At 44.6% G+C, this 44,903-nt stretch carries 32 protein-coding genes and 1 pseudogene; 15 read left to right on the forward strand and 18 right to left on the reverse strand.

All coding sequences use genetic code 11. The annotated features are described in order from the left end of the window. Positions 1-308: 308 nt before the first annotated feature. Positions 309-1,175: a lipid kinase gene (locus QUB35_RS19165; protein ID WP_333143363.1), complete on the reverse strand. Its 867-nt coding sequence runs from the start codon at positions 1,173-1,175 to the stop codon at positions 309-311. Between the two features lie 228 nt (positions 1,176-1,403). Between QUB35_RS19165 and QUB35_RS19170 the strand changes: the two genes are divergently transcribed. Next, entirely contained in the window at positions 1,404-2,726 is a 1,323-nt protein-coding gene (locus tag QUB35_RS19170) for a HEAT repeat domain-containing protein (protein WP_333143364.1), read from the forward strand. A 375-nt stretch (positions 2,727-3,101) separates the two neighbouring features. On the opposite strand, the gene QUB35_RS19175 is transcribed toward QUB35_RS19170, so the two are convergent. From QUB35_RS19175 to QUB35_RS19220, 11 genes and pseudogenes are all read right to left on the reverse strand, one after another. Further along, positions 3,102-4,238 carry a DegT/DnrJ/EryC1/StrS family aminotransferase gene (locus QUB35_RS19175; RefSeq protein WP_333143365.1) on the reverse strand — a complete coding sequence of 379 codons (1,137 nt, stop codon included), beginning with the start codon at positions 4,236-4,238 and terminating at the stop codon, positions 3,102-3,104. A gap of 1 nt (position 4,239) precedes the next feature. Beyond that, positions 4,240-5,313, reverse strand: a complete 1,074-nt coding sequence (locus QUB35_RS19180; protein WP_333143366.1) for a peptidoglycan bridge formation glycyltransferase FemA/FemB family protein — start codon at positions 5,311-5,313, stop codon at positions 4,240-4,242. Between the two features lie 2 nt (positions 5,314-5,315). Beyond that, a complete protein-coding gene (locus tag QUB35_RS19185; protein WP_333143367.1) occupies positions 5,316-6,083 on the reverse strand; it encodes a GNAT family N-acetyltransferase in 768 nt (255 codons plus the stop codon). Beyond that, positions 6,058-6,684: a sugar transferase gene (locus QUB35_RS19190; protein ID WP_333143368.1), complete on the reverse strand. Its 627-nt coding sequence runs from the start codon at positions 6,682-6,684 to the stop codon at positions 6,058-6,060. Before QUB35_RS19190 ends, QUB35_RS19185 begins: the two co-directional genes overlap by 26 nt. A gap of 80 nt (positions 6,685-6,764) precedes the next feature. Further along, positions 6,765-7,778, reverse strand: coding sequence for an ATP-grasp domain-containing protein (locus tag QUB35_RS19195; protein ID WP_333143369.1), 1,014 nt, complete (start codon positions 7,776-7,778; stop codon positions 6,765-6,767). Positions 7,779-7,863: 85 nt separating this feature from the next. Beyond that, positions 7,864-9,105, reverse strand: coding sequence for an alanine racemase (locus tag QUB35_RS19200; RefSeq protein ID WP_333143370.1), 1,242 nt, complete (start codon positions 9,103-9,105; stop codon positions 7,864-7,866). Positions 9,106-9,232: 127 nt separating this feature from the next. Further along, positions 9,233-9,865: a sugar transferase gene (locus tag QUB35_RS19205; protein WP_333143371.1), complete on the reverse strand. Its 633-nt coding sequence runs from the start codon at positions 9,863-9,865 to the stop codon at positions 9,233-9,235. Between the two features lie 127 nt (positions 9,866-9,992). Beyond that, positions 9,993-10,856: a serine/threonine-protein kinase gene (locus tag QUB35_RS19210; protein ID WP_333143372.1), complete on the reverse strand. Its 864-nt coding sequence runs from the start codon at positions 10,854-10,856 to the stop codon at positions 9,993-9,995. A 12-nt stretch (positions 10,857-10,868) separates the two neighbouring features. Then, positions 10,869-10,946: pseudogene (locus tag QUB35_RS39205) on the reverse strand (4-Cys prefix domain-containing protein); the annotation flags it as partial. Between the two features lie 34 nt (positions 10,947-10,980). Beyond that, positions 10,981-12,117, reverse strand: a complete 1,137-nt coding sequence (locus tag QUB35_RS19215) for a glycosyltransferase (RefSeq protein ID WP_333143373.1) — start codon at positions 12,115-12,117, stop codon at positions 10,981-10,983. Continuing rightward, complete coding sequence (locus tag QUB35_RS19220; RefSeq protein ID WP_333143374.1) at positions 12,114-13,304, reverse strand: glycosyltransferase family 4 protein; 1,191 nt, start codon at positions 13,302-13,304, stop codon at positions 12,114-12,116. The genes QUB35_RS19215 and QUB35_RS19220 overlap by 4 nt, the downstream gene beginning before the upstream one ends. A gap of 248 nt (positions 13,305-13,552) precedes the next feature. Here QUB35_RS19220 and QUB35_RS19225 point away from each other — a divergent pair, with 248 nt between their 5' ends. Next, positions 13,553-15,292 carry a glycosyl hydrolase family 28-related protein gene (locus QUB35_RS19225; protein ID WP_333143375.1) on the forward strand — a complete coding sequence of 580 codons (1,740 nt, stop codon included), beginning with the start codon at positions 13,553-13,555 and terminating at the stop codon, positions 15,290-15,292. A gap of 21 nt (positions 15,293-15,313) precedes the next feature. Here QUB35_RS19225 and wzy read toward each other — a convergent pair whose 3' ends face one another. From wzy to QUB35_RS19245, 4 genes are all read right to left on the reverse strand, one after another. Then, a complete protein-coding gene (gene wzy / locus QUB35_RS19230) occupies positions 15,314-16,774 on the reverse strand; it encodes an O-antigen polysaccharide polymerase Wzy (RefSeq protein WP_333143376.1) in 1,461 nt (486 codons plus the stop codon). Further along, positions 16,761-17,957: a glycosyltransferase family 1 protein gene (locus QUB35_RS19235; RefSeq protein WP_333143377.1), complete on the reverse strand. Its 1,197-nt coding sequence runs from the start codon at positions 17,955-17,957 to the stop codon at positions 16,761-16,763. Before QUB35_RS19235 ends, wzy begins: the two co-directional genes overlap by 14 nt. Next, the gene (locus QUB35_RS19240) at positions 17,914-19,239 is read right to left on the reverse strand and encodes an oligosaccharide flippase family protein (protein WP_333143378.1); all 1,326 of its coding nucleotides are present in this window, start codon (positions 19,237-19,239) and stop codon (positions 17,914-17,916) included. Before QUB35_RS19240 ends, QUB35_RS19235 begins: the two co-directional genes overlap by 44 nt. Positions 19,240-19,319: 80 nt before the next feature. Continuing rightward, positions 19,320-22,097 (reverse strand): polysaccharide biosynthesis protein, encoded by a 2,778-nt coding sequence (locus QUB35_RS19245; protein ID WP_333143379.1) that lies wholly within the window; start codon positions 22,095-22,097, stop codon positions 19,320-19,322. Between the two features lie 1,040 nt (positions 22,098-23,137). Here QUB35_RS19245 and QUB35_RS19250 point away from each other — a divergent pair. Both QUB35_RS19250 and QUB35_RS19255 read left to right on the forward strand, forming a co-directional pair. Continuing rightward, the gene (locus QUB35_RS19250) at positions 23,138-23,452 is read left to right on the forward strand and encodes a transposase (RefSeq protein ID WP_333143380.1); all 315 of its coding nucleotides are present in this window, start codon (positions 23,138-23,140) and stop codon (positions 23,450-23,452) included. Beyond that, positions 23,439-25,655: a polysaccharide biosynthesis tyrosine autokinase gene (locus QUB35_RS19255; protein ID WP_333143381.1), complete on the forward strand. Its 2,217-nt coding sequence runs from the start codon at positions 23,439-23,441 to the stop codon at positions 25,653-25,655. Before QUB35_RS19250 ends, QUB35_RS19255 begins: the two co-directional genes overlap by 14 nt. 20 nt (positions 25,656-25,675) lie before the next feature. Here the strand turns inward: QUB35_RS19255 and QUB35_RS19260 are convergent, their stop codons facing one another. Beyond that, on the reverse strand, positions 25,676-29,083 hold the full coding sequence (locus QUB35_RS19260; RefSeq protein ID WP_333143382.1) for a PAS domain S-box protein: 3,408 nt from the start codon (positions 29,081-29,083) through the stop codon (positions 25,676-25,678). A gap of 626 nt (positions 29,084-29,709) precedes the next feature. On the opposite strand from QUB35_RS19260, the gene QUB35_RS19265 reads away from it, so the two are divergent. The 7 genes from QUB35_RS19265 to QUB35_RS19295 all read left to right on the forward strand — a co-directional run bounded on the left by QUB35_RS19265 (position 29,710) and on the right by QUB35_RS19295 (position 36,984). Beyond that, the gene (locus QUB35_RS19265) at positions 29,710-30,684 is read left to right on the forward strand and encodes a LysR family transcriptional regulator (protein ID WP_333143383.1); all 975 of its coding nucleotides are present in this window, start codon (positions 29,710-29,712) and stop codon (positions 30,682-30,684) included. A 217-nt stretch (positions 30,685-30,901) separates the two neighbouring features. After that, the gene (locus QUB35_RS19270) at positions 30,902-31,972 is read left to right on the forward strand and encodes an anthranilate phosphoribosyltransferase family protein (RefSeq protein WP_333143384.1); all 1,071 of its coding nucleotides are present in this window, start codon (positions 30,902-30,904) and stop codon (positions 31,970-31,972) included. A gap of 156 nt (positions 31,973-32,128) precedes the next feature. Beyond that, positions 32,129-32,734, forward strand: a complete 606-nt coding sequence (locus tag QUB35_RS19275) for a molybdenum cofactor guanylyltransferase (RefSeq protein ID WP_333143385.1) — start codon at positions 32,129-32,131, stop codon at positions 32,732-32,734. 154 nt (positions 32,735-32,888) lie between these two features. Continuing rightward, the gene (locus tag QUB35_RS19280; RefSeq protein WP_333143386.1) at positions 32,889-34,064 is read left to right on the forward strand and encodes an aminotransferase class V-fold PLP-dependent enzyme; all 1,176 of its coding nucleotides are present in this window, start codon (positions 32,889-32,891) and stop codon (positions 34,062-34,064) included. 585 nt (positions 34,065-34,649) lie between these two features. Next, positions 34,650-34,997 carry a DUF6717 family protein gene (locus QUB35_RS19285; RefSeq protein ID WP_333143387.1) on the forward strand — a complete coding sequence of 116 codons (348 nt, stop codon included), beginning with the start codon at positions 34,650-34,652 and terminating at the stop codon, positions 34,995-34,997. Positions 34,998-35,011: 14 nt separating this feature from the next. Continuing rightward, on the forward strand, positions 35,012-36,361 hold the full coding sequence (locus tag QUB35_RS19290; RefSeq protein WP_333143388.1) for an LCP family protein: 1,350 nt from the start codon (positions 35,012-35,014) through the stop codon (positions 36,359-36,361). A 113-nt stretch (positions 36,362-36,474) separates the two neighbouring features. Further along, positions 36,475-36,984 (forward strand): pentapeptide repeat-containing protein, encoded by a 510-nt coding sequence (locus QUB35_RS19295; RefSeq protein WP_333143389.1) that lies wholly within the window; start codon positions 36,475-36,477, stop codon positions 36,982-36,984. Between the two features lie 127 nt (positions 36,985-37,111). On the opposite strand, the gene QUB35_RS19300 is transcribed toward QUB35_RS19295, so the two are convergent. Next, positions 37,112-38,365 carry an S-layer homology domain-containing protein gene (locus tag QUB35_RS19300; RefSeq protein WP_333143390.1) on the reverse strand — a complete coding sequence of 418 codons (1,254 nt, stop codon included), beginning with the start codon at positions 38,363-38,365 and terminating at the stop codon, positions 37,112-37,114. 1,056 nt (positions 38,366-39,421) lie between these two features. Here QUB35_RS19300 and QUB35_RS19305 point away from each other — a divergent pair. The 4 genes from QUB35_RS19305 (at position 39,422) to QUB35_RS19320 (ending at position 44,586) form a co-directional block, all read left to right on the forward strand. Beyond that, positions 39,422-40,087 carry a hypothetical protein gene (locus tag QUB35_RS19305; protein WP_333143391.1) on the forward strand — a complete coding sequence of 222 codons (666 nt, stop codon included), beginning with the start codon at positions 39,422-39,424 and terminating at the stop codon, positions 40,085-40,087. A 270-nt stretch (positions 40,088-40,357) separates the two neighbouring features. Next, the gene (locus QUB35_RS19310) at positions 40,358-40,909 is read left to right on the forward strand and encodes a hypothetical protein (RefSeq protein ID WP_333143392.1); all 552 of its coding nucleotides are present in this window, start codon (positions 40,358-40,360) and stop codon (positions 40,907-40,909) included. A gap of 22 nt (positions 40,910-40,931) precedes the next feature. Then, entirely contained in the window at positions 40,932-41,795 is an 864-nt protein-coding gene (locus QUB35_RS19315) for a fimbria/pilus periplasmic chaperone (protein WP_333143393.1), read from the forward strand. A gap of 106 nt (positions 41,796-41,901) precedes the next feature. Then, on the forward strand, positions 41,902-44,586 hold the full coding sequence (locus QUB35_RS19320; protein WP_333143394.1) for a carboxypeptidase-like regulatory domain-containing protein: 2,685 nt from the start codon (positions 41,902-41,904) through the stop codon (positions 44,584-44,586). Positions 44,587-44,903 lie beyond the last annotated feature (317 nt).

Below are 44,903 nucleotides of genomic sequence, written 5' to 3' on the forward strand. Positions count from 1 at the left end.
TATTGATTAATTAATTGTGGCACGGGCATCTTGCCCGTGGCTAATATCTGAACAGGCAAGATGCCTGTTCCACAACACAATATAATTTATTGATTAATTAATTGTGGCACGGGCATCTTGCCCGTGGCTAATATCTGAACAGGCAAGATGCCTGTTCCACAACATAATATAATTTATTGATTAATTGTGGCACGGGCATCTTGCCCGTGGCTAATATCTGAACAGGCAAGATGCCTGTTCCACAACATAATTATATATGAACAGGCAAGATGCCTGTTCCACAACATAATTATATTAGTTGTGAGTCATCAAGGAGCTATAACTGCTAAAGCTTGGGGAATCACTCGGAATTTGGCAGGCGTGTAAGTTGTGATTTCACCGTCAGTATTAATCGGACGGCGTTTGCTAGTATTAACCTCAAATTCTTGAGCGTACAAGGCGCGAACGTTAGGCGAACTGGTATAATTTCCTTGCCTCATAGCCGGCAGCAAACCAATGATTTCCCACCAGTGTATTGTTTCCAAACTGTACAAATCCAGTCGCCAGTCGTCGATGGTGGCATCCTCGGCAACTGTCATGCCACCTCCGTAATAGCGGCCGTTGCCAATGGCAATTTGAATAGTTTTAACCTTAAAAGATTGGTTTTTTACCTTAATTTCTGCTCGAAACGGTCGCGCTGACAAAATTGTCTGCAAAGCAGTAAAAGCATAAGCTAACACTCCCCAGCGCTGCTTGACGTTTTTAGTCAGTCGCTGGGTAATTTCCACGCTTAGTCCCAAACTCGCAACATTAAAAAAATGTTGGCCGTTCACCCAACCTAAGTCTATTAGCCGAACTTTACCGCTGGCAATTACTTGACAAGCTGCGGATAAAGCTGTAGGAATTTTCAGAGTGCGGGCTAAGTCGTTAGCAGTTCCCATCGGCAAAATACCCAAGGGTAACTTGGTGTCTATCAAACCTTCTATGGCGGCGTTGAGAGTGCCGTCGCCGCCGCCGATTATTACTAATTCGACTTGATTTTGGTAGCGCCGAATTGTTTGGGGAATTTCGTGGGCGTGGTCGGTAGATTCTATAATTAACTCAAAACCCAGTGCTTCTAATTCTCCAGTGGCTTGAGATAATAGCTTTTGCCCTTTTCGGGAGTGCTGGTTTACTAAAAGTAGAGCTTTCTTCATTTGTTAATTTTTAATTAGGAATATTGCGTATTTTAAATTACAAAAAGTATAGCTTGATGCCTTAACTGCATGAAATTAATGCTTTACTTCCATTTTAGCAGTTATGATGGATTGACAAAAATGTTAAAAAATGGATAATTGTAGCAAAAGATTCGTAAAAAGTAGCTCCCTCCCGCTCTGACCTAGCAGCAAAAAACCTCGCTTCTCGATCGCCACTAAATTAAAATCATGTCTAACTTTTTAGAACAAGCGCAAGTCGCTGCCGATCGCCAAAACTGGCCTGGGTTAGTCGAATGCTTGCAGCAAGTGACAGCCGACGGTAGCAAGCCGCAGGAACAACACATTTTAGAGCAAGCTGTCAGTTTAGCAATAGAAGCCTTAAAATGGGGCGATTTTCAAGACCGCTGGGAAATTGCTAAAGTATTGCCAAATCTGGGAAATGGCGCGATCGCACCTTTAATTGCCGTGCTCGAAGACGAAGACGCAGACACGGAACCCCGGTGGTTCGCCGCCCGCATTCTCGGAAAGTTCGTGAAGCGAAGCTATCCCGTAGGGAATCGCCCGGAAGTGATTCAAGCTTTAGTAGAATTAGTCAAAAATTCCGACGAAGAATTGAGCCAAATCGCCGCCGAAACCCTAGGGAATTTCGGCCCGACAGCCATAGAATCTCTCGCAACTCTCCTACTCCAAGAAGACTCGCGACAGTTTGCCACAGCAGCACTCGCCCAAATTCGGCGCACCGAAACCATCCCACCGCTGTTGAGCGTAGTCGGAGACTCTCAAGTTGCGGTGCGAGCAGCCGCAATCGAGGCCCTGAGCAGCTTTCACGACTCCCGCATCCCGCCGGTACTGGTAGCAGCACTCAAAGATCCGGCAACAGCAGTCAGAAAAGAAGCCGTGCGAGCTCTCGGAGTGCGCGCCTATTTAGATGCAGAATTAGATTTAGTTAACTTGCTCAAACCTTTGCTTTCGGACATCCGATTAGAAGTTTGTCAGCAAGCGGCGATCGCGATCGGACGAGTGAAAACCGATGCTGCAGCCACTGCTTTATTTGAATTGCTGCGATCGCCGATAACTCCGGTTGAATTGCAAATCGAAACTGTGCGCGCCCTAAGCTGGATGGAAACTGCAACCGCTTTAGCATATTTGCATGAGACATTAATGGCGCAATTTATTAACATAAATTCTACTGTTTGTCAAGAAATAGTCACTGTTTTAGGGCGAGTAGAAAAGCCGGAATTAAAAGCTCCTGCTGCTGAAATTCTGATTGATTTGTTGAAAACAAATCATCCGGCCCTGCAGGAGGCAGTCAGCAAAAAATCTTTAGCTTTAGGTTTAGGAAAATTAGGAGATATGAGAGGGCTAGATGCTCTGATTTCAATGTTGGGCGACGCAGACAGCAGCGTCAGGCTACACTGCACGGCTGCGCTCAAACAGCTAAATGCGATGGAGGCTAGGCCGAAATTAGAAAACTTAGTTAAGCAAGAGAGTCTCGAACCAAGATTAAAACAGGGAATTGCGATCGCATTGCAAGAATGGCAACAAAATTAATCAAAAGACAAAATACCCAACTCCCCAACTTCTTGAATAAGTCGGGGATATAATAGCGATCGCATCTTTCTTCTTCCTGACCTCCGTTACATCCCTTACAGAATCCGTAGCCGAACTTCCTTCGGCTATATATAGCAATCCTAAATGATTCGTGTAATTCTTGTAGGGGCAATCCGACCCCTACTCCCCGTGGTTGCCCCGATAGATAGGGGGTAGGCACGGGGAGTAGGGGTAGCACTACCCCTACATATTTTTACAAATGATTTAGGATTGCTATAGCGGTTCTCAAGACAGTGAGGTATGGGGGCGAGTCCTATGCCCTATGCCCTATGCCCTATGCCCTCTGAGCACCTCATGTTACTGAGAAAGGCTATATCATCGATGTTCTTTGTGAATTTGGGCGATCGCACTTGTCACTCGCTCTAAATCTTCATCAGTTAAATTAGAGCCAGAAGGCAAACAAAGCCCGTACTCGAATAACTCTTCGGCCACCGCACCGCCCATACATTCGCAATCAGCAAATACTGGCTGTAAATGTAAAGGTTTCCAAACAGGACGCGCTTCTATTTTCTCTTGAGCAAGCGCGAGGCGAACTTGTTCTCTATCTGCACCGAAAGCGGCCGGATCGATCGTTAAACAAGTCAGCCAGCGAGTCGCGCGTCCAAAAGCAGCTTCCGGCATAAATTCAATTCCCGGCAAGTTTCCTAAAGCTTGTTTGTAAAAGTCAAAATTTCGTCGTCTAGCTTCAACTCGCTCCTCCAAAACCCGTAATTGACCGCGACCAATTCCCGCCAAAACATTGCTGAGACGATAATTGTAGCCAATTTCTGAATGTTGGTAATGAGGAGCGGGGTCACGGGCTTGTGTTGCCAAAAAACGAGCTTTTTCTACCAGCTTTTGGTCATCGGAAACTAACATTCCGCCGCCGGAAGTGGTGATAATTTTATTGCCGTTGAATGAGAAAATGCCGATTTTACCGACGCTTCCAGGCGATCGATTTTTATAGGTAGCCCCTAGAGATTCTGCCGCATCTTCTATTAGCGGAATTTCATAAGCATTGCAAGCTTCCAGAATTGGGTCGATATCGCAACTTTGACCGTAGAGGTGTACGATTACAACAGCTTTGGGTAATTTACCAATTTTTGCTCGTTTGTCAAGTGCTTCTCGGAACAAATCGGGGTTGAGATTCCAAGAAGTGCGATCGCTATCAATAAAAACAGGTTTAGCGCCAAGATAAGTAATCGGGCTAGCAGTTGCAATAAAAGTCAGAGTCGAGCAAAAAACCTCATCTCCCGAACCGACACCAATTAATTGTAAAGCTAAATGCAAAGCTGCGGTTCCGGAACTAACAGCCGCTGCGTGTTTAGCGCCAACTACTTCGCAGAATTCTTGCTCGAAAGCATCTACATGGGGGCCAACGGGGGCGATCCAGTTGGTATCAAAGGCTTCTTTGACGAACTCTTGTTCGAGGGAACCCATGTGAGGTGTTGACAGGAGAATTTGTTTTGTCATTTTACTCTGATTTAGGAGAACGATAGGCTGGAAAAAAGTTTGACTTGAGGAGTTCTTTAGGCTGAATGTTTAAATATTTTGCCCTTAATCTGACCAGATAATTATATTTTTCTTCATCTACAATCAAGCGCATCGTTAAGTATTTGTGCCTTTGCTTGGAAAATCCTGATTTGAAATGGAAAAGAGAATCTTTTTCGCCTCCAACTCCACCTCCAAGATGTAATACTTCATTGCCGCGCTCTTTGGCCCATAATCGAGTATAATCTATTTGTAAGCTATTAGGAGATTGTTTTAAAAATTTGTTTTGTGTGGCGCTAAAGATGCTCTGAACGATACCGCAACATTCTGTATACAAACCACCACTTGCAATTTCGTTATCCAACTCAACCAGGCATAGGTGCATTTTTTCCCCAAAAGCATCTGCCATATTCAGAAAATACTCTAAGTTGAAAGAATAATAATACTCTGCTGCTTCTACGCGCTGCATGGTTATTTGATAAATTTCGATAAATTTATCGATATATAGCTGAACAGGCATCATTCTTGCTGTAAAACCGGCCTGCTTGCATTTAGTTATTGACTGTCGCTGATTGCGTCTAGTGTTCTGCCACATTTCGGCTTCAGAAATTCGCAAGTCAATAGAGACAGTTTCTCCAGTGATTTGGCAAATATTCGGATTTAAAATTTGCTCTAACGCTCCATTAAGTAGAGGATGCAGCCGTAAAAAAGCCGAACAGACGTTTTTGGCGCGTAAAACTTGCGTTAATTCATTTATTGCTAAATTCAAAAACTCAGGTGTAGCAGCTTCGTTCAACAGCATTCCCGGATAGCCATAAGGGGATACCACATCAAATACTTCTAATATATTCTCTTCCCCTACTCTATCGCACGGACGCACAAGATAGGGCAAAAAGAACATTTTTTCATCATCAACTATTAAAATAGCCTCTGGGCTATATTCAGTTCTTTTTGCCTCTAGATTCACATACCCTGGCAAATGATAAATATCATGGCGTACTTTTTGCAGGTTAGATAACCACCAACTACTTGATAAGTTAACAATTTGTGTATCCATTGTTAGAGTTTTTTTTCCATTTTCAAAAACTTTATGGGTTGCTTTGGCAGAGCTAAAATTATTTGATCGGATCTAACAAAAATTTTATTACGATTGGGATCGATTAATTTTAAAGCATAGGTTAACCTGTCATCTTCTAGACAACTATAATCGGGTATACGCCAGTAAGCTTTACCTAATCTACCAATCTTGAGAATGTCTGAATTATTAATAGACAGCATTATATATGAGAAACCATAGCTATATTGCCATGCTTCTGCTTCCAGCCAATTTTTTACTTCAAACGAGCATTTATGCGTACAAAAGTAATCTATTGGTACTTCATATAAAAATTTACAACACTTGACTTCATAGCCCATTTTTTTGTATAAACTTAAAGCGATCTGATTATTGATATCCACATCTAAACTAATTTTTTCGATGTGATGCTTTTGGCATTCTGCCAGGAGATAAGCTAACATTTGTTTCGCTATACCTTGGCGTTGAAATTCAGGAGCAACGGCTAAATAATTTATACTTAGGCATTCCCCATAAAATTTAGCATTTACATATCCAGCGAGATTGCCTGTTAAAGTTGCTGTAAAAAATTCGGGATATTTTTGATTCATATCCGCGTCTTCTATCACTTTACTAATATATCGCGATACCAGGGGGCTCACAAAAAGCCAGTCGCATATAAAATGTTTTGGGAAAGCATTTCTATGTATGCTTTCTATACTACTACTTTCTGATGGTAAAGCTTTCCTAACCCTCGCACTGTTTTCGTTCATCATCTAAGTCCTTCATTATGTAACTGGGGACTACAGCAACCGCTTCTCTTCGCAGCACTTTTTCAACCGTTTGAACCAAAATTTTTACATCCATAAATAAAGACCAATTTTCAACGTAGTATACATCCAAAGCAAGTCTTTCATCCCATAACAGGTGATTCCGACCGTTAATTTGTGCTAATCCAGTAATGCCTGGAAGTACATCGTGCCTTTTTCTTTCTTTTTCCGAAAAATAAGGTAAGTATGTGGGCAAAAGCGGTCTTGGGCCAACAAAACTCATCTGGCCTTTGAGAACGTTCCACAGTTGAGGAAGTTCGTCCAGACTGGTTTTACGCAAGAATTGACCGAGGGATGTAAGGCGTTGCTTATCGGGGAGCAAATTACCCTCGGCGTCGCGCTCACTCGTCATAGTGCGAAACTTGTAGACGTTAAAAATGCGACTGTCTTTGCCGGGACGCGCTTGGGTAAAAAAAACTGGACTACCCATGCGGATATGGATAGCGATCGCAACTATCAACAGTATAGGAGAAAAGATTAGTAGTGCGATCGCAGCAACTACTCTATCTAATACCCACTTAATTAATTTGCTGAATTGAGTCATTGGTGGTTGGTGATTAGTTACCAATTTTTTGGTTTCCATCGCGATCGCTCAAGCGATAGTATTTGTATGGATACCGATTACTATTTACGAACAGTCACAAGGCGATCGCATTTGGAAGAAGCTATATTTGCTTCCACGGTTAACCAATTAGGATCGGGTTCCTCTCCCTTAGCCCAAGCTATTAAGGCTGCCGGAATATTTGCCCCTGCCATCTGGGAAAAGGGATATCCACCACCAAAACGCGGGTTCAATTCCAGCACGCACAAACCTTTTTGTCCCACCATTACGTCGCAGTCCAGGTTGCCGATATGACCCAATTTTTGACCAATTTTCGCACCCAACTGTTTAATTTCTTCATTTTCGACCGTCACAGCCCGATCGGTTTCTCCGGCTCGCATGGTCAGCTTGCGCTTGACAAAAGTAGTTATGTATGAGCCATCTAAATTATTGATAATATCCAGACCGTGTTCTTGTCCGATTACTCGCTCTTGAATTAAGATACACCGATCGGGATCGGAGGAACTTACTTCGGCTAAGAACGATTTCATCAGCGATTTTTTAACAAAGCGATAAGCTAATTCCAATTCTTCGTCATCTTCGGGATATTCAATGCCAATAGATGCACTGCCCCACCGAGGTTTAACTACTAACGGAAAAGATATTTCTCCTTGGGCTATCGCTTGCCTTGCTTCCTCCAAAGAAAGATAAGTTTTTGGGGCAGAAATGCCGAGGTTTTGTAAGAATTGAAATGTCGCAAACTTGTCAAAACAAATATCGATAACTTCGGGAGAAGAAACAAGTGGGATCGTTCCTATTTCGAGAAAGCGATCGCGTTGTTTGGCCAGGTAAGGCAATTCTAAATCGTTCAGCGGAATCACCAACCGCACCTGATTTTGCTGACAGATAGCCAGCAACTTATCGAAATAATCGCTGTGGTTGATCGGCGGCAACAAAAACTTTTCGTCAGCTTCTTGTAATGTCGGCGCTTCTAAAGTAGCATCACAAGCCAATACTTTTCCTCCATTTCCTAGTGCTTCTTGGAAGAATTTCAACAGATAGTTGCGGCGTCCCGCACAAGTCAAGATTACGTTCATATTTTTGAGCGTTTGCGAACAGCAGATTAAATTTTGAACTTGCAGTTTCCCGCACAAGTCAAGAGTACATGGATTGTTGTGCTGCTTATATCACATAAGTAGAGAACACATCCTGAGAAGTTTCTCCCCGTCTGATTAGTGTATACTCGTTCTGGATGGAGTCATAGCTAATTATGGGCGGATTCGGGCGGATAAATGGTGGTTTGAAGACTACAGTATAAGCACCCATATTCTCAACAACTGCATAATCTCCTATACCTATTTCGCCGGAATATTCCTTGTATAAACAATCGTGTTCCATACAAGTATATCCGACGATATCAACTTTTCCTGCAAGTTTTCGGCGAGCGCTATTTTCGTCGTTTCCGTAAACTCGCAAGGACAAAATTTTATCAGTCCCGGTTGGTTTTACGTTGTGAATGCTACCAACTACGAGGGCAATTTGGCGAGAGCGCACTGTTTTTAATCCCACAACTTTCGCCACGAAATTCAACACATCGGACACAATAGCTACACCCGGTTCAATAATTAATTCCGGACCAGAGTTATCGGGATATTTGCTTTTTACTTGCGACGCAACCGCTTCGGCATATTCCTGATAGTTGGGAATATAGCCCTCAAATTGACTCTTTAAATCATCGGTCATTTTCCCGTAGAAACCGCCGCCTATATCGATATATCTCGGCTGTTTATCCTTGAAATAATGATCGGTTAATTCGATAATTTTCTGAGTCCGGCGAGCGAAGGATTCAGTGCTTCTTGCCGCAGTGGAAATGTGGCAGTGGAGTCCATCGACAGAACCATTATTTAATGCTGTCAATCTTTTGAAAGCACGATCGAGTTCGCCTCCTGCTACATCAAACCCAAATCGAGATATGCGAGTGGTGTCAATCTCGAAATTACATCTTAATCCCACCGCTATTTTCTGTTCGGGTAATCTTTCGGCCAAAGCTTCGACCATTTCTACTTCTTCTAAGCAGTCCAAATTGACTATGGAACCAGCCAAAATAGCTTTTTCCATATCTTCTTGTTGCTTCAGTGGACCATTGAAAATAATGCGGGTGGGAGGTACGCCGATCGCGATCGCTAAATCATACTCCATTTGGGAGACTACTTCGGCATATCCTCCCATAGAATGCACGGTTTGGCATAACTTGGGGATGTAATTAGTTTTGTAAGAATAACCCAGGTTGGTATTCGGATAAAGGGAACGGAAACCTTGGAGGAATTCTTTATAGTTATTTTCAAATTGTCTGAGATCCAAAATGAAAAAAGAATCGCCGTATTCTTTCTCTAAGTTGTGAAGTGTTTGCCAAGACAGTGCCATTTTTCTATCCTTATCCTGCTCTGATTTAACCAGACAACGATTCTGTTTTACTCTTCTACGGTGTCTCAGATGCACTTAAAAATTTTTCCACCAGTTGATCAAGTCTAACGCACCCTAGTAACGATTGTCAATTATTTCCATTGAAGTCTTCCACTGTGGCATGATTGGCTTGGCTGATCCCTTCTTTTTTGACTACTTTCCATACCGTCAAGAAAAGTATTTTCAGATCAAGCCACAAACTCCAATTATCCACATACCAAACATCTAGTTTGAATTTTTGTTCCCAAGAAATGGTATTGCGCCCGTTAATTTGTGCCCACCCTGTAATTCCCGGCATCACGTCATGGCGGCGTGCTTGTTCGGGACTGTAACGTTCTAGATATTCGACCATTAAAGGACGCGGCCCCACAAAACTCATATCACCCTTAAGAACATTCCAAAGTTGGGGTAGTTCATCTAAACTGGTTTTCCGTAAAAATTGACCGATCGCAGTCAGGCGTTTTTCATCACTTAAAAGATTGCCATCGGCGTCGCAATCGCTCGTCATCGTGCGAAACTTGTAGAATCGGAAAACTTCGCCGTTTTTGCCCGGCCGCGGTTGGGTAAAGACAATTGGGCTACCCATGCGAAGGTAAATGGCGATCGCCACTATTAGTATTGCGGGAGAGAAAACCAAAAGGGCGATCGCTGCCACTAACCTATCTAATACAAACTTAACTAATTTACTCAATTGGATGCTTCGTGATTGGTCATTATTCATGGTCTATTCTCTACTTGTAGTTATTGGCTAACAAATTTATCGGTGTCAATTGCGCCCTTTCAAAGGATAGTTTTTCTCTGGATATACTAGCGCATTAATCTTTATATCCTTGCTCAAGCATTATAAATTATAATTTTTTCAATTTATTGGCATCGAGTTCTTCCTTAATAATTCTTATTTCCTCCAATATTTCCCCTGCGTTTTTGTAGCGATCTGAAACATTAGGTGTCATCAATTTATCGATTAAATTTCCCGACCGCTCGGAGACCCCATTTATAGCATATTTTCGCCAAGTTAAAACCTTATATTTTCCATCGTACATTGATTCATCTTTTGGTTCTTTACCTGTAAGCAAATAAACAAAAGTTCGTCCTAGCGAAAAAAAGTCTGATTGAGGCAAACAATAATTTCTGTTTTGTTCGGGAGGTGTATAACCGTCTGTTTCAGTCTTTGTAAATATGAAGGCGCTGATTACTTTCCTTATATAGGCATAAGTCTTGTAGATTAAATCTCTTTTTATAGCCCCAGCAAAGTCAATCAACACCAGCTTACCACTCTTCTCGATCATAATATTATTGGCTCTTACATCGCGATGTAAATATTTCCGCTGATGCACAAAATTTAGAATATTTACTATCTGCTCTAACCATTCAATGGCTTGTTTCTGGTCAATAGGTTGGTGTTGTTGCAGCCATTCCTTTAAAGTGCAACCCTCAATTTTTTCCATTACAACGCAATGCAAACTCTTGCCATTACTTACCGGGTGTTGAAAGTAACAATCGGCCTTGGGAATCGCCGGATGCTCCAAATTTTTTAATACCTCTACTTCTTGCCGAAAAAGCTGTATTATCCTTGGCTTATTGTTGTAACGTTGTTGCAAAACCTTCAAAATTTTGGGCGTACCATTATCATCGACCAGGTAGATCGAACTATAGCCCGGATCGCAAAAATCGCGAATTAATTTTGTTACCAAATAGCGATTTTGCAACACTAAATTGCTCCCGCAACTTTGACAATATCGCTCTCTGGAATCTACCAGCAAATTTCGTTGGGTGCAGTCTGGGTTAAGGCAAATACTCATAGCTGATTCCGTCTTATGCTTCGGCTGGTTGTAATTAATTCGATAAAGCTTCACTATACAGATTTCCGTATAGCTCTAAGATATGGGGCACGTCATAATTAACCATATCTTCTCGTCCGCGCTTGCCCATTTCTTGAGCTTCTTTGGGATGGTCTAAAATCCATGCCATTGCTTTGGCAATTTCCTTCACATCTCCCAATTTAACCAGCAGTCCATTGCCATCTTTTAATAAATCGCGGGTGCCCCGAATTTCTGTACCGATAACAGGGACTTCCATGCACAAAGATTCCATGACGCAATTAGGTAGACCTTCTTGATCGGAAGCAATCAAAGTAGCTACAGACGCACGCATCAAAACGGGAATATCTCGTCGCACTCCCAAAAAATGCACTTGCTTTTGAATTCCCAACTCGGATGCGAGTTGCTGCATTTCCTCTAAAATTCTGCCATTTCCGGCAAAAGCTAAGTGAACTTGAGGCCGTTCTAGTTTAGCTAATGCCTTTAAAATATCCCAAGGACGCTTGCGGAGAATAAATTCAGCCACTGATAAAAACAACGGATTCTCCGGTGCTAACCCCAACTCTTCACGGACACGGTTTATTTCAGTTTCCGAAATGGCATGGGGATTAAAGCGATCGAGATTTAATCCTGTTCCGGGAATGTAATGGACTCGTTCGGCAGCAATCAAACCATAACGTTTTGCCGCTGCTTCATCTTGGCGATTAACGACTACTAGATAGTCCGTCCCAGATCCTGCAATCTTTTCCAGTCCCAAGAAGATCGCATTTTTATGCGGTGCACCACCCTCGTAAAAATGAAAGCCTTGGGCTGTGTAGATTACTTTTACTTTTCCCTGCTTTCTCCAATTATTCAGAGCGTAGCGAGTAACGAAAGCAGCTACAGGCGTAGAAACATTTACTAAGTCGTATTGCTCTTGCAAAAAGGCCTGCCGAATTTGTGCCGGAGCACTAATCAAATTTTTGGGATCGAGGGGATTGCGCGACCATTCAACATCCCAAACGCGATCGAAAAATTGTAGGTATTCCTTGCTAGTGGACAGCTCTTTCGCCATCGCATCTACTCGCCAACCTTGACTCCGTAAGTGCTTGGTCAAAGGCAGAAAAAAGTCAAGGGTATCGGGGATAGTAGTAACAATTAAAAGTTTGTTCATTTTTTTGCCCTCAAGCATGCTTCTGTTTGCTCTCGCACGTAGCGATAAAATACCAGCCGCTGCTGGCGGAGAACTTCATCTGTATACTCTTTGGCTTTCTCCAAGTTACGGGCTGACATCTGCGCCATGCGATCGGGATCTGTTACTACCTCCCGAATTTTAGTCGCTAAGGCATTTACATTACCAGGCGACACCATATCCTCATCTGGCAGTAATTCGGGAATGCCACCGACGGTAGAGCCAATACAAGGCAAAGCTCTTGCCATTGCTTCTACCATTGCTCTGGGCAAGCCTTCTTGGTATGAGGGGAGAATGAAAAGGTCGGCGCGATCTAACTGGGTGCGTACTGCATCCCCAGATGGCAACTGACCGAGGAAAGAAACTTGCTTTCCCAAGCCCAATGCTTTGGCTTGTTCTTCCAGTTCTGCTCTGTATTGGCCATCGCCAACCATAATTAATTCAATATTGATCCCCTCCTGCAAACAGATTGCCACAGCTTCAATCAAAATATTGGGAGCTTTATATAGTTGGGCTAAGGAACCTACAAACAGGATCGTAAAAATTCCTGTTTCCCCGCGCCGGGGACGGGGTGCAGCCACCAGCGAATCTTCTAAAATTTCTACATCTGAGACACCAATCGATAAATTGGGGCAAGGATATCGTTTTTGTAAAGCTTCTTTGGTCACATAGGCAGCAGCGCAGGCTTCTTGGCATTCGCGCCGCAAACCTCGTGGAAACCACCAACGAAAAAGAGGGCGCAAGGGATGCTTGATGGAACCGGGCGCAAATACATCATAAGGGTCTGCCACAATTTCTACACCGTAGGGATGTCTGATTTTACACAACATCGGTTGGATGCAGGAAGCTATTTGGGAACTCAGGCGTAAAATTACGGCATCGTCTGGGCCGACAGCGTTTCTGGCCGCCTGTTTGACTTGTCGCGCCTTGCGGAGATACTGCCAAGGGCCGATGTAGTATGGAATGGGGGCAAAGGAAACTCCCTCGCCGTCTGCGCGTTGCCAATCTGAAGGCACGCGGGGTACATCGCGGGTACGGGCTACTACGCTGACGCGATCGAATACTTCTAAGTAGCGCGTCCAGAAGCTATAGGGAAAGGTTGTTTGCGTCCACACTTTTCCATCTGGCGTGCGATCGAACCGATATTCAAGGGTTACAACAACTTTCATCTATCGACAGCCCCTACAATTAATTTACTAGAAACCTTCTATTTCTAATATAGAATCGATAAAAAAATATTATTTTTACAAAAAAATTAAATTTGGTAAATTTATTCTCCCTAGCCTAAAGTTTTTTGCGTGAATAAACTATAATTTATAACATAGCATCTACATTAAGGCAGATTGTTAAAAATTGTTACAAAAATATTTTTTTTCATGTATCGCAACTGCGATCGCTCCTCCTGGAAACAAAGGCTATGAAATATAAAATATCAAAAATCGTGCTACTTAAAACCTTGTTGCTTACGGTAGGATTAGGATTTATAGTAATTTTATCGTTGAGGGTCTTAAATAAACTTAACACTCAACGACAACCCGATGTAACTGCGGAAAATGGACAGCAGTCTATCCCTATTAGAAGCGAGATAGCGCGGGCGGCATCTGCACGAGCGTCCCAATTAAAAAGTAATCCTGATTTACAGCAATCGTCTCTAAATGTTAGAGTTACTGCCCCGATTCAATCTACCATGTTGGCAAAACCTGTTACTGTTTCTGTCAAAGACTTTGGAGCTATTGGCAACGGCATTGCAGATGACACCAGCGCTATTCAAAAAGCAATTGATGCCGTCGATCGCTCTGGGGGCGGAATATTATTTTTCCCCACAGGAATTTATAAAGTTAGTATTAACCCGGGTAGCTTACAAGCTATTACCATTCGACCAAAGGTAATTTTAAGCGGGTCTGGACATCACAACAGCATTATTAAATTAGCCGATAGACAAGGTAATTATAACGCGATTTTAGCAGGGGAAACACCCAAAACGGATCTTTCGGATTTTGCTATGTATAATATTGCCCTTGATGGTAACGGCACTGCCAATCCAGTTATATCCGAATCAGAGCTTGAAGACAACACAAAGCATAGATACGCGCTCCGTATTTTTGCAGGTAAAAGAATTCATATAGAAGGCTGTAGATTTAGCAACCTCAACAACGTTAATGGCATCACTATAAACGGCGAACTATTCGTATCTGATGTGACGATCAAAAATAACATTTTTGAATTAATAGGTGGAGGCAGCGTCGATTACGATCACTCAACAATTTACAGCCATGCCAAAAAAGTGAGGATATCTCATAATTATTTCTCTTCCAGGAATGGTGCGGGAACAGCTGGAGCAAGGACGGCTATTGAGATTCACGGAGATGACCAAATTGTTGAGAATAACATAATTCATGGTTTTACAAATGGGATAAATGTTACAGGTTTTGCCATCAGTTCCAACAATCAAAGAATCGCCCATAATATCATCAAAGAAGCTCATACTGGTATTGCAATATGGTCTTATTTTTACAAAACTAATACTACCAATCCAGCCATCGGCAATTGCACAATATCCCATAATGAAATTAGCCTGAATATTAATGATTGGCGCAAATTGGGGGGTGATACTAGGAGCGCGGGTATTTGGTTAGAGCCAAGATCCGACGCACCGATCGAAAACCTAAACATTCTGAACAATCAAATTTATTTTAGTAATTTCTCTGGGAATGGTAGCGGTGGCGACAATCTGGCTAATGGAATAAAATTATGGAGATATAAATTTCCCAATGTGGTAACTAAAAATCTCCGCATTTTGGGAAACAAAATTGAAAATTCTCTAGGAGCAGGCATTTATATATCCATGCCGATCGTTGGCGGGGAAATCTCCCATAACACTATTCTAAACCCGGGTCGAAGTAGCGGGTCTTTTAATGATTATTACAGATCGGCAATCATTGTTGACGGATTGTTCGATCGGGTGAAAGTTAATGACAATTCTCTAGTTGATAATCAAACAACAAACACCATGAGGGCCGGAATTATTTGGGATAGTAATTGCGTGGCTAACTGTGAGGTTAAGAGAAACTCTTTGCAAGTAGCTAGCGGTGATACGCTGCAACTGTTTCGCTCTAAATCTAGTAGCAACACTAACAACGTTAACTTCTTACCATAAAAACATCAAACTATTGACAGCTTATTTGATCAATTTTTTGGCTCGTAGCCAGCCTAGCAAGCGCACGCTGCCATAGGGAATCTGAGAGTACCATACTAAAGAACGGACCTGAGTAATAGAATCAGCGCGGGCATAAAACATAAAAAATGAAGTAAAGCTAGCAACCATTGCCATCCTAGCTGGATTTTCCGATCGCATTGCCCATAAAGTAAGTTTTCCCACCAGAAAACCAAGTACTCCCAAGGCAATCATCCCTCCTGCCCAACCAAAATTGAGATAAGCTTCGGCAATAAAAGAAAACCCCAAGCTACCCCCTCTGGCAGCAAAGCTGGGCTTAATTTGCCAAGTTAACCATTTACCGGAGGTGCCTCGCTCAATACTCGGGTGAAGTTTCCAAAACAAATTAGGCATCAGGGTAAGTAAGCCATATAAGTAGTCAGCCCCCCAGTTGTAACCATGAACCTTGGGAACGAGTTCGAGGGTGTAAGCAACGGTGTCCATCGAACCTCCCATTTCAGAGATAATTTGTGCAACAGGATTATCGATAGAAGACAAGGTTTGGAACAGCGAATCAGCAGATAAACGATCTTGACCTGCAGAATTTCTAGTAGCTCCCACCAAAGGCAAAACAATGAATCCTAAAAAGGCACCTACACCTAATAACAAAGATTTAGGAATCGGCTTAATCATTTGATTCCATAACCATGTGCAAGCAAGCAATGCCATTAGTGCTTGATTCCTTTGACCCAAGAAAAACCTCGTTCCTGCATAAACAAGTATCACAGATGCAGATATCCACTGACTTTTAGGTATTTTCTTACTGCCAGCAAGTATAAATAAAGCTGCTGGGACGAGAAACTCAGATAATTTCTGAGGGGCCGCCTCAAAACTGGTAGCATCATCTTGTTGGTAAAGGCTAAAATAGCCACCAGATAAAACAATGCTAAGAGTTTGTTGGATTACCATCACAGATGGCAAAAAAGATATGCTAAAAAATGTCCAACCAACTTTATAAGTATCCTTACGAACAGTTTCTAAGTCTTCTTTTGGCTTTGTTTTAATACCTATGACTTTTCCGCGAACAGCACTAATTAATCCTCCCAAATGAAAGGCTGATAAAGCAAGGATAACAAAAAACAGCGTTTTGATGAGGCGTTCTGATGTGAATTTTCCCTCTAAAATACCGTCCGTGTTCATGTGAAAAACTTCTAACAGTGCCTGCCCGCCGTTAAATAATACCGCTGATATAAAAAACAACAGATAAGGGTTAAATAAGCTTTGTGTAACCAGATACCACGACCAATATGTCCAAATAGCAAGTGCCATGAACAAACAACAGGTAGGATAAATCAGCGGCTCAGCTTCTAAACCCCATAAATCATACAGCAAGTAGAATAAATTCAAACTTGCGAAAATAAAACAATGAGCAGCAAGAACTAAAAGGCTAACTTTATCTGCTCTAATCTCTCTAGAAGGATTCATCGCTATAAGTTTTTGTTAGTGCTTTTACATTGAATGCTATATTAAATGGGCTGCTTTCTAGGATAGCTCGAATTTCTGCGCGGGTAAGGATCGAGGCGGTATTTTTAGCTGCCAAAACTGCATCAGCCCACACGGAGGCTGGTTGGGACAGACTGATGCGTTGCACTAAAGGCTTGACTATATCTACCTCTTCTGTAATAACATCCGACAAAATAAAGGGCAACCCAGCGGCTTGAGCTTCTGTTCCTACTACTGGTAATCCCTCATGAAGGGATGGCAACATGAAAACATTCATTACACCAAGCATCAGGCGGGGTACGTCTCGTCGGTTGCCTGCAAATATAATATGGTCGGTTAAACCCATCTCAATTGCTTTTTGCTCGATCTGCGGACGTAGGGAACCACTACCTATCAGTAACAGGAAAATTTTAGGTTCTCGCTTGGCAACTTCGGCTGCTATTTCCAACAGAAATAGGTGGTTTTTTTGTTCTTCAAATCTACCTACGTGGCCAACGACAAAAGCATCATCAGGTATACCTAATTCACCCCGTACTGACACTGGATCGAGCTGTTCTCCAAAGGGCATTAGGTCGATGCCATTGTAGAGAATTTGCCAACGGGGGTCGCTTTTCCAAGCAGGACCAAACAGATCGACGGCTGCTTTCTGGCTGCATCCGAGTCCTAAAGTAGCATACTTACTAATCCACCGTCGGGTTAAACTTAAATACAATTGTCGAGACCATTTAGCCTTTGCTTCAGCTGAGGAAGTATCGTTATGGCTGTGGGCAATCCGGATGGGTACTCCTGCCTGCTTCGCCAAGCGAAGAACGTAACCGCTGAAGTAATGAACGTGACTGTGAACTATATTGTATGGGCCATAATCGCGGAGAACTTGTTTGAATTGATGGCTGTATATCCACGGTTGGTGGATGTGAGGGCAACGGATAATTCGACTGCCAAAAGCGAGAACTTCCTCGTCGTAAGCGCAGGGTTCGGTAGTGTGAACCAGAAAATCCATCTGGAAGCGATCGCGATCGATATGTCTGAGGACGTGCATGAGCCAAGTTTCGATCCCACCTTGGCTCATGCCTCCTACGACGTGGAGGATGCGTATTAAACCGCCATCGCTCAATTTAGCTTTATGATTCTGCGTTTGAATATCTACTGATTTGATGGAGTACATAGAAAATAATTCCCACACTTAAAAATAGTTGCACAACTGACGCAATAATTAAGGCAAACGCTGCTCCTCGCAGTCCGTAAGCGGGAATTAACCACAAGCCCGTTGTCGCTGAAGCACCTGTTACTAAAGTAAACAAAGGCAATTGAATGCGGAAGCACCTAGCAGCTGTCAGAGCGGAACCCAAGAAAGAGCATCCGTAACCAATACCTGCGGCTATCATCAACCACACTAATATATCTGCCTGCTCGGCATATTCAGGTCTATAAATGAGAGTGAGAAGCTGCCGACCGACCACCATAGCCACTAGGACGACCGCCCCACCCAGCCCGAACCCAAATTGTACAAGCTTAAACAGAAGCTTGCGGAAAGCAGCGCTATCTCCCGCTGCGTAGTATTTTGCCAATCGCGGACTGGCTGAATGCCCTAGCGAACTTATGACCATTGTTCCTGCGACCATTAGGTAAGATATGGCACCAAAAATTCCCAGTTCTCGCTCGCCCAAATACCGCTGGATAAAGTAGCGAGGGATATTTGTATTGAGGGAAATCAGCATCATCACCAAACCTAGAGGAAGGGCAAGCCAAATCAGCTTAACTAGGGTTTTCCAATCCCAGCGCGGTTGGAGGGGATTTTTAATTACTACTGGTGACTGAAGCGCCAGTTCTGGCAAATTCTCCCCTTCTAATAAAGGAGGAGATTTCAGCAGTAATGCCCCACTACGAACGTCGAAAGTAAAGAGAAGAACAGCCCAAGCAACAGTCAAACCTACTACGCCCCCTAAAACAGTCCTCGTTGAGTAGACTCCTATGCCCAACATGACCAGTGAAAGTGGCCCTTTAATCATTAGGGATAGGGCAATGCGATCCATTCGTTCGTGGTTCTGGATCAGTCCGTAAAATACATCACTGATCGACTCAAATCCTTTGGCTAAAGCCAACGTTAAAATAACCAGCGATGTCTCCCAGCGATATCCCGCTGCGATCACAATCCCTGCCACAATCAAAATTCCCAAGAATATACCGATCAATCTGAGTCCCAGATAGTCCCCGAAAAGATACTCGTGTTTAGCATCAGTTGCCTGGATCGATCGCAGTTGCAGATTTGTCAGCATGAATACGGGCGCTGTCACTGCCAATCCCAAGGTAAATTGACCCACCATTTCAGGACTGCCCAATTTAGCAAGCACCACCAACATCCCCCACTGGGAAGCGGCATAAATGAGGTTGCCCGTGAAAGTCCAGGAAAAATTCCGGCGCAATGTTAGTGGTTTCAACTGTTGCATTAGTAACTAATTACCTGCGTGCTAATTGGTGAATTCCCAATCGTGTATTTCCCCTTTCCAACTTTTTCACAAATGTCCCATTAACTTTTAACAGCCATACCCCCAATCAATTTTTCTACCTTAGAGCCTTCTACAGGCTTCGAGAAAAAGTATCCCTGTCCGTAGACGCACTTCATAGATTTTAGCTGAGCTATTTGCCAGCTCGTTTCTACTCCTGTGGCAATCATGCCCATACCTAACTCTTGAGTTATGGCAATAATTTTGTGAAAAATTTCTAAGTTGGGGTTGCTAGCATCCAGGCCGGTGACTAGAGAGCAATCTAGCTTCAAACTGTCGAATTTCCCATACTTCAGCCGCGTCAATTGGTAGAGCTGAGTTAATGATACATCACTAAGACCACAGTGGTCGATTTGTACTTGCACCCCTAAAGTTTTAAGTTTGAGAAAAACAGACCCAGCCAACTCGGAATTTTCCGTCACAACATACTCAGGAATTTCTAACCTCAAACTCTGAGCATCGAGATTTGTTTCTTTCAATATTTTGGCAATCGTCTCAATTAAGTCAGCTTGGAAAAACTGTTTGCTAGTCAGATTCACGCTGACTGTTAAAGGAGCGTTAAGACGAAATTGCGACTGCCAAATCCGCATCTGGCTGCAAGCTTGCCCCAGTACCCACTCGCCAATAGGAACAATCAAGCCAGTTTCTTCTGCCGCTGGTAGGAATTCGTCTGGCCAAAGCAAACCTCGATTCGGGTGCTGCCAGCGCAACAGCGCTTCAAAACTATTAATCTTATTAGTTTCCAGGCAGACGATCGGCTGATAGTGAATCCGAAACTCCTCATTTGCCAGAGCCACACGCAAATCATTCTCTAACTGAATAGATGCTGCACTGCTAATCTTTGCCACAGGGGTTGTTTTTTGGGCTGTAGTGGCGTCCAAATTGGCGGTTGAATACCCTGGTACGTACTCAGGCACTAACTGCTGTAACATTGAGACTATTAAAGTGGTATCATTGCGATCGCCTGCTTGACAAAGGGCTTCTACTTCCTGGTCAATATTTTCTTTCACTAGGCGGCTGGCATTGCCGAGACTCAGAATTTTTTCGTGTTTAGTGCGGTTGTATTTCTCGCCCGGAATAAACAGTTCTTCAAACAATTTTTCTCCCGGCCGCAGCCCTGTAAACGCGATTTCTATGTCTTTGCCCACTTCATATCCTGAGAGCTGAATCAAATCTTTTGCTAAATCAAAAATTCTGACTGGTTCCCCCATCTCCAGCATGAATACTTCCCCGCCCTTGCCGATGACTGCTGCCTGCAAAACCAGTTGAACTGCCTCGGGAATGGTCATGAAATAGCGAGTGATATCTGGATGGGTAATTGTGATCGGCCCGCCCTCAGCAATTTGTCGCTTGAAAGTAGGTACGACGCTACCGCGGCTGCCCAGAACATTACCGAAACGCACCACTACAAAGGGGTTTTTGCTTTTTTTGGCTGCTTGCAGCACCAGCATTTCGGCAACTCTTTTGCTAGCTCCCATAATGCTCGTTGGATTCACCGCTTTGTCGGTGGAAATCATCACAAATTGTTGCACATTGTATTTCAATGCCAGATCCAGCAGATTTTTCGTCCCCCGCACGTTGTTAGTAATCGCTTCCGGCGGGTTTAATTCCATCATGGGTACGTGTTTGTGAGCGGCCGCATGAAAAATGATGTCTGGTCTCATTGTTAGAAAAACGTACTCTAAGCGCTCGCGAAAGCGAATATCGGCCATAAAGGCTGTCACGCGAGTAATATCTGTTGGGATTTTGCTGGTTTTTTTGAGTTCTGACAGGACTTTTCCTAATTCTTGTTGAATGTTGAATACAGAATTTTCTCCGTGTCCGACGATGATGATTTCCGCAGGAGCGCACTTTAATATTTGCCGACAAAGTTCGCTGCCGATGGAGCCACCCGCACCGGTAATTAGAACTTTCTTGCCTCCAATCAATCCCAAGACTTTCTCAACATCGGTTTGAATGGGTTCGCGGCGGAGCAAGTCCTCAATCTGTACTTCTCTGAGGCTACCTAAACTGACACGACCGTTGATGATTTCATTGAGGCCGGGGAGCGTGCTGGTTGGAATCCCAATTGACTGACAAATTTCTACGATTTCCCTAATCTCTTTTCCCGGAGCTGAGGGGATGGCAATCATAACTTTGTCGATATTTAGCGATCGAACTACCTCCGGAATGTTACAGCGATTGCCGACTACAGTCAGTCTGCCAATCTGCTTGGAGATTTTTTTGCGGTCGTCGTCTATGAAAGCGATTGGCTCTAGTCCTACCTCTGGGCTCCTCTGCATCGTTTGCATCAGAGATGTGCCTGCACTGCCCGCACCGACTATCAGGACGCGCTCGCGTTGCTGAACTTTCCACGATTTTTGGTTCCATCTTTCCAGGGCTGGAATGCTGAAACGAATCGCCGCCACTAACAAAAAGCTGATCATAGTGTCTAGTAGCGGCAGCGATCGTGGCAGATTTGCGATCGGCGAATTATTTAGCTGGTAGAGTTCTTGGAACAAGATAATTTCCCCTGCTAGGGATATACCTATCAGCATCGTTATTTGTGCCATTTCTTCCAGGCCCGCATACCGCCAGTAACGCTTGTAGAAGCCGCCGGCATAAAATACTAGAAGTTTGACTGCTACAAATAATACTGTAACTACCGCTAGGCTCTGTAAGTAGGGAGTCAGATCCAATATGCCATCTAAACGAATTTCCAAGGCCAGTAACGGTGCGATCGCAAAACAAATTGCATCGATTATCAAAAAATGACGGGTTCTTAATCCCACCAACACTTTGCTAATTTTTTTTCTGATCATATTCTTCCGACGCTATTAGACAACAACTTTACCGTAAGTAGATCGAGTACCTAATGTTGAGGTAGTTTTTTATACCACCCTCTCCCCTGATATTAATCAACCTTTTAATCGTCGGGCCTCACTCAAGTGATATTATGGTTAAGGAGAGATTATCAAGAAGATGTCCCGTCTCTTAATTTCATTTTAGAGAGGATTTTTTCAGCTAAAATTTATAGATGCCACCTTATTGCTGCGTCTATCTTCTCCTACTACTGGTTCGATCGCTCAGAACTTTACAATTATTTACATAATTTCAACCAAAAATATTTCTCTAGGGGGATGGCAAACAATATATGTGTTAAAACCATGACAATGCTTGACTTAAGTGATACAGTGGATATCCTCAATAATGAGTTTAAAAGCCTAGGGCGTGTTTTCTTGCCTCGTTGTATCCTCGAAAATAGGCGTGCTCCGGCAGGGAGTCTTGAGGAACCCTTGGAGACTTAAGTACGGAACAGTGGGATTAGTTAAAACCGCTACTACCACCGCTCCAACCCAAAACCGGTAAGCCTGCGCCACGACCATCGACAAGTTGTCAATGGCATTATGTCGATACTCACAACCGGGACTCCGTGGTGAGACCCGCCAAAACGTTATAGTAAGTGGGTTCAGGGTGGCAACACGGTTTTATCGGTGGCAAAAAGCCGATCAAAGGAAATAAGTCTTATAAGGCCTACAAGCCGATACGGACCAACTCCGAAAGCTAGACTATCCGGTTCATTACGTCGATCGAACCGTGATTCGTACCCGCCAACTCTCGGCTATGGTGGAAAAAAGAAGGCGAATCACAGGAAAAACTAGGTCGTTCTCGTGGTGGTTTTAGTACCCAAATACACATACGTTAAAGTGAGGGTAAAGGTAAACCTATAACTTTTATTCTGAGTCGCTTGTCAACGTAACAAGTCAATTTTTTTAGAACCATTGATGGAACAAGGAGCAGTAAGCGCATTCTGGTGCAGGTCCTCCGCGTCAACCCCCTGAAAGATTCGTAGGAGACAAAGGTGCTGGCACGTCGTCGCATCCTTCGCGATCTACGTCGGCGAGGTATCCGTTTTACCATCCCACGACTTTCAAATGAACTGCGTCGCGATCCTTTTATCCGTGAAATCTACCGTCAACGCAATATAGTTGAATCTGCTATCAACCGACTCAAGCAATGGAGACGTATTGCTACCCGATATGAGAAATTGGCTGGAAATTATACAGCCATGATTACGCTCGCCTTTGTCTGTTGTGGTTATAGTTTAAAAACACGCCCTAGGGTGTTAGAGTTTACAAAAAATCATTTTTCTGGAGTAACAGATGGAATCAACTGAAAGTGGTATCGGATTTCCGGAATACTGGCAGATTCTGAAGCGCAGGTGGCTGCCAGCCTTAGCTGTATGTGCCTCGGTTGTTGCACTCACCACCTACGGCACGCTGAAGGAAAAAGCAGTTTATGAAGCAGAAGGAAAGCTGTTGTTTAAGAAAACAACTGCTGGCTCTGCTTTAACAGAATTGGGAAAAGAAATCGGACAGTTGACTCCGGCGGCGGAGCAAAGTAACCCTCTGACTACCGAAATAGAACTGATTCGTTCTGTCGAAAATATCGAAAAAACTATCAAGAGACTCCAGATCAAAGACGAAAAAAATAATCAACTAAAAACACAAGATTTTTTAAAAAAGCTGACAGTAGCTACTATTCGGGGAGCTGATATCCTAACGGTTTCATACAAACACCAAAACCCAAAAATAGCAGCCGATGTCGTAAAAACCATGATGAATTTTTATATAGATAACAATCAAAAAGTGAATCGCCTAGAAGCTGTGTCTGTGCGACAGTTTATTGAAAAGAAACTGCCTAATTCCGACCAAGCTATGCGGAAAGCAGCGGCAGAATTGAGCAAATTTAAAGAAGAGAATAAAGTTGTAAATCTTGAAGAAGAAGCTAAATCAGCAGTGGCAGTTATGGCGGGACTAGAAAGTCAAATCGACCAAGCTAAGTCTGATTTGCTCAAGGCCCGTGCTCAGTCTAAAGCATTTGAAGACGAATTACAAATGAATCCCCAGCAAGCATTGACCGCCAGCACCCTCAGCCAATCTAGCACTGTGCAGGAAGCTCTCAAAGAATACAAACAAATAGAGCGGCAGTTAGCAATTGAGCAAAATCGCTACCAGGACAATTCGCCTATAATCACTAGGTTAGAAACTAAGAAAGCTACGATGAAAGCTTTACTAGACCAACAAATACAACAAGTTTTAGGGGGGCAACAGCCCTTGCAAAATCAAAGTTTACAGATAGGAGAGGTGAAACCCAAACTGATCGAAGAATTTATCAAGGTAGATGTAGAACGCCAGGGTTTGGCTGAGCGAGTTACTATTCTATCAAATGCTCTAGCTGGCTACAAGCAGCGGGTAAAAGTTTTGCCTAAGCTAGAGAAGGAAAAGCGGGAACTAGAAAGAAAACTCCAAGAAGCCGAAGCTGATTATCAGGAATTGCAAAAAAAACTCCAGGAAATTCGGATTACTGAAAATCAGCAAGTGGGGAATGCTCGGATTATCCAAAAGCCGAGTGTTCCGGAGGAACCAGTCCGTTCTCGCAAGTCTTTATTGCTGGTAGCTGGCGGCTTGTTGGGAACTCTGCTGGGTATAGCTGCGGCGCTGCTTTTAGAATCTCAAGATAAGTCTGTCAAAACTATTGAAGAGGCGAGGGAATTATTTGGGTTTACTTTGTTGGGGGTGATTCCTTTCCATAGAAAGTCTGAAAAAAATCCTCGGCGCAATTCCTGGCGACTTAAGTCTGCTTCGCAGGATTTAGAACAATCTCCCCGACAGATTGTTGTGAGAGATACTCCTCATACTTCGAGCAGTGCTGCTTACCGAATGCTTCAGGCAAATCTGAGGTTCCTGAGTTCTGATAAAGAGCTGAAAGTGATTGTTGTCAGTAGTTCGCTACCGCAAGAAGGCAAGTCTACTGTATCCGCTAATTTGGCTGTAGCTATAGCTCAATTAGGACGGAAGGTTTTGCTGGTAGATGCGGATATGCACTGTCCTGTTCAACATCGGATTTGGGAACTTCCCAATCAAGTAGGTTTGAGCAATGTGATAGTTGGACAAGCTGGGTTTGGCGATGCGATCGCCCAAGTCATGGATAATTTAGATGTGCTCACTTGCGGGGTAATTCCGCCTAATCCAATGGCTCTCTTGGATTCACAGCGGATCACTTTATTGATTAAGCAATTTTCGGCTACTTATGATGCAGTGATTATTGATGCTCCTTCTCTGAATGTTGCTGCTGATGCTCTGATTCTCGGGAATAAAGCAGATGGGATTTTATTGGTTGTGCGACCTGGAGTTCTTCATTCTGGTACTGTGGCTTTTGCGAAGGAGCTATTGAAGAAATCAAGCCAACACGTTCTGGGCTTAGTGGTAAATGGAGTAAGTCCTAAAAACGAACCGCACAGCCATTACTATTTTACCAATGAATCTTACGCTCAAGAGCAGAGTCCTGGCATCAATAAAATAACGAATAACCAGTAACCAATAACAAAAGTTAACAGTTAACTGTTGACTTTTGTTATTGGCAGCCGCACTCCGAAAGTCGAGCCGAGTCCTTCCCCAGGACTTTCGGCCCAGACACTGCCACCGTGGAGTTCCACGAGATGACGGACGATCGCCAATCCCAGTCCCAGCCCGCCGTAATTGCGTGTAGAAGTGCTGTCAGCTTGGCGGAAGCGATCGAACACAAACGGCAAAAACTCCTTGCTGATGCCAATTCCCGTATCTCTGACAACGATCGAAACAGAGTGAACCGGAGACGGCCCAGACAAGATGGCGCCACCCGCTGTTCCCGGTTCCCCATCCTCCGAGAGCGTGATTTCCACGCGACCCGACGGCGGCGTAAACTTAATAGCATTCGAGAGCAAATTAGACACCACCTGCTGCAAACGAGTAGCATCGCCCCTCACCGAGCTCACCCCTTCGCCACAAAAACTCACCAATTCAATTCCCCTAGCTTCAGCCTCAAGGCTCAGCGCCTTCACCGCCGTTTCTACAATCCGTGCCAAATCCACCGGGAACAGCTTCAAACACACTTTGCCGCTGACAATCCGGGAAACGTCGAGCAAATCCTCAATCATCTGAGTCTGCAACCGCGCGTTTCGCTCAATAGTCTCCAAACCGACAGCCGTTTTTTCAGCACTCATCTGGCGCTGCCGCAGCATCTGCGCCCAACCCAAAATCGCGTTCAGAGGCGTCCGCAACTCGTGAGAAAGCGTTCCCAAAAACTGGTCTTTAATTCGGTTGGCCTCCGCTGCTTCCCGGTAAAGCCGCGCATTGTCGATCGCCACCGCCGCATCCCGCGCCAAATCCTCCAGCAAAACTAAATCGCTCTCCCTGCAGCGGCGGCCCGACTCCCCGCACAGCAACGAAATCGCTCCCAGCGTCCGCCCGCGAGCGATCAGTGGCACGCAGATTGCCGACAGCACCTGGGAGTGGGCTCGCAGCACCAACTGCAGTTCCCTGTCGGGCACAACCGCCTCGATCACCCATTCCGGTATTTCGGCGTAAAGCTTCGACTCCCCAGTCCGCAGCACCTTTGCTACTCCGTGCCGTCCCTGGGGGTCTAGCGGCATACGCCGATCGATTTGCCACAGCAGAGCGACTTTGCTCGGATCTGAATGAGCAACTGCGTGCAAGCGGATCGAGCCGTCGGCCTCGACCAAATGCACGCAGCACCAATCCCCCAGCGCCGGTACTGTTAAATCTGCCAAACCTTGCAGCGCCTCCTCGTAATCCAGGGAAGCCGACGACAGCACAGCCAAAGCTTGAGCGCGAAAATAGGCTGTTTGGGTCGCTCGCTGGCGATCGTCAATATCCGTACAAGTCCCGAACCACTTGATAATTTTCCCCTCAGCATCCCGCACGGGCAATGCCCTGCCCAGATGCCAGCGGTAAGCCCCGTCAGATGCCCGTTTAAAGCGGTATTCCACCTCGTAAGTCCTCCCCGTCTCCACGGAGGTATTCCAGCGTTCTAGGCAGTTTTCCACGTCATCTGGATGCAAAACTGGCTGCCACCCCCAGCCTTGAGTTTCCTCCAGCGTCAAGCCGGTATATTCAAACCAGCGCTGGTTGTAGTAGTCGAGCCAGCCGTCGGGTCTGGCAGTCCAAACTATTTGCGGGATGGCTTCAGCGAGGACGCGGTACAACTGTTCGCTGGCTTCGGCGTGGCGACGGGCGGCCTGTTCCCGCGCCAATGCCCAATTCCGCTGTTCTTCGGCCTCTTTGCGAGCGGTGATGTCGCTAATCACGCCGATCCATTTGCAGGGATTACCTTGTTTGTCAAGCACTGCTTTGCCCCGATCGATCCAATGGAGCAAGCCACCCCCCTGGCACTGAACGCGGTATTCCTGAAAAAATGGGGCGGCAGAACTGTCTGGGGCACTCAAATACCGATCGACTGCGGCTAAAACTCGATCGCGGTCGATCGGGTGCAAGATACTGTTCCAAGCTGCTCTTGTCCTCGGAAATCCGCCTTTTGCGTACTCCAAATGTTCGTCAACGTGACCGAACCACAGCACGATCCCGGTTTCGATATCCCATTCGTAAATTAAATCACTGGCACTTTCTGCAGCAATCCGAAACCGCTCTTCAGACTGTCGCAGCACTTCCAGAAATTTAAAGCGTTCCGTCACGTCCAAAACCAGAGACAGCACCGATACCAACTGTCCCGAATCGCTGTAAAAAGCCGAATTGTACCATTCGCAGTGTACCAACGAACCCGACTTATTATAATTGCTGTTGCGAACTACATTGCAGCGATTTTCTGGTTTTTTTAAACTATAAATTGCCGATTCTACCTCTGATAAATCGCCCTTTGAAATAAAGTCCCAGTCGCTAAAATGCTTGCCTAAAACTTCTATCTTTTCCCATCCAAAAATCTTCTGTGCCGCCGGCGACCACCCGCTGAGACGAAAGTTTTCATCCCACTCAATCACCGCTAGGGGCGTATTTTCAAAATGAGAAGTGAGTTTTTGCAGCGCCTCGCGCAGGGATGCTTCTACTTGCTTTCGCCCAGTAATATCGCTAAAAGAAATAGCAATGCCGTCTCCCAATTTAACGGTCATAATCCGAAACCAGGCGACAATGCCTTCGTTGTTATAATAAATCTCGGTATCGAGGGGAATTCCTGTTTCTACAACTTGCACGTAACTGTCGAATAAATTGTTATCTTTATGGCCCGGCAGCACTTGCAGCAATCGCTTGCCGATTAATTCTTCAGGAGTACGGTGTTGCATTTTGGCCGCTGCGGGATTGACGTATTCCCATTCAAAATCCACAATTGTGGATTCGTCGCGGATGCTGCGGAATACGTTAAATCCGTCTAGAGATAATTCCTGAAAAACGCGGAAGCGTTCTTCGCTTTCTTGCAGCTTGCCTACAGTGTCAAGCAGGAGATCCTCGACTCGCTCGCGCTGCGTTATTTCTGCAAGCAATTGCTGGTTAATTTGCTGGAGTTCGGTTGTGAGGGAGGGGAGGGAATTTTTAATAGCAGAGTCGGCTTGCAGTCGATCGACCTTTTGGGTTCCCAGCGCCGTATTTCCTGGTGAAAAGGCTGCCCCAGCCAAAGCCAACACTTGAGGAACCCAGGGTATCAGGGATGCTACAGCCCACAAAGAGATGATAGCGGTTAAGGCTGCGATCGAACTTGACAGCCAGTAGCTGGGATGCACCAGCATCCAAACTTGCATCAAGTGAGTTGTCCCGCCGCAGAAAAACCAGGCTCCCAATAGGAGAAAGCCCTTGCTCAAAGGCACGTCTCGCTGCTTCCGGGCATAGTATGTCAGAAGTGCTGGAATTGAATAATAAGCCAAGGCAATTAACACATCGCTGACGGCGTGCAGTCCCATCAACTGGGGTTGCCACTGGCAACAGCCATCTTGGGGAATAAAATTGTGGTTAAATGACATAATCTTAATAAATGCTTAATAAATGGCAGCATTTCGGCTTTCCTGTGCGATCGATCCTAGTTGCACTTGTGTTGCTGACCCGCTAATTTCTAGTTTATACACAAAAAAACCTAAAACAAGAGTAACTTTAGTCTGGGGAGCAAAGTTCACAGTAGGTTTTAACCTGCCTACAATATTCGTACATTTATTGAGAGGTTTAGGGAGAGTCAGATACTATAATTCCCAAGGAGGTACGAAATTCAATGCTATATTTTGAATTCACAACTTACTAAAAAACAGAGCAATCGAGCGCACTTGAGGAAGGGATTACTAAAGTGCCGTTCATTGAAACGGTTTAGCTAGAAGCTTGCAATATTCGATAAATTCATCTTTATGGAATCTATTTTTTGAGAAGTTTGCCGATTCAGAAATCCCTTCAACATAATAGGAGAATCGACCTCTACTTGGAGGCTCAGAAATCCTGCCGGAGCAGATTGATGCTTGGAGCGTAGCATCCCCGCCTCTGGCCCCGGAATCAAAACTAATCTGTACCTGTATCAAAGTCTACTAAATTCTGCTACTAAATCGGTTAATGTCACAGATTATCTTCCAGTAAAATTTCTGAAACCATCTCGAATTAAACATCCATGCGCTTAGAGCAGCTTCAAGCATTTCTTTCAGTTGCTGAAACTGGTAGCTTTCAGCAAGCGGCCCGGAAGTGTGGCGTTACCCAATCGACTATTAGCCGCCAAGTGCAGGGATTAGAAGCGGAAGTGGGTTTGTCGCTGTTTCACCGCACGGCCCACGCGAAACTGACTGTGGGAGGGGAATGCCTACTGCCTCACGCTCGCAAAATCTGTCAGACTTGGCAAAATGCTGCTGAAGAATTGGGAGACTTACGGGCGGGAAAGCAGCCGGAACTTTGCGTGGCTGCGATTCACTCGGTTTGCGCTGCTTATTTGCCACCTGTGCTGCAAAAGTTTTGCCGCGACTATCCAGACGTACAATTGCGGGTGACTGCCCTCGGTAGCGATCGAGCTCTGAAAGTCCTCAAAGATGGTTTGGTGGACATAGCGGTGGTGATGAACAACCGCTATTTTACTCAAGCCCCGGAAATGTTGGTTGAGGTGCTCTACAATGAGCCGATCGAGGTGTTGATGGCGGCGGGTCATCCCCTGGCCCAGTACGATCGAGTACCTTGGCCGGAATTGATTTGTTACCCGCAAGTGGTGTTTAAGGACGGGTACGGAATGCAGCGGATGGTGCAAGAACAATTTGGACGCATCGGTGCTAAACTTCATGCTGTTTTGGAACTCAACACTCTTGATGCTTTTCGGGGTGTGGTGCGACAGGGAGAGTTGATTGCTTTACTGCCGCATTCAGCTTTGGTGGACGCCAAGGGCGATCGCACTTTAGCAATTCGGTCGATCGCCCCAGATCGGTCAAATTCCAAGGTTTCGACGATCGGTCAATTGGCAGCAGAGCCCACTTGGACTCGCGAAGTGGTGTTGGTGACAACTCACGATCGAATGCAAATTCCGCCGATCGCCCATTTCTGGAATCTGGTACGCGAATTTGTGCCGCCATGTGATGTAATCAAGCTAGAAAAATCAGGGAGTTAATACCATTTTAGATTTTAGATTTTAGATTTTAGATTGGGAATGACTGATGAAATAATGGTTTGGATATTTCCAACAATTGCCTTCTTTTTGGGAACTGGTATAATTCGATAATTTTGAATTGAATTTTGGGAATTTTAAATTTAAAACGGTTCAAATATTACCAATTACTAACTACCAATTACTAACTACCAACTACCCATTACTAACTTCACAAGTTATGAGTGACGCATTTAGAGAATTGCTGCGAAAAATTGGCAGCGGAGTACACACAGGAGACAACTTAACTCGCTCCGAAGCAGCAGCAGCCACGCGGATGATGCTGCTGGGAGAAGCAACACCGGCTCAAATCGGAGCTTTTATGATTTCCCACCGCATTAAACGGCCCACTGGGGAAGAATTAGCCGGAATGCTCGATGCTTATGAACAATTGGGGCCCCTTCTTGCCCCCCCAAACCGAGAAAAAGGGTTTTCCGTCTCTACCGTCGCCGTGTTTGGCGTTGCTTACGACGGGCGATCGCGCACGGCTCCAATTAGCCCAATAACCGCCCTAATTTTAGCCGCATCTGGCGTCCCAACCATCATGCACGGGGGCGATACCATGCCAACCAAGGAAGGCATCCCCCTGATGGAAATTTGGCGCGGTTTGGGAGTGAATTGGGGAAAACTGAGTTTAGAAAAAGTCCAGCAAGTTTTTGACAATACGGGTTTGGGTTTTGTTTATCTTCCCAAGCATTTTCCTCAAGCCGCCGCTTTAGTTCCCTACCGCCGCGAAATTGGTAAACGGCCACCTTTTTCGACAATGGAGTTGATGTGGTGTCCCTGTGCTGGCGACGTTAACGTTATATCGGGTTATGTCCACCCGCCGACAGAAGGTATGTTTCAAAAAGCCTTTGAGCTGCGGGGAATCAAAAATTATACCACCGTCAAGGGATTGGAGGGAAGCTGCGATTTGCCGCGCGATCGTACTGCGATTATCGGCATTGCTAAGCCGGACGCTGAGTTTGAACGAGTGCTTTTAGCCCACGGAGATTACGGTTTTAGCAGCACAAATCCGGCCTTGGAATCAACCTCTGAGTTATTAAAACAAATGCAGGAAGTGTTGCTGGGAAAACCCTCGGAATTGATGCAGTCAGCTATCTGGAACGGCGGCTTTTATCTGTGGCGCAGCGGAGTTTGTTTGGATATGAGTTCGGGTTTAATTGAGGCAGAAACTTTATTGAGTAGCGGTCAAGTCGTGCAAAAACTTGAGGAAGTTAGCCAAGCCGTTAGTGTTTTGAGTTTAGAATGACAGTTGACAGTTGACAGTTGACAGTTAACTACTGACTACTGACTACTAGACATCTCCAATAATTGTGGAACAGGCATCTTGCCTGTTCAAAACAGACAATTCTTGCGATAACTAATGACTAATGACTAATGACTAATGACTAATGACTAATGACTAATGACCAATCATAAAATTGCCGTAATTGTGCTTGCAGGCGGTCAAAGTTCGCGGATGGGTAGGGATAAAGCTCTACTGGAAATAGAGGGGAAATCCCTCTTGCAGCGGGCGTTGGAAGTTGCCGCAGTTGTAACCCCCGAAGTTTATGTTCTGACTGCTTGGCCCGATCGCTATCGATCGACCTTAACCGAAACATCCCAATTTCTGGTAGAGTACAATCCGGGCTCCGGGCCCTTGGTTGCATTGACTCAGGGATTGAAAGAAATAGCCGCCGAGTGGATTTTACTGTTAGCTTGCGATTTGCCTTTGTTGGATGCCCAGATTATTCTGAAGTGGGCGAGTCAGTTAACAGAATTTCCCCCATCAACTTTAGCAGTTGTGCCTTATCAAAATTCGCGCTGGGAGCCTTTGTGTGGCTTCTACCGCCAAAAAGCTCTGCCCAGCTTGCAAAGTTTTATTGACAAAGGGGGACGTTCCTTTCAAGTGTGGTTAAATCAAATCTCCGCAATCCCTCTACCTGTAGGGGAACGAGAAGCAGTAATGTTATCGAATTGCAATACATTAGAAGAGTTTGAGCAATTAAAAGGTAAAATGGTTAACGGTTGACAGTTGACAGTTGACAGTTGACAGTTGACAGTTGACAGTTGACAGTTGACAGTTGACAGTTGACAGTTGACAGTTGACTGACTAATGACTAATGACTACTGACTAATGACTACTGACTACTGACTACTGACTACTGACTACTGACTAATTACTAATGATTAACCAATATTGGTTGCTCGATCGCGATATAACTTTCCTCAATCACGGCTCTTTTGGGGCTTGTCCGATTCCCGTACTCGAAGCGCAAACCGCTTTTCGGGAACAACTGGAAAGAGAACCTTTGCGCTTTTTAATGCGGGAATTTGAACCATTGTTGGATAATGCCAGAAATCAGTTAGCAGCATTTATTGGTGCGGCTGACGAGGACTTGGCGTTTGTGCCGAATGCGACGACGGGAGTAAATGCTGTTTTGCGATCGCTCTGTTTTTCTCCGGGCGACGAATTGCTCACTACAAATCAGGAATACAACGCTTGCCGGAACACACTTAATTTTGTAGCCGAGCGTACAGGCGCTAAAGTAATAGTAGCAGAAGTCCCCTTTCCCATTGAGTCACCCGACCAAATTATTGAAGCAATAATTAAGTGCGTTTCACCGCAAACAAAGTTAGCTTTATTAGACCACGTTGTGAGTCAAACTGGTTTAATCTTTCCCATCAAACAGTTAGTGGGCGAGTTAGCTAACCGTGGCGTGGATGTATTGGTAGACGGAGCTCACGCGCCGGGAATGGTAGCACTGAATTTAGATGAAATTGGCGCGGCTTATTATACGGGAAATTGCCACAAGTGGCTGTGCGCGCCGAAAGGTGCGGGCTTTCTGTACGTGCGGCGCGACAAGCAAGATGCCATTCGGCCAACTACAATCAGTCACGGTGCTAATTCGCCGCGCGCTGATAAATCGCGCTTTCAATTAGAATTTGACTGGATGGGAACAGTCGATCCGAGTCCCTATTTGTGCGTACCTGTGGCTATTGATTTTATGGGTTCTTTGTTGAGTGGCGGCTGGCCGGAATTGAGGGCAAAGAATCATGCTTTAGCATTGGCGGGGAGAAAAATATTGGCGGACAAATTAGATTTGCCGCTGCCTTGTCCTGATGAAATGGTGGGTTCGATGGCTGTTGTGCCACTGGCAGACGGCCAGTCTGATGAGGTTGCAAAGGGAGGAATTCCACCTTTGCAAGAGGCGCTGTGGGAGATTTTTAAAATTGAAGTTCCGGTGATTCCTTGGCCGGATGCTAGTAAGCAGTTGGTGAGGATTTCGGCTCAGTTATACAATACTTTGCCGCAGTATCAATATTTGGCTAAGGCGCTGGTTGAGCTGACGAGAATTTGAGTAGGAGCTTCCCGAAAATAAACATAACACCCAACTACAAACCTTTAAATGTTTGTAGTTAGGGTGTCCGTCCTCATAGTTTGGGAGAATACAGACTATTCGTCATTACTACAAAGGTAATAAGGGTTATAAAACTAGGCACAATTAAAAGAAAACATCCTGCAATAAATCACCCTTAAGCGTCTTTGATTTTGCTACCATTTACCGAAACTAAAAAAACTAAAAAAACAGCTCTAAAGCCCGAACTGCCTAGACTTCACCAATCCGCCCAACCCAAACAAAGTTTGTAAATAACCCGCAAGATTTCCTAAGTTAAAACAGGGTTGTCAAATCGGATAGTGAACAATTTCCGCGCCACAGAATATAATGCAATACGCTTGGGTTAAAACTGTTTATTCCTCGGAGATTCCTTGCAGCATCCCCCTGGTTGTTGGGGAGTAGGGGTTGACTTTGAGCAAGTTCTTGTTCCCCCCTTTTTAAGGGGGGTTAGGGGGGATCGGCCTTAACTAAACGGTATTAGAATATAATGTATCCAAACTTGCATTTTTGCAGACAAAACAAAGGAAATGAAAAGAGGAAAATACCATGTCCAATGCCATGATGGTAATTTACCCCTATCGCGAACAGTACACCTGGGTTTTTGACGACGAGCGAGTCGGACTTGTCCGAGAACCATTTGTTCAGGGCGTCCCCGAAATGATTAACGCGCTTGTCGCAGACATTCCCAATGCCGCTCAAGGTTTCCGACTTTTATTTTCAGCCAATCCATTTCCCGGATATCAAGCAGAAATGCTGTGGTTGAAAGCAGAATACGGCGGTAACTGGTATCGGTGGGAATCGAAAAATCTCGAAGGCTGGCTGTGTCCGGCTATGTTGAAATACTTTTCCGAAGCACCGCCCAAGTTTTACTGCAAAGCTGAAAAACTGCAATAACCAACAGCAAGTCAATGAAAAACTTGTCAATTTTTAAAAGAGACTTTGTTACACCAGTCGTTCAAACATCTCGAAAAAAGCCTAAATTCTTCCTCTATATAGTGGGGCTATTTTTCTTAGTTTTCACAGCCGCCATCTCGGCAACATTGGGGGCAATTACTGCCCTGTTAGCTCCCGTGGAACCGCCAATTATCAATAGAGTATTAGAGGCGACTGGCTTTGACTATCTATCCTCCAACCGCTCAGGATACCGCCTCTCGCGGCCAGTTAATATCTTGATATTGGGAATTGACCGCGTGCCGGAAGCTGCAGCCAATGGCCCTAAGATATTTAACGGTCGCAGCGATACAATACTCTTATTGCACCTCGATCCTAGAGATAAATCTATTAGTTTGCTTTCAGTCCCGCGAGATACTAAAGTCGAAGTTCCCGGAATTAGCTTCAGCAAAATTAGCGAAGCCAATGCTAGAGGAGGAGCAGCTTTGGCGACGCGATTGGTTAGCAGTATGCTGAACAATACGACAATTGAACGATACGTGCGAGTCAGCAGCAATGCGTTTCGGGAATTAGTCGATTTGTTAGGCGGAGTTGAGGTATTTGTACCTCGCCCAATGTCCTATACAGATACCGCCCAAAAGTTAAAAATAAACTTAGGTCAGGGATGGCAAACTCTCAACGGAGAACAAGCAGAACAATTTGCTCGATTTCGCAACGACGGTTTAGGAGATATCGGCCGCATTCAGCGGCAGCAATCTTTAATTCAAGCTATTCGCGATCGCCTCGCAAGTCCATCAGTATTGGTACGCTTGCCACAAATTGTTCGATTGATGCAAAAATATGTGGATACAAACCTAAGTTATGAGGAAATATTGACGCTGGCCAATTTCGGTTTGCAATTGGAGCGAGATAATTTTAAAATGGTAATGTTGCCTGGACGATCGAGTTCAGAAACAGGGGATTTGAGGAGTTATTGGATTGTAGATGCGATCGGGCGCGATCGCATTATGACACAATACTTGAACCTGGGCGTGCCGGATTTTCAACAAGGACGAATTCGCAATCCCAGCGACTCCCTGTTGCCCAAAAACCTCAAAATAGCTGTCCAAAATGCTTCTAGCAAACCGACAACCGCAAAAACCGTTGCTGAATTTCTCCGAAAAAAGGGCTTTTTTAATGTATCTGTAGTGCAGGATTCGCCCCAGAAGCAGCGTCAAAGTCAAATTATTGTTCAGCAAGGAGATTTAGAGGCAGCCAATCTACTGCGAAAAGAGTTAGGCGGCGGTAAAATTGAAGCATCTTCTACGGGTGAAATCAATTCTGACTTGACGCTTCGCGTCGGCGAAGATTGGGTAAAACGATTTTAATTAGTCATTAGTCATTAGTCATTAGTCATTAGTCATTAGTCATTAGTCAGCAGTCAACAGTCAACAGTCAACAGTCAACAGTCAACTATGCCCAATTCCCCATTCCCATCATCATGAAAAGTGTTTTCCGAATTTTCCTGAGCCTGGTTTTAAGTTTAGTGTTGGCTGTTGGGTGGGTGCTGCTGAGTGCTACTCCGGCATTTGCCTTGCCGAAAACAAGTATTAATTACACAAATATTAATTTGTCCGATCGCGATTTTTCCAACTCGGATTTAGCGGGCGGAACATTTGTCGCTGCTGAAATGCGGGGAACAAATTTTCAAGGTGCTGATTTAACTAATGCGATTTTGACTAAGGGAGTTTTGCTGAATGCCAACTTGTCAGGTGCCAACCTCTCCGGTGCTTTGGCAGATAGAGTTACATTCGACGGCGCTAATTTGATGAATGCTAATTTTACCGAGGCAATTATGACTCGAACTCGGTTTTTTGATGCTGCAATTTCCGGCGCTGATTTTACTGACGCGATTATCGACGCTTATCAAGTGAGTATCCTGTGCGAGAAAGCAGATGGGGTCAATCCCGTGACGGGAGTTTCTACCCGCGAAAGTTTGGGATGTCCGTAGAAATTTACAAGTAAAAAAAATCCTGAGTAATTGTTTGATTAGATGCACCTGTAGCGAGGTAAAATACACAAATTAAAGCCCCTCTCCTGCAAGGCGAGGGGTTTGAGGAAATTTCCAAGTATCGGCTCTATCGAGCGCTACAAATGTCTGTGCTGGCAGTACCAACTACCAAATCGGAATTCAACAGCAAATCTAAATCGGTGTCGGGATTAACAGCATACAAATCGACTTTATCTCTACCCAAAAATACCCCGATCAAAGTCCCGATTCCCGCACCGCCGAGCACCTCTTCTGTCGCGATCGCCCGATCGCCCGTAACACCTGCAATCGCCGCCGCTGCTGCTGCACCCAAGGCCGTATTCTTAACCAGATTACCAACATTAACGCCCTTGGTAACAGTTTCTTTCCTAGTAATCAGTTGCGAAGTGGCATTGAGAGGCACTCTGCTGCCGTTGAGTATACTTAATTCTTGAGCCACAAACTGAACGCCCGAAGCAGTCGATCGCAATTCGCCACTAATTTTCGAGCCTTCGGGTATCAGCACTTGACCATTATTGCCCGTGATATCCGCAGCTACAGTCAGCGTAATTGGAGACTTGTCATTGGGGCCGAGCAAAATCTTGCCTTTTGCATACTCGATTGGGATAGTCACCCCCCTGGGAATTTGCACAGCAACAGACTCGCTAACATCAATCTTGGCAATGTAAGGAGAATTAATTGCTCTTGCTTGATTGGTACTGACTAATGTTTGATAGATAAAAGCAGCTACTTCAGCTCGTGTTGCTGACTTGTTCGGTTTGAGAGATTTAGGATTGGGATAGCTGACAACTAACTGTTTTTCAGTAGCAGCAGCAACGCTTTTGACAGCATAACTTTGAATCTCACCCGCATCATTATAGTAACTGAGAACATCTTGAAAATCGCACCTAGGCTCATAGCCCATTCCGTTATTTAAAGCGACTACAACTTGAACGCGAGGAATCTGCTGTGTCGGCCTAAAAACATTGCCGGGATAGCCAGACATCCATCCCATTTCGTAAGCTTCGGCGATCGCCCCGCTTGCCCAAAAATTAGACGGAACATCGGCAAACCTTACAGCAGCGCGGGTTTTTTCCTTTTTCACAGAACGCACCATTGCCGCGAATTCAGCCCGCGTTACCGGTGCATCCGGGCGAAAACTACCATCGGGAAATCCTTTGATAATTCCTCTTTCGGACAAATCTTGAATAAAGTCTTTTGCCCAGTAGTTATTATTAACATCCGAAAAAGCTGTCTGAGCAAAAGCAGGCGCGGGAGCTAGCATCGGCGCTGCGGTTCCGGCAACGGTTCCCAGTGTTAATAAAACAGATGTACCAGATTTAATGCGATGTAATACAGACATTTTTTGATTCTCCAATTTACACAAGCTTTTTATTGAGGAAAAGTAAGCTTTTGATAGGCTGATTTATTTCTGCCCAACTAGCTTTCCCCTCAGTTATGTAATCATTGTTGAATATTTTAATTTTTTGAGGAGGGAAGATACGGTCTTTTAAAATAAATATTTTGATGCTTCTTTGGGAATTTTAAAATGCTTAAATTCTTTAAAATCCTTATGTTGCTTATCTCCCTTATCTACCTTGTCTCTGCAATAAACAGGATTTAGGGACCAATACTCCGGACAGTTTTTGAGACAGAGGCTGAAACCCTCATTCTACCGTTAGCATTTGACCTCCCTGAGAAGGCTGAAACTCGCATTCTGCCGTTAGTGATTAAAAACTGTCCGGACTATTGTTTCTGATACCACAGATTACCCCGCAGTTCCCAACAATCGAGCGCTGCCTTGTAAGCAGGGGATACCCTTTGCATTTGCTCATTCGTAACAAGTTAAGCTTGTATGGCAGTTGTCAAGAGGGTTTGAGAAGATGTATCAAAGAAATATTGGTCCAGGCATCGCTCGCCCAATTATTTGTCAATTCTATCGTTCGATCGTACCAACGCTCGCCATCGATCGTGCGCTCCCCGACGCTGCCGTGCGCTGGCGGTGCAACTATTATCTCGCGCCCGCCATTATTATCTTGCGTCCACCATTATTATCGATCGTCCGTCACTGTTATCGATCGCAGTGCCACGCCAATCGAGACCACAACTTATTAATAATGATAATCGCTGTTGGTGGGAGAGTCCGCTTACGGCGGACTCTCCCACCCTTACCCCTTATTGGATTATCATTATTATTTAATTATATTTCTGCCTAAAGGAGTATTGACAAAATCTAGTCGCTTTTAAGTTTTTGCCAATGGCCCTTGCTTAAGTCAGCCTTTGGGTCTATACTGGTTATCATAAGTAACCACAAAAAATTAATTACATAAAGACTCGTTGCTAGGCAAGGGTTTCAGTAGAAATATTGTGTAATTAATTCGGAACTACTACTTAGTCACTGCAACTACTGTATTAAACTATGCCATCTCTATCTTCTTCTCTATTTTCTTCTCTCAAAAATCTTTTTTCTGCACCTGCCGTCACTTCAACTCCTGCCCACGTTGCACGGAAGAAAACCTGGAAATTATTGAGCTGCTTAGCGCTGGGAGCGACTCCCGCCGCCTTAGCGAGTAGCCTATTCTCGTCGCCGGTACTGGCGCAGAGCGCCAACGCCAACGTACCTGTGAGGGTGCAAGTTCCTAAGGTGCTTCAACTAACGACGTTTGGTGACATTGCTCTCACTTTTACTGCTTCTGAGTTGTTCGGTGCTAGCAATGCATCAGGGGGATTACTCGTTCAAGGAGGAACGACAACTGGAAGTACCCCTTTAACGACCACTTCACTTGCAGGTATTGCTTCAGTCGCTGTACCAATTAGCCAGCTTTATACTATTTTGACGAATTCCTCGGCCGGAGCTAATATTACCGTTGCTGTCACAACAGGTACATTGACCAATACAGTAACTGGATCCGATACTATGACCATGACGGTCACATCTGGTGGTACAGCGACTACTCCAACAACTGGGCTAGGTGCCCCCAACGCATACCAAGGAACTGCGACTCTCAACTTCAACTTAACAAACGCTAAATCATCCGGATTATATAATGGCGGGTCAATAACAATTACAGCTACCAATCAGTAGTGCTTTATCAAAGTAAGCTGCACTGGGATGCCGGGATAATAACCAGCTTATTTGTAGAAAGCTTTTATAGCAGCAATATAGGTGCTAACTGTACCTATATTGCTCTATTTTATATTCACAGCTTCAACAACTATAGGTAGACAATTAATTAAAGGCGAGAAAAGCTCTGGCTAGTTTGAGATTAAAGATGGCAAATATACTCTAACACTGAAGCTGGAAAAACTCCTCCCATGCCTAAAGGCGATGGGAACACTGTTTTGGAGAAATTTTATGAAAAGCCTCAAATCACTAAATGTGAAAGGGCAAACTTGTCTGGCTACAATGTTTGCATTTGCCTGCTTTCAAGCAACTGCTCTGGCTGTTCCCCCATCCGCTCGACAAGATGAAGGTTATCAGTTATTAGTTAGGCCAACATTAGTCTTACCACCGATTAGCCCATCAGAATTTTTATTAAGTCCAACCGTTCAGCAATTTTCTACGAGAGAGCAAATACTGAGTGCTGCTCCTCAAATTAACTCTCAGTTAATTCGCTCGCTTCCTTCTCTTTGGCAAATGCGCGTACCCGCAAATCGGCCGCTACAATCTGTCTCTGTTAGCTATGACTTAATCGCAGGAAACGGGCGCAGCAATTCCCTCAGCAATCCCGAACATCCCAACTCGGAAATTAAGGTAACATTGCAGCCTTTGCCGCCGATTCGAGTATCCCGCGAAAATAATTTTGATATTATCGAGGGAGGAGTGGAGTTTAGATTGAACTTAGAGCGAGCTGAAGTTGCAGGAGCATACCAAGGAACTTTAAGAGTTACGGTACAATTTCCTTAAAAACTACAAACTACTAGAGAAAATGCACTATTTGAATAAAAAATTGTTCTGGGCAATAGCTACAGTATTGGGAGCGATCGCGATTGGTAGCGATCTCGGAATTGCTGGCAATTTTGCCGTGAGTCCGCCCCGGTTAGAGTTGCAGATTGACTCTTCAGGGAAAAACGAATCTATTCGGTTAATAAATAGTGATTCCCAACCGCTTGAAATTCAAGTCTCCACCTCTAACTGGGTGCAAGATGAAAACAATCAAGTACAAATTGTTGATTCTACAGAGAAATCCCTCGATCGCTGGCTGTTAATTAATCCATTGCGCTTTACAATTCCTCCCGGAAAAGCGCAAACAGTCCGCATTGCAGTGCGCCCCCGCGTCAAACCAGAAGAGGGGGAACACCGAGCCATGATTTTCTTTGAGGAAGTTCCCTCTGCTAAGAATAAATCGAGTGCTGCGATCGTTGTTGGTCGATTGGGAGTCGCAGTCTACGGCTATGCCGGTAATATTAAAAGAATTGGTGTCTTAAATTCTGTGCAAGTGGAAGATAAAGGTAATCCAGTTACAGCTATTTTTGATATATCCAGTCAAGGAAATTCTCACATTCGGATGGCGGGAGAGTATGCAATTTGGTCGGCTGAAAAATATCCGGGCGCGGCCGCAACAAAACCCATCCCCAATGTCGCCACAAAAGATGTAAAATTACCCGATGGAGTCTGGGAAGCAAGCGGTTTACCAACGCTCCCAATTTTGCCCAACAACCGCCGCAAACTTCCCCTGAACACCACCAAAAAGCTTCCTCCCGGCAAGTACGTTTTGGATATTAACGGCGATCTGAGCGGCACGCCGATAGATGAGGGAATTCCTTTTACTATTGCTCCTAGCGCCCAATAGCTAAGGATTGACAATTGAAAGCTTGTGTTTTTATTCGCTAGATTTCAACTTTAGCGAATAAATTCCCTTGCCAAATTTTATTAATAAAGGCTAGCAAGGACTCTATATGTTATCCCTAATTCTCTCTCTGACGCCTCCTATTTTATTTCAGAAATCAGAGGCGATTAATACTGTCAAGCAGCTAGAAAAATTTTCAAATTCGCAGCAGCAACCTGCCACCTTTAACAGCAATAACAGCTTATTGGTACAGGGAAATGCCCCTAGTAATGAAGTTAAGATACTGCCCGAGACGTTATTAGTAGGGGTCGTTATTCGAGGCAAAGAAGTCGGCAATCTAGAAGTTTTAAGAAATGAGAATACCTTTCTCATTCCTCTAGATGATTTTGCTAAATTAACTGGGATAACTGTAAAAATTTCTGCTAACGGCAGCATCGAAATTAGCACGCCTTTAGGCACGACGAAACTAGAGCCGAGCGATTACCAAACTATTAACGGCCTCATTTACCTGACCGATACGCTCATTGCAGAAAAATTAGCCACACCGATTGAGTTCGATGCTTCAGAAGTTGCTCTGATGATCGATTTACCTTGGCAGCCGAATGCTAGGTCAGCTTCGCAGCAAACCGAGCTTAAAGCTGAGGTACGCCCTCCCCAAACCAGCTTTTCCACTGTGAGAGAAAACCTGGATTTTTCTCAAAATGGTAATAGCAGTTCTCTGCTCAGTTCTACAGTCTTGGGAGGGCGGCTTTGGGGTGGAAGTTGGCGCATCCGTGCAGATAACAATTTTCAGGATCAACAAACACTCACTGAATACTTTTGGTATAAGCGGGAAGGCGAAGTTCGCTATCAAGTAGGCAGACAGCAGATTGGACTGCATCCCCTGCTGTCAAATCTGGATATGACAGGGGCACAAATCGCCTATACCAACCTCCCATCTGGACGTTTTTATGACACCAGTCAGGGAACTGAACTTTTGCCTAGGCGAGCGGCACCACTGCGGACATTTCGGGGCCAAGCTCCTCCTGGGAGTTTTGTGCAACTGCGAGTTGATGGTACTGTTGTTGCCCAGCAACAGGTCGGGCTGAATGGAGAATACCAATTTTTAAATGTTAATTTATCTGCTACAGTCAACGAAATCGATTTTTTAATTTATAATCGGAATAATTTTAATTCCCCTGCTGAAATCCGTCAGCTAAGAATCGGTACTTCCGATCTATTGCTGCCCGCAGGTAGGTTTGTTCACTTGGCTGGGGCGGGGGTTAGTGGTAACTTGTTCGATAAGCTGAATATAGGCAGAGTCAATTCTGAACCAGCCAGTCAGCCAACTGCTTTTTATCAGTTTAGGCAAGGCTTATCTGATAATTTTACAGTGGAAACTGGGGTGCAAAATGCGCCGGATAGTCGTAACGAAGGCGGTTCTAGATTGCAAGCAGAAGCAGGTTTTATTTGGCAAGTTGCTAACCCGCTCACTTTAGCTGCTTCTGTGGGCACCTCGAAGGGAAAAACAGCGTACACTTCAGAGTTACAGGCTCAGCTTCCGTCCTGGCAGTTCTTCGCCACCTCTCAATTTTTTCCAGCCAGCTACCTGTCTAGCAATCAAGAAAGGAGCCGATTTGACCACAGTGCGAACCTCAGTTATAGAGTAAGCGATCGCTTGACTTTGGGCTTAATTGCCCGCAGTCGCCAGGATGAAACAAATTCTGCTCAATACCTGGCACCCGTTTTTAACTGGCGTCCTATGCAAAGCCTTTATTTAAGTGGCAGGCCCGATCTAGATGGTCGTTATGTATTGGATGCGTTCTACCAGCTTAATAACGCCGTTAGGCTGTCTGCCAATGTCACGGGCGATCGCAAACTGGTAGATGTTGCTTATAGTTTGAGTTTACAAGATCAACTCTCCTTAAGTGCGGAATTTGGCGGGAATCTTTCCACTCGCTACCGTGCGATTTATAGTTATACTCCTTTCAGCCTTAATCGCCTCAGTTATCGCTTAGGCGTTGTCACTGATGAAACTGGAGCAGTAAGGCCGATTATTGGTGCGAGTTTGCCTGTATTTTCTGGTGTACTGCTTCGGGCTGAGTATCAAGGTTTGCCCGGTAGAAGTTCATTTCAAAGCTTTAACGATCAACAATTAATTGTGAGTTTAGTTGCAGGTTTTACTGTTGATCAAGGCAGATTTATTCCAGCTCAAAATAGTGCTATCGGTCAAAACCGGGGTCAAATTACTGGTCGCATTCAGATCGAAGGGGGGAGCAATTTGCCTGGTTTAAAATTAGAGGGTGTTGAAATTGAGGTCAGTCGCGATAATCTCCTTACGCGCACTAAAACTGATTCCCAAGGGAATTTTTTGATCGGCAATTTACCTGAAGGTGTTTATCTTGTTGAATTAGACCCAGAGCAATTACCTTTTGCCTTAGTTCCTGTGAAAACAACTTATACCGCCGAGGTTGCGGCTGGTGCGATTACCAGTTTATATTTTACGGTCAGGCCAGAATTTGGGTTAGCAGGACGAGTTCTGGATGCAAATGGCAAATCGGTTGCAGGTATCAAAGTTGAGTTGCTCAATGCCACAGGCGAAGTTATCAAAACTACTGCCACCGATCAGTTTGGCTTGTATCGGATTGATGGTGTCCCCATCGGCCGTTATACACTAAGGATAGCACCTCAAAATTTACCAGATTCCTCCTTAAGTTTACCCACGCGAACGTTAGAAATACGTGATGATTTTTTATTTGATCAAGACCTGCAATTGCCTAATTCTGGAGGTGGCAGTTCCATTCGTAACCAGTGAGAGTTATTAAATGAGTCCATCTATAAACAATAGTCCGCACACTTTTTATATAGCCCAATGGCTTATTCTCGCTTGACTTCGCAGCCCCTGTGGATAATTAAATCAATGTCAGCTCCACCCCAGACTTGCATTTAATTCGACTTTTTTATGATCCTTGCCCCGCGTAAGCTTGTAATATCGTTCCAAAAACTGTCTGGAGTATTGAGGGACAAAGCCGTTTGATATTAGTTAACTATATTAAGGATCGCGAATTAAATAACTTACAATTTTAATTGTTATTGTGGGATGGGCGTCCCGCCCGTCCTTTTTGGACGGGC

The organism is Microcoleus sp. B13-B6, from assembly GCF_036705405.1.
In the GTDB taxonomy this organism is placed as follows: domain Bacteria; phylum Cyanobacteriota; class Cyanobacteriia; order Cyanobacteriales; family Microcoleaceae; genus Microcoleus.

What these genes read in the sequence shown, in the direction of transcription:
- QUB35_RS19165 (WP_333143363.1), bottom strand. Translation starts at nt 1,175, where the DNA reads ATGAAGAAAGCTCTACTTTTAGTAAACCAGCACTCCCGAAAAGGGCAA.
- QUB35_RS19170 (WP_333143364.1), top strand. Translation starts at nt 1,404, where the DNA reads ATGTCTAACTTTTTAGAACAAGCGCAAGTCGCTGCCGATCGCCAAAAC.
- QUB35_RS19175 (WP_333143365.1), bottom strand. Translation starts at nt 4,238, where the DNA reads ATGACAAAACAAATTCTCCTGTCAACACCTCACATGGGTTCCCTCGAA.
- QUB35_RS19180 (WP_333143366.1), bottom strand. Translation starts at nt 5,313, where the DNA reads ATGGATACACAAATTGTTAACTTATCAAGTAGTTGGTGGTTATCTAAC.
- QUB35_RS19185 (WP_333143367.1), bottom strand. Translation starts at nt 6,083, where the DNA reads ATGAACGAAAACAGTGCGAGGGTTAGGAAAGCTTTACCATCAGAAAGT.
- QUB35_RS19190 (WP_333143368.1), bottom strand. Translation starts at nt 6,684, where the DNA reads ATGACTCAATTCAGCAAATTAATTAAGTGGGTATTAGATAGAGTAGTT.
- QUB35_RS19195 (WP_333143369.1), bottom strand. Translation starts at nt 7,778, where the DNA reads ATGAACGTAATCTTGACTTGTGCGGGACGCCGCAACTATCTGTTGAAA.
- QUB35_RS19200 (WP_333143370.1), bottom strand. Translation starts at nt 9,105, where the DNA reads ATGGCACTGTCTTGGCAAACACTTCACAACTTAGAGAAAGAATACGGC.
- QUB35_RS19205 (WP_333143371.1), bottom strand. Translation starts at nt 9,865, where the DNA reads ATGAATAATGACCAATCACGAAGCATCCAATTGAGTAAATTAGTTAAG.
- QUB35_RS19215 (WP_333143373.1), bottom strand. Translation starts at nt 12,117, where the DNA reads ATGAACAAACTTTTAATTGTTACTACTATCCCCGATACCCTTGACTTT.
- QUB35_RS19220 (WP_333143374.1), bottom strand. Translation starts at nt 13,304, where the DNA reads ATGAAAGTTGTTGTAACCCTTGAATATCGGTTCGATCGCACGCCAGAT.
- QUB35_RS19225 (WP_333143375.1), top strand. Translation starts at nt 13,553, where the DNA reads ATGAAATATAAAATATCAAAAATCGTGCTACTTAAAACCTTGTTGCTT.
- wzy (WP_333143376.1), bottom strand. Translation starts at nt 16,774, where the DNA reads ATGAATCCTTCTAGAGAGATTAGAGCAGATAAAGTTAGCCTTTTAGTT.
- QUB35_RS19235 (WP_333143377.1), bottom strand. Translation starts at nt 17,957, where the DNA reads ATGTACTCCATCAAATCAGTAGATATTCAAACGCAGAATCATAAAGCT.
- QUB35_RS19240 (WP_333143378.1), bottom strand. Translation starts at nt 19,239, where the DNA reads ATGCAACAGTTGAAACCACTAACATTGCGCCGGAATTTTTCCTGGACT.
- QUB35_RS19245 (WP_333143379.1), bottom strand. Translation starts at nt 22,097, where the DNA reads ATGATCAGAAAAAAAATTAGCAAAGTGTTGGTGGGATTAAGAACCCGT.
- QUB35_RS19255 (WP_333143381.1), top strand. Translation starts at nt 23,439, where the DNA reads ATGGAATCAACTGAAAGTGGTATCGGATTTCCGGAATACTGGCAGATT.
- QUB35_RS19260 (WP_333143382.1), bottom strand. Translation starts at nt 29,083, where the DNA reads ATGTCATTTAACCACAATTTTATTCCCCAAGATGGCTGTTGCCAGTGG.
- QUB35_RS19265 (WP_333143383.1), top strand. Translation starts at nt 29,710, where the DNA reads ATGCGCTTAGAGCAGCTTCAAGCATTTCTTTCAGTTGCTGAAACTGGT.
- QUB35_RS19270 (WP_333143384.1), top strand. Translation starts at nt 30,902, where the DNA reads ATGAGTGACGCATTTAGAGAATTGCTGCGAAAAATTGGCAGCGGAGTA.
- QUB35_RS19275 (WP_333143385.1), top strand. Translation starts at nt 32,129, where the DNA reads ATGACCAATCATAAAATTGCCGTAATTGTGCTTGCAGGCGGTCAAAGT.
- QUB35_RS19280 (WP_333143386.1), top strand. Translation starts at nt 32,889, where the DNA reads ATGATTAACCAATATTGGTTGCTCGATCGCGATATAACTTTCCTCAAT.
- QUB35_RS19285 (WP_333143387.1), top strand. Translation starts at nt 34,650, where the DNA reads ATGTCCAATGCCATGATGGTAATTTACCCCTATCGCGAACAGTACACC.
- QUB35_RS19290 (WP_333143388.1), top strand. Translation starts at nt 35,012, where the DNA reads ATGAAAAACTTGTCAATTTTTAAAAGAGACTTTGTTACACCAGTCGTT.
- QUB35_RS19295 (WP_333143389.1), top strand. Translation starts at nt 36,475, where the DNA reads ATGAAAAGTGTTTTCCGAATTTTCCTGAGCCTGGTTTTAAGTTTAGTG.
- QUB35_RS19300 (WP_333143390.1), bottom strand. Translation starts at nt 38,365, where the DNA reads ATGTCTGTATTACATCGCATTAAATCTGGTACATCTGTTTTATTAACA.
- QUB35_RS19305 (WP_333143391.1), top strand. Translation starts at nt 39,422, where the DNA reads ATGCCATCTCTATCTTCTTCTCTATTTTCTTCTCTCAAAAATCTTTTT.
- QUB35_RS19310 (WP_333143392.1), top strand. Translation starts at nt 40,358, where the DNA reads ATGAAAAGCCTCAAATCACTAAATGTGAAAGGGCAAACTTGTCTGGCT.
- QUB35_RS19315 (WP_333143393.1), top strand. Translation starts at nt 40,932, where the DNA reads ATGCACTATTTGAATAAAAAATTGTTCTGGGCAATAGCTACAGTATTG.
- QUB35_RS19320 (WP_333143394.1), top strand. Translation starts at nt 41,902, where the DNA reads ATGTTATCCCTAATTCTCTCTCTGACGCCTCCTATTTTATTTCAGAAA.